Below are 53,342 nucleotides of genomic sequence, written 5' to 3' on the forward strand. Positions count from 1 at the left end.
CCCGCCCCCGACCGAACGAGAACAAGGAAGCCCGCGCCACGAAGAACCACAAAGAGAAAGCGGCAAACCAGGACACGCCCACATCCGGGCGAAGATCTCGCAGGACATGGGACGATCGACCGGTGAGGATGCCGCAGACGAGACGACGTCAGGAGCCCGGCGCGGGCCCAGGCGTCGTCGGCATCGCCCGGGTCGACACACGGACCAAGAACCTGACGAAGCGGCTCAAGCCCGGGGACGTCGCGGTCATCGACCACAGGGACATCGACCGGGTCTCCGCCGAGGCGCTCAAGGCCTGCCGGCCGGCGGCGGTCGTCAACGCGGCGGCGAGCATCAGCGGCCGCTACCCGAACCTGGGCCCGGAGATCCTCATCGAGGCCGGGATCCCGCTCGTCGACGAGGTCGGCCCGGACGTCATGACGGCGCTCCACGAGGGCGAGGTCGTGCGGCTGCACGAGGGCTGCGTCTACGTCGGCGAGGACCTCGTGTCGAAGGGCGTCGAGCAGACCCCGCAGACCGTGACGGCGGCGATGGACGAGGCCCGCGCGGGGCTCGCCGTCCAGCTCGAGGCGTTCGCGACGAACACGATGGAGTACCTGCGCAAGGAGCGCGACCTGCTGCTCGACGGGGTCGGCGTCCCGGACATCACGACGCAGATCGACGGCCGCCAGGTGCTCATCGTCGTCCGCGGGTACCACTACAAGGAGGACCTCGCGACGCTGCGGCCGTACATCCGCGAGTACCGGCCGATCCTCATCGGGGTCGACGGGGGAGCGGACGCGATCATCGACGCCGGGTACACCCCGGACATGGTCGTCGGCGACATGGACTCGGTGAGCGACCGGTCGCTGACGTGCGGCGCCGAGATCGTCGTCCACGCCTACCGGGACGGCCGCGCACCCGGGCTGGAGCGGGTGCAGGCGCTCGGGGTGGATCCGGTGGTGTTCCCCGCGACGGGCACGAGCGAGGACGTCGCGATGCTGCTCGCCGACGACAAGGGCGCCTCGCTCATCGTCGCGGTCGGGACCCATGCGACGCTCGTGGAGTTCCTCGACAAGGGGCGCTCCGGGATGGCCAGCACGTTCCTCACGCGGCTGCGGGTCGGCAGCAAGCTCGTGGACGCCAAGGGCGTCTCGCGCCTGTACCGGCAGCGGATCAGCAACCTCCAGCTCGGCGTCCTCGTCGTCGCCGGGCTGCTCGCCGTGACCGTGGCGCTCTACGCCACCGGTACCCTTCCGGCGGTCGTCTCGGTCGTGGCCGCCCGGCTCGACGACGTCATGTCGTGGATGCGGGGCTGGTTCGTCGACGCCAAGCCCGAGGCGTTCGCGCCGTGGTCCGGCACCGCCGGCCCCCACCTGACGGGCATCTGATCGAGCTGATGGGCACATGATCGACTTCAGGTACCACCTCGTCTCTCTCGTGTCGGTCTTCATCGCCCTGGCCGTGGGGATCCTGCTCGGCGCGGGCCCGCTGCAGCAGCCGCTGGAGCAGGGGGTCTCGCTGACCCTGCAGCAGCAGGTCGAGGCGCTGCGGGCCGACCGGCAGCAGCTGCGCGACCAGCTCGACTCGTCGCAGGCCGGCGTCTCGCACCGCGACGAGGTCATCACCGAGCTCGGCCCCCAGGTCGTCGCCGGCCGGCTGCCGGGACGCAGCGTCGTCCTCGTCGTGCTCCCGGACGCCGCGACCGACCGGGTCGGTGCCCTCACCCGCACGGTCGAGGCAGCGGGCGGCACGGTCATCGGTCGGCTGGAGATCGAGGACGGCTGGACCGACCCGGCACAGGCCGCCGACCGCGAGCAGCTCGCGACGAAGCTCGTCGCGGGGCTGCCGGCGGGGTCCCCGGTCATCGCGGGTGCGGAGGGCGACCCGGACGCCGTCCTCGCCGGGCTGCTCGCGCGGGCGCTCGTGGCAGCGACGGCCGCCGCGGCCGGGACGCCGGACCCGGCGGCGGTGGCGATCCTCGACGGGATGCGGGAGGCCGGGCTCGTCCGGGTCGCCGGGTCCCTGGACAGCAGGGCCGAGCTCGCCGTCGTCCTCGCCCCGGGCGTCGAGTCCGCGACGGTCACCGCGACCACCTCGCCGTCGGCCACGGCGTCCGGGTCCGCCGGCGCCTCGGCCTCCCCGAGCCAGGCCCCCGAGGACCTGTCGGGCGCCTGGAACGCCCTCGCGCTCGCCCTCGACCGCGCGTCGTCCGGCACCGTCGTCGTCGGTCCCGGCTCGTCGGCGACCTCCGGCGGCGTGGTGGCGGCCGTCCGCGGGGATGCCGACCTCGAGGGCAAGGTGACCACGGTCGACACCGGCGGGACGGCGATGGGGGACGTCACGACGGTCGTCGGCCTCGCCGAGCAGGTGTCGGGCCGCGCCGGCCGGTACGGCTTCGGCGCCGGCGCGACGGCCCCCCTGCCGGAGCTCGCCGCGGTCGCCGCCGCGGGCACGCCGTCGGCGACGGCGACGCCGTGAGCCGCCGGGCCTTCGTCGCGGGTGCCGTCGGCGCCGGGCTCGCCCGGGCCGCCTGGACGGCGCTGCGGACGGCGCCGCCCGGCGGCGCCGCGCGCTGGACCCGTACGAACCACGCGGGGGAACCGATCACCCTGCTGGAGGGCCCGGCGTACGCGGCCGCCGCCGCGGGCGCTGTGGCGCTCGCCCCCGGCCTGCCGCCGCGGGTCCGCGCGGGCGCCGTCCTCGCCACGGCCGGAGCGGCCGCCTTCGGGATGCTCGACGACCTCGGCGAGACCGGTACGAGCAAGGGCCTCAAGGGGCACCTCGGCGAGCTCGCCCGTGGCCGGCTGACGACCGGCGGGGCGAAGGTGCTGGGGATCGGGGTCACCGGGCTCGCCGCTGCGGCCCTCGCGCTGCCGCCGGACGACGGCACGGACGACGGTACGAGCGCTTCCGGCCGGCTGGCCCGGCTCGTTGACGTCGCAACGTGCGGCGCGCTCGTCGCCGGCAGCGCCAACCTGCTCAACCTCCTCGACCTGCGCCCCGGCCGGGCGCTCAAGGCGACGCTGCTGTGGGCGGCCCCGCTCGCGGCGACCTCCGGCCCGGGCGGCGCCCTCGCCGCGGCGGCGGCCGGGCCCGCGGTCGTGCTGCTCCCGGAGGACCTGGGAGAGCGCGCGATGCTCGGCGACACCGGCGCGAACGCCGCGGGCGCCCTGCTCGGCACCGCGCTCGTCGCCGGCGCCGGCCGCCGGACCCGGCTCGCCGTCCTCGCCGGCGTCGTCGCGCTGACCCTCGCGAGCGAGCGCTGGAGCTTCACGAAGGTGATCGCCTCGACGCCGGGCCTGCGCGAGCTCGACGCCCTCGGCCGCCGGCCCCGGTGACCCGCGGGCGCGGCGCGCGGGCCGGGACGCTCCTCGGCTCCGCGGCGCTCATCGCGGGGGTCACGCTGCTGGCCCGGGCGACCGGGTTCGGCCGATGGCTCGTGTTCTCCCACGAGGTCTCCGCGCAGTGCGTCGGCAACGCGTACTCGACGGCGAACCAGGTGCCGAACGTGCTCTTCGAGGTCGCGGCGGGCGGCGCCCTCGCCGGGGCGGTCGTCCCGCTCCTCGCGGCGCCGCTGACCCGCGGCCGCGAGGGCCGCGCGGAGGTCGACGCCACGGCGTCCGCCCTGCTCACGTGGGCCGTCGCCGTGCTGCTGCCGGTGTCGCTGCTCGTCGCGGCCCTGGCCGGCCCGCTCACCGATGCCCTGCTCGGCAGCCCCGAGTGCCCCGGCCAGCGTGACCTCGCCGTCCGGATGCTCCTCGTCTTCGCCCCCCAGGTCGTGCTCTACGGCATCGGGACGGTCCTCGTCGGGGTGCTCCAGGCGCACCGCCGGTTCTTCTGGCCGGCGCTGGCACCGCTGCTGTCGAGCGTCGTCGTCATCGGCGCCTACGCGGCGTTCGGGGCGACGGCGGCGGGCCGGCAGGACGACGCGGCGGGGCTGCCCGGCGGCGCGGAGGCCTGGTTGGCCTGGGGGACGACCGCCGGGGTCGCGGCGATGACGCTCCCGCTGCTCGTCCCCGTGCTCGCGACCGGCACCCGGCTCCGGCCGTCGTTCGCCTTCCCGCCGGGGGTCGCCGCCCGGGCCCGGGCCCTGGCGTTCGCCGGCGTCTCGGCGCTGCTCGCCCAGCAGGCGAGCGTCGTGGCCGTCGTCTGGCTCGCCAACCACGGCGGCGTCGAGTCGACGCTCAACGTCTACCAGTACACCCAGGCCGTCTACGTGCTGCCGTACGCCGTCCTCGCGGTGCCGCTCGCCACGAGTGCCTTCCCGCGCCTCGCAGAACGCGCGGCGACCGGCGACCGCACCGGCTTCGCGGCGGCCGCCGCCGGCACGACCCGCGCGGTCGTCCTCGTGGCCGCGCTCGGCGCCGCGGTCGTCGCCGCGACCGCCCCCGGGGTGGGCGCGTTCTTCGCCGCCCTCGACCGCGGGGACGTCGGCCGGCTGCCGGACGCCCTCACCGCCACGGCCCCCGGGCTCGTCGGCTTCGCGCTCGTCGCGCACCTCGGGCGGGCGCTCTACGCCCTCGAACGCGGCCGCGCCGCGGCGGTCGCGACCGCCGCGGGCTGGCTCGTCGTCACCGTCGGGTCGGTCCTCGCGGTCGTCGTCGGCAGCGGTGAGGACGCCGTCGTCGCCCTCGGCGTCGGGTCGAGCGTCGGCATGACCGTCGGCGGAGCGCTGCTGCTCGTCTCACTCGCCCGGGCGGCCGGGCGGGAGGCGCTCACAGGGCTGCGCCGGACCGCGCTCGTCGCCCTGGCCGGCGGCCTCGCCGGGGCCGTCGCCGGCCGGTCCGCCGCGGACGCAGTCCTTGGTGCACTCGGCGCGAACGGTTCCGCCGCAACAGGTTCCGGCGGGTCGGCCGCCCCGGGTCTGGCGGCCTCGGTGGCGGCTGGCATCGTGACCCTCATGGTGCTCGCGGCGGTCACGGCAGCCTTCGACCGGGACGTCCTGCGCCGGCTGCGGGGTGCCGCATGAGGGTGCTCCTCACCCTGGGGACGAGCGGCGGCGGGGTCGGCCGGCACGTCCGCGCGCTCGAGCAGGGTCTCGCCGCTGCCGGCGACGACGTCCGGGTCGCCGGGCCGCCCGCGACGGCGCGGGCGTTCGGCTTCGAGCGCTTCGACCCCGTCGAGGTGAGCGACCGGCCGCGGCCCGGCGACGTCGCCGCCGTCCGCCGGTTGCGCCGCCTCGGCCGAGACGCCGACGTCGTCCACGCGCACGGCCTACGGGCCGGGGCGCTCGCCGTCCTCGCCCGGGCCGGGGCGCGCCGCGGTCGCCGCCCGGCGCTCGTCGTCACGCTCCACAACGCCCTCGTCTCCGGCGGCCGGGTCGCCGCCGTCCACACCGTCCTCGAGCGTCTCGTCGCCCGCGGTGCGGACGCCGTGCTCGTCGTGAGCGGCGACCTGGGGACCCGGATGCGCACCCTCGGCGCCGCGAGGGTCGACCTCGCCGTCGTCCCCGCGCCGGTCCGCGAGCCCACCCCCGGCGTCGCACCGGCCGCCGTCCGGGCCGCGCTCGGGGTGCCGGACGGCGCCGCCCTGCTCGTCACGGTCGCCCGCCTGGCGCCGCAGAAGGGCCTCGACCTGCTCCTGGACGCCGTGGCCCGCCTCGTCGCGGACGGCGTGCCCGTGCTCGCCGTCGTCGCGGGCGGCGGTCCGCTGGGTGCGCCGCTGCAGGCGCGGATCGACGCCGAGCGACTGCCGGTCCGCCTCCTCGGCCATCGGGACGACGTCCCCGACCTGCTCGCCGCCGCGGACGTCGTCGTGTCGCCGAGCGTCTGGGAGGGCCAGCCGCTCAACCTCCGGGAGTCCCTGCGGGCCGGGGCAGCCGTCGTCGCGACAGACGTCGGCGGGGTCGCCGCGGTCGTCGGGGACGCCGCCGTGCTCGTCCCGTACGGCGAGCCCGCGGTGCTCGCGGACGCCGTCGCGAAGGTCGTCACCGACGCCGACCTGGCCGCTGACCTGCGACGACGCGCGGTCGTGCGGGCGCAGACGCTGCCGACCGACGCGGACGCCGTGGCGCAGGTCCGCGCGGTCTACGCGGCCGTCGTCCGGCCGGCCTGAGCGCCGCGGGCGCGTCGTCGCGGCGCCCGTCACCGTCCGCGTACGGGGCGTCACCGACTCGCCCGGACGCGGGCAAACGGGGGAGGGGCACCGAACCCCGCCCGACGACTGTTAGGCTCGAAGCCCGTGGCGCAGCGGACTGAGCGGGCAGCGGGAAAGTCGTCGACGAGGCACATCTTCGTCACCGGGGGCGTGGCCTCCTCACTGGGCAAAGGCCTCACGGCCTCGAGCCTGGGTCATCTTCTTCGAGGGCGCGGCCTACGGGTCGCCATGCAGAAGCTCGACCCCTACATCAACGTCGACCCGGGAACGATGAACCCGTTCCAGCACGGGGAAGTCTTCGTGACGGACGACGGGGCCGAGACCGACCTCGACATCGGGCACTACGAGCGGTTCCTCGACGTCGACTTCGAGAAGTCGGCGAACGTGACGACCGGCCAGGTGTACTCGGCGGTCATCGCCAAGGAGCGGCGCGGTGAGTACCTGGGCGACACCGTCCAGGTCATCCCGCACATCACCAACGAGATCAAGGCCCGGATGCGCGCCCAGGCGGCGCACGACCCGGGCCTCGACGTCATCATCACCGAGATCGGCGGCACGGTCGGCGACATCGAGTCGCTGCCGTTCCTCGAGGCCGCCCGGCAGATCCGCCAGGACGTCGGCCGCGACAACGTGTTCTTCGTCCACGTCTCGCTCGTGCCGTACCTCGCGCCGAGCGGCGAGCTGAAGACGAAGCCGACCCAGCACTCCGTCGCCGCGCTGCGCAGCATCGGCATCCAGCCGGACGCCATCGTCTGCCGCGCCGACCGGGACATCCCCGAGGGCGTCAAGCGCAAGATCGCCTCGATGTGCGACGTCGACGAGGAGGCCGTCGTCACCGCGGTCGACGCGCCGTCGATCTACGACATCCCCAAGGTGCTCTTCGACGAGGGCCTCGACGCGTACGTCGTCCGCCGACTCGGCCTGTCGTTCCGGGACGTCGACTGGACGAAGTGGAACGAGCTGCTGCGCCGCGTGCACCGGCCCGCGCACCGGGTCGAGGTCGCGCTCGTCGGCAAGTACGTCGACCTGCCCGACGCCTACCTCTCGGTCACCGAGGCGCTGCGCGCCGGCGGTTTCGACCGTGACGCCAAGGTCGACATCCGCTGGGTCGCGTCCGACACGTGCGAGACGCCCGAGGGGGCGCGCCGGATGCTCCACGGCGTGGACGCCGTGTGCGTGCCCGGCGGCTTCGGCGTCCGGGGCATCGAGGGCAAGCTCGGTGCGCTGCGCTGGGCGCGCGAGAACCTCGTCCCGACGCTGGGCCTGTGCCTCGGCCTGCAGTGCATGGTCATCGAGTTCGCCCGGGACGTCGCGGGTCTCGAGGGGGCGAGCAGCACCGAGTTCGACCACGACAGCGTGCACCCCGTCATCGCGACGATGGAGGAGCAGAAGCAGATCGTCGCGGGGACCGGGGACATGGGCGGCACGATGCGCCTGGGCTCCTACCCGGCGCTGCTCGCCGAGGGCTCCGTCGTCCGCGAGGCCTACGGCGCCGAGCGGATCACCGAACGGCACCGGCACCGCTACGAGGTGAACAACGCCTACCGGGAGCGCCTCGAGCAGGCCGGGCTCGTCTTCTCCGGCGTCTCGCCCGACCGCTCGCTCGTCGAGTTCGTCGAGCTGCCGCGCGACGTCCACCCGTACTACGTCTCCACGCAGGCCCACCCGGAGTTCAAGTCCCGCCCGGACCGCGCGCACCCGCTCTTCGCGGGGCTCGTCGGAGCGGCACTGGAGCGGCAGTCGTCCGAGCGGCTCCTCGAGGTCGAGGCCGCCGGCGCCGCGTCGGTCACCGCGTGACCGCGGACGACGGCCGGGCCGACGTCGAGGGGCCGTTCGCGGACGTCCCCGGTGGGCGGCCCGTGCTCGGCACATCGGTCGTGCACCACGGGATGATCTGGGACGTCGTCCGCGACCGGGTCGACCTCGGCGAGGCCGGTGTCGTCGAGCGCGAGTACGTGCGGCACACCGGTGCCGTCGGCGCGCTCGCGATCGACGACGAGGACCGGATCCTCCTGCTGCGCCAGTACCGGCACCCGGTGCGGCACGAGCTGTGGGAGCCACCGGCCGGGCTGCTCGACGTCGCGGGGGAGCCGCCCCACCTCACCGTGCAGCGCGAGCTCGCCGAGGAGGCCGACCTCGTCGCGAGCGACTGGTCGGTGCTCATCGACTGGTTCAGCTCGCCGGGCGGCATGGACGAGGCGATCCGGGTCTACCTCGCGCGCGGCCTGTCGCCGGTCCCCGAGGCCGACCGGCACACCCGCACCGGCGAGGAGCACGGGATGCCGCTGCGCTGGGTGCCGCTCGACGAGGCGAAGGACGCCGTCCTCGGCGGCCGGATCCACAACCCGGCCGCCGTCGTGTCGATCCTCGCCGCCTGGGCCGCCCGGGCCGAGGGCTGGACGACGCTGCGCCCGGCCGACGCACCGTGGCCGCAGCACCCCGGGAGCCGCTGAGTCGAACGGGTCCGCGCCGCCCGGGCCGGCCCCCCGGGCGCCGAAGATCCACTACCGTGCGGCCATGGCGCAGCCTCCCTGGGGCCCGCCGCCCGGTCCCGCGTTCGAAGGTCCGGACCTGAGGCCCGCCGGCCCGCCGCCCGCCAAGGGCACCAACGGGTTCGCCGTCGCCGGGCTCGTCCTCGGCATCTTCGGCGGCGCCCTGCTGTCCACCGTCTTCTCGCTCGTCGCGCTGAGCCAGATCAAGAAGAACGGCGGCCAGGGGCGCGGGATGGCGATCGCCGGGCTGGTGCTGTCCGGGCTGTGGGTCGTCGGCGTCGTCACCGCGATCGCGATCGGTCTCTCGTCGTCGGCGGACCGGGGCGGCTCGGGCGAGGTCGTCGGCGCCGGGTCGGTGTCCGTCAAGGACGTGCGGGTGGGCGACTGCGTCGAGAAGTGGGCCGAGGACGCATCCGTCGTCACGGTCCGGCTCACCCCGTGCGCGAAGCCGCACGACGCCGAGGTCGTGGCGAACGACGACCTCGTCGCCCGGGACGAGGCCTACCCCGGGGACGACGAGGTCCGCCGGATGGCGGGCGAGCTGTGCTCGGGCAAGGTCGACGCGCTGGACGAGTCCCGGCTGCCGGAGACGGGCTCGATCGCCTACTTCCGCCCGCTCGAGGCCTCGTGGCGGGACGGCGACCGGAAGGTCTCCTGCCTCGTCGTCGCCGACACCCCGATGACGGGCTCGCTCCTCGGACCCTGACGACCCGCGCGCGCCGGCGGTCGGTCCGTTCGCAGAATTCCCGGTATCTCCGGTTCGTGCCCCTCCCTCCATCCCGTCGGACGCGTCCGCAGGCCCGCGGGCGGCCGACACGCAGGGGGAACCAGAGATGCCCAGTGAGTTCGACGCCAGGATCAAGCTCGTCTACCCCGTCGACAGCGGGACCTTCTTCACCGTCGACGACGTCGCGCGCGGCGACTCGTTCGACGTCGTCGCCAACGTGGAGATCGGCCCGCAGCTCAACGGGGTCGTCGACGCCTTCGACCTCAAGATCGGGGTCGTCAACCTCACGCAGTCCAAGAGCGTGGACGTCGTCAACGTCAACGGCCCGCTGACGCCGGCGGTGGCGCCCTTCACGTCCGAGGAGCGCGTGACGATCCCCGCCGGCTGGCAGGGCAAGGCCGACGTCGGCGACGTGCTCCAGGTGACGGCGTCCTACAAGGTCACCGCCGGGGCGAACACCGACTTCTCGACCGCGATGAGCGACACCTTCGTGGTCTCCTGAGCCGGGAGCCGTTGCAGCGCAACAGAACAGCACCGTGATGCAGCAGGGCGGGAGGGCCGACGGCCCCCCGCCCTGCCGCGTTCCTCGGAGTCTGCCGTTCCGGCGTGGAGCCGTCGGCGGACCACCGGGTCAGAGGGACTTCACCATGATCAGGCAGGGGCTGCCGGGCCACAGGTCGAGGTTCTCCTCGAGCGGCTCGAACCCGTTGCCGGCGTAGAACGTCCGCGTCCGCGCGTAGAAGGGATCCGGGTCGGTGGGGCCGAGCGTCTTGACCTGGAGAAGCCTTACGCCGTCCGCCCGCAGGTCCGCTTCTGCCGCGGCCAGCAGCGACCTTCCGACGCCGCGCCCGTGCCACGCCGGGTCGACGGCCATGAGGTGGATCTCGGCAGAGGGCGGGAAGTGTCGTGCCGTCACGAGCACACCGACGACGTCCCCGGATGCAGGGTGGGTCGCGGCACCGGACGCCGTCGGCTCTAGCGGACAGGCAAGGTACGTCGGGTGCGAGGCGGAGTGCCGGACATAGTCCAGAAGCGCATCCTCCATGCCGAACCAGTCCGGCAGCGCCCGCAGGATCCGTTCGACGGCCACGGGGTCGCGCCGTCCGCGGACGACCACCACCGGGGTGCTCATGCGCCGCCGGCCCCGCCCAGGGCGGCGGGAGAAGGGCGGACCGGGCGCGGCCGGACGCCGGCCCGGCGCTGCTCGAGCGCGGCGAGCCGGGCGACGACGTCGGCGTCGTCGCGGCGCCACGCGTCGACGGCGTCGGGGGAGATCCGTGCGATGTCGTGCACCGGGCGGGTCGCGAGTGCCCGCAGCGCGAGCAGGCTCTGGCCGCCGGGCATCGCGGCGAGCGCCGCGGTCTCGCCGGCGCGGCGGGCGAACCGGTAGCGGGCGGGCAGCCAGAGCAGGACGACGGACAGCACCGGGGCGAGCGCGACCACGAGCGCGAGCGGCAGGGCGAGCCCGGTGACCCGGTCTCCGAGGTCGCGGCCGGCGTCCGCGATCGTCTGGGCGGCGCCGCCCGCCGCGGTGAACGGCCTGCCGAAGGTGTCGCCGACGAGCGGCACCTGCCCGGCCTGGTCCGCCGCGCCGTCGAGGCCGTCCTTGATGCCCGCCGCGCCGCCCTGCACCCGGTAGCCGACGTCGCCCACGGACCGCACGGCATCGTCGACGGCCATCGCGAACTTCACCCAGAACCAGCACCAGACGACGACGGTGAGGTCGGCGCCGATCTGGAGCAGCGCGCGCAGCGGGGACGCCGAGTACGGCCGCAGCGTCACCGCTCCGCCCTCCGCGCCGCCACGGCCGTGACGCGCCGCTCGACGTCGTCGACGAGGGCAGCGACGGACACCTGCCGGGCCGCGACGTCGGCGGCGGGGTCGACCGGGTCGAGCCGGACGGCGACGTCCGCGACCTGCTCGAACAGCGGACGGCGCCGGGTGTCCATGCCGCGGAGCATCTCCAGCAGGTCGGGGCCGTACTGCGGGCGGTGGCCCCCGACGTGCTGCCGGGCGACGAGCTCCTCGGGGCGGGCGTCGAGCCAGACGACGATCGCCCGCCGCGCGAGCGCCTCGCGGCAGGCCGGGACCTCGACGACGAACGCCGCGCACGCGACGACCGCGGCCGGCTCCGCCGCGACGGCGTCGAGCACGTGCTGCGCCTCGAGCGCGTGGAGCCCGTCGGCGCCGCGCTCGGCGGCCAGCTCGGCCGCCGTCCGGCCGGTCGCGGCCTGCAGGTCGACGTCGCTGTCGCGCAGCACCCGGCCCCAGCGCCGGGCGAGGGCGCTCGCGACCGTCGTCTTGCCGGCGCCCATGAGCCCGGTGACGACGACCGGCACCCCGGGAACGGGGTCGTGGTGCTCCTGGGCGACGGGATCGCTCACGTCGTGGGTGCTCACGGTTCGGTCTCCTCCCGCGCGGGCCCCGGCGGCCGCGCGGCCAGCATAGGGACGCCGCGGCGACCCGCCCGTGAGCACGCAAAGCGGTGCACCGTCGGACCCCGGTCCTAGAGTGACGCCACCGGTGCGCCGCCCGTCCGTGGCGCTCCACGGCCGGGGGAGGTGCGCCCGCTGACGCTCACAGGTGACGACGTCGACGCCGGGCTTGCCGGCATCGCCCCGACGGTGGTCCGGTCGGCGGCCCGCTCCCCGCTGGAGCGCGCCGTCCGGGGCTACCTCGAGCACCTCGGCGTCGAGCGCGGCCTCGCGGCGAACACGCTGTCGGCCTACCGGCGCGACCTCGAGCGGTACGTGGCCTTCCTCGCCGCCCGCGGCGTCCGCAGTCCCGGGGAGATCACCGAAGAGCACGTCAGTGGCTTCCTCACCGCGATCCGGACCGGTGAGGACGGCCGTGCGGCGCTCAAGGAGACGTCCGCAGGCCGGGCGATCGTCGCCGTCCGCAACCTGCACAAGTTCCTGCTCCTCGAGGGTGCGGTCACCGGGGACGCCGCGGTCGACGTCCGGCCGCCGACGACCGCCAAGCTGCTGCCCAAGCCGATCACGGTCGCTGAGGTGACCAGGCTGCTCGACGCCGTCGCGCTGCCGGGCACGCCGTCCGCCGTCCGCGACCGGGCCCTGCTCGAGCTGCTCTACGGCTGCGGTGCCCGGATCAGCGAGGCCGTCGGGCTGGACGTCGACGACCTCGACCTCGACGAGGGGCTGGCCCGGTTCCGCGGCAAGGGCGACAAGGAGCGGATCGTCCCCGTCGGCAGCTTCGCCGTCGCCGCGCTCGAGGCCTACCGGGTGCGGGTCCGGCCGGCGCTCGCCGCCCACGGCCGTGGCACGCCCGCGCTCTTCCTCAACACCCGCGGCGGGCGGCTGTCCCGGCAGAGCGCCTGGTCGGTGCTCCAGGTGGGCGCGGAGCGGGCGGGCCTCGCGGGCCGGGTCTCGCCGCACACCCTGCGGCACTCGTTCGCGACGCACCTGCTCGAGGGCGGGGCCGACGTCCGCGTCGTCCAGGAGCTCCTCGGGCATGCGTCGGTCGCGACGACGCAGATCTACACGAAGGTCGCGCCGGAGACGCTCCGCGAGGTCTACGCGGCCGCGCACCCCCGTGCACTCGGCTGAGAGAGCGACTTGATACGGTCTGCGTGACCATTCGACCACCATCTGTCGATCTTTCGGCCCGGATTGCCGTGATAGCGGCCTCCCGCCTTGAGTGCCTCGCGACGCGCCGACTAGGTTCACAGCGCCGAGGGCACCCACGGGGGACGATCGTCGTGGCACGTCCTGGCCGTCGCCTGCGGTACCTCCCCCGGGATGTGCGTGCCGAGCGAAGGACTGCGGAGATGGGACCGGTCGTGACGAACCAGACGCAGGAGAGTGCCACCTTGGCCCTCGACGTCGGTGACGGGCTCGACAGCCTGCGCGCCGGGGCAATCGGCCCGACCGGTCGCCCCATGCCGAACTTCCCCGTGCCCCAGCCCCTGGCGGCGCACGGGCCCGCGCGCATCATCGCGATGTGCAACCAGAAGGGCGGGGTCGGCAAGACGACGAGCACGATCAACCTCGGTGCCGCCCTCGCGGAGTACGGCCGCCGGGTGCTGCTCGTCGACTTCGACCCGCAGGGCGCCCTCTCGGTCGGCCTGGGGATCAACCCCCACGACCTCGAGAAGACGGTCTACAACCTCCTCCTCGACCGCACGGTCGACGTCCGCGAGGTGCTGCGGCGCACGCCGATGGCGGGCTGCGACCTGCTGCCGGCGAACATCGACCTGTCGGCCGCCGAGGTCCAGCTCGTCAGCGAGGTCGCCCGCGAGCAGATCCTCGGCCGCACCCTGCGCCCGCTCATGGACGAGTACGACGTCGTCCTCATCGACTGCCAGCCGTCGCTCGGCCTGCTCACGGTCAACGCGCTGACGGCCGCGCACGGGGTCGTCATCCCGCTGGAGTGCGAGTTCTTCGCGCTGCGCGGGGTGGCCCTGCTCGTCGAGACGATCGAGAAGGTCAAGGACCGGCTCAACCCCGGGCTGGAGATCGACGGCATCCTCGCGACGATGTACGACCCGCGCACGCTGCACAGCCGCGAGGTCGTCGCCCGGGTCGTCGAGGCGTTCGGTGACCAGGTCTTCCACACGGTCATCGGCCGCACGGTGAAGTTCCCGGACGCGTCCGTGGCCGCCGAGCCGATCACGAGCTACGCGAGCAGCCACTCGGGTGCCTACGCCTACCGGCTGCTCGCCCGCGAGCTCATCGCACGGGGCGACGCAGCCTGACCGGCGGGCTCCCCGGACGGACGGCGACCGCCGGGCCAGGCCGTAGGCTTACCCCTCGTGTCTCCTGCCCCGTCCGCACCTTCGCAGACCCCCGGTCCCGGTGGTCTCGAGGTCGTGCCCGACGGTGCGCACGCGGGGATGGGGCTCGTCCCCGGGGGTCCGCTGCCGGGCCGCTCACCGGGGTTCGAGGTCCACCTCGACAACTTCGACGGCCCGTTCGACCTGCTCCTGGGCCTGATCTCCAAGCACAAGCTCGACGTCACCGAGATCGCCCTCGCCAAGGTCACCGACGACTTCGTCGCGTGGATCAAGGCGAAGGGCAAGGAGTGGGACCTCGACGAGGCGAGCGAGTTCCTCGTCGTCGCGGCCACCCTGCTCGACCTCAAGGCCGCCCGGCTGCTCCCGCAGGCCGAGGTCGAGGACGACGAGGACCTCGCGCTGCTCGAGGCCCGCGACCTGCTCTTCGCGCGGCTCCTGCAGTACCGGGCGTTCAAGGACGTCGCCGCGACGTTCGCGCAGCGGATCGCCGAGGAGAACCGCCGGCAGCCGCGCGCGGTCGCCGTCGAGCCCCGGTTCGCCCAGCTCCTGCCCGAGCTCGTCCTGGGGATCACCCCCGAGCAGCTCGCGATGATCGCTGCCAAGGCGATGACGCCCAAGGTGGCCCCGCAGGTGGGCCTGGCCCACCTGCACGCCCCGCCGGTGAGCGTCCGCGAGCAGGCGGCGCTCATCATCGACCGACTCCGCCGGACCCGGTCGGCGAGCTTCCGGGTGCTCATCGCGGACGCCGGGGAGACGATCGTCGTCGTCGCCCGCTTCCTCGCGCTGCTCGAGCTGTTCCGCGAGGGCGCGCTCGCGTTCGACCAGGTCACGCCGCTCGGCGAGCTGACCATCCGGTGGACCGGCTCGGACGACGAGGACGTCGTCGTCGAGGTCGACGAGTTCGAGGGGGCGCCCCCGCCGCCCGAGGACGACGTCGCCGAGTCCGTCACCGACGAGGACATCGCGGCGCTCGGCGCCCCGGTCACCCCGACCGACGAACCACAGGAAGGCCAGGACCAGTGAGCCAGTCCACCGACGCCGCACCCGCCACCGCGGACGACGTCGCCCCCGAGGTCGCCGACGCGGCGGAGCCCGTCGTGGCCGAGCCCGTCGTGGCCGAGCCCGAGCCGGTCCCGGCACCGGAACCGGTGTCCGCGACGACCGAGGAGCAGCAGTCCCTCGATCTCGACGCCCTGCCGTCCGGCGCCCGCGGCGCCGTCGAGGCGGTCCTCATGGTCGTCGAGGAGCCCATCGACGAGGTGTCCCTGGCGTCCGCGCTGGGCCTGACGACCGACCGGGTCGGCTTCGTCCTCGCCGAGCTCGCCCAGGAGTACGACGAGCAGGGCCGCGGCTTCGAGCTGCGGCACGTCGCGGGCGGCTGGCGGATCTACAGCCGCACCGACTACGCGCCCGTCGTCGAGCGCTTCATGCTCGACGGCCAGACCGCCAAGCTCACCCAGGCCGCGCTCGAGACCCTCGCGATCGTCGCGTACCGCCAGCCCGTGAGCCGGGCCCGGGTCGGCGCCGTCCGCGGGGTCAACGTGGACGCCGTCATGCGCACCCTCGTCACCCGCGGCCTCGTCGAGGAGGCCGGCACGGACCCCGAGTCGGGCGCCGTGCTCTACCGCACCACCACCCAGTTCCTCCAGCGGCTCGGGCTTTCCTCGCTCGACGAGCTGCCGGCTCTCGCGCCCTTCCTGCCCGAGGTCGACGCCCTTGACGAGCTGGGTCTCGGAGGCACGGCATGAGCGGCGACAGCGGACGGTCCGGCAGCGGCGGCGGCAGGTCGGGAGGGTCCGGCGGCGGACGCTCCGGCGGGNCCCGGTGGCGGGCGTGGCGGTGCGGCCGGCCGGTCCGGCGGCAGCAAGGGGCACCGCAAGGGCCCCAGCGCGACCCCGAGCGCGTCCCCGAGCCGCGGCACGACCCCCAAGGTCCCCGGCGAGCGCGGCCGCGGCCGGCCGACGACCCGCACGGGCGCCGTCCAGGGCCGCCCGGTCGGGCAGCCGCCGCGGCGCGGCCCGGTCCCGCCGAAGGAGACCGTCGACGTCCACGTCGAGGGCGGCATCCGCCTGCAGAAGGTGCTGGCGCAGGCCGGCGTCGGCTCCCGCCGCCGCTGCGAGGAGCTCATCGAGGCGGGTCGGGTCCAGGTCGACGGTCACGTCGTCACCGAGCTCGGCGTCCGGATCGACCCGAAGAGCCAGTCCGTGCACGTCGACGGCCTGCGGATCCAGCTCGACGAGACCCTCATCTACGTGGCCTTCAACAAGCCGGTCGGGGTGCTGTCGTCGATGACGCTCGGCCAGGGCGACGACCGGCTCACGCTGGGCGACTTCATGGTCGACCGCGAGGAGCGGCTCTTCCACGTCGGCCGGCTCGACGTCGACACCGAGGGCCTCATCCTCCTGACGAACGACGGCGAGCTCGCGAACCGGCTCACGCACCCGAGCTACGAGGTGCCGAAGACGTACCTCGTCGAGGTCGCCGGCAAGGTCGAGCGGGACGTCGGCAAGCAGCTCATGACCGGCGTCGAGCTCGACGACGGCATCGCGACGGTCGACTCCTTCAAGGTCGTCGACGCCCGCCCGGGCAAGGCGCTCCTCGAGGTCACCCTGCACGACGGCCGCAACCGGATCGTCCGCCGGCTCATGGCCGCCGTCGGGCACCCGGTCGAGCAGCTCGTCCGGGTCAAGGTCGGCCCGATCCGCCTCGGCGACCTGCGCACCGGCCGCAGCCGGGTCCTCAACAAGGGCGAGATCGCGTCGCTCATGGAGGCAGTGGGGCTCTAGGCGGCGGTTCCGCCATCCGGACCTGCTGTCCGGGTGGTGGACCGTCCGGCTAGCGTGGATCCGGCAGCAGGCGCGTGACCTGCGGTTTTCCGGACGAAGGAGGACACGGTGGCACTGCGGGCCGTGCGCGGAGCGACGCAGGTGTCGGCGGACGACCGTGAGGTCGTGCTCGCCGCCAGCCGTGAGCTCGTCGAGAAGGTCATGGCGGAGAACGGCCTGGCCCAGGACGACGTCGTGAGCATCGTCTTCACCGCGACCCGGGACATCGTCAGCGTCGCGCCAGCCCTCGCCGCCCGCCAGCTCGGCTTCCACGAGGTCGCGCTCATCTGCGCGCAGGAGATGTACGTCGAGGGCGGCATGCCGCTCGTCGTCCGGCTCCTCGCGCATGTGGAGACCGACCGTCCGCGTGCCGACATCGTCAACGTGTACCTCCACGGCACCCAGGTGCTCCGCGCCGACGTCCCGCCCGTGATCGACGTCGAGCGGGCCGGCGACCCGGCGTGAGCCTCGACGCCGCCGTCGCTGCCGGCCTGCCGACCGTCAAGGTCGTCGGGACCGGTCTGCTCGGCACGAGCGTCGGCCTCGGCCTGGCGTCCGGCGGCGCGCGCGTCCTGCTGTCCGACCCCTCGCCGACGGCGCTCGCGCTCGCCCGTGACCTCGGGGCCGGCGCGGCCGCCGCCGGTGGCGACGGTGCGGACGTCGGCCTCGTCGTCGTCGCGGCACCGCCGGACGTCACCGCGGACGTCGTCCTCGCCGAGCTCGCCGCGCACCCGACGGCGACCGTCACGGACGTCGCGAGCGTGAAGTCCGGGATCCTCGCCGAGGTCGCGGCCCGCGGCGGGGACCTGTCGCGCTACGTCGGCGGCCACCCGATGGCCGGCCGCGAGCGCTCCGGTCCGGTCGCCGCCCGCGGGGACCTGTTCATCGGCCGGCCGTGGGTCGTCTGCGCGGGGGAGAAGGCGGACGGCGACCGCGTCGACCTCGTGCGCCGGCTCGCCCTCGCGCTCGGGGCGACCCCGGTCGTCATGGGCGCCGAGGAGCACGACGCCTCGGTCGCCGTCGTCTCGCACGTGCCGCAGGTCGCCGCGAGCCTCGTCGCGGCCCGCCTGCGCACCGCCCCCGAGGGCGCCGTCGGCCTCGCCGGGCAGGGCCTGCGCGACGTGACCCGGATCGCGAGCAGCGACCCGCTGCTCTGGGCGCAGATCCTCTCCGCGAACGCCGCGCCCGTCCTCGACGTGCTCACCGCGCTGCGCGCGGACCTCGACGGCGTCATCGCCGGGCTGGCGTCGATCGCCGCCGAGGGCGAGCCGGGGGCCGGTGCGCCGCCGGCGCTCGGGGCCCGGGCCGCGGTCGCGAAGGTCGTCGCCGACGGCAACGTCGGCCGCGAGCGGATCCCCGGCAAGCACGGCGGCCAGGCGACCCGCTACGCGGTCGTGACGGTCGTCGTGCCGGACGCCCCGGGCTCGCTCGCCCGGCTGTTCGCCGACATCGGCGACGCCGGCGTCAACGTCGAGGAGCTCGCCCTCGAGCATGCCCCGGGCCGGGCCGTCGGCCTCGTCGAGGTGTCGGTGCTGCCCGCCGTCCGGGAGCGGCTGGAGGCGGGGCTCGACGCCGCGGGGTGGAAGGTCGTCGCCTGACATCGGGCACGCCTGCGCCGTCCGGGCGTCGGGCGGCAGGGGCGGGGCCGCGCAGCGACTACCCTTGGACGGGGCCGTCATCGGCCTCCACCACGTGTACGACACCCGATCGCCTCCCGGAAGGGTTCCTCGACGTGCCCGCACCTGACGCCGCCGCGTCGCGCCGTCCGTTCGTCGTCGCCGTCGACGGGCCCTCCGGGTCCGGCAAGTCGAGCGTCTCGCGGGAGGTGGCCCGCCGGCTCGGCGTCGGTTACCTCGACACCGGCGCCATGTACCGCGCGGTCTGCTGGTCGATCCTCGACGCCGGCATCGAGCTCACGGACGCCGCGGCGGTCGCCGACCGCGCCCGCACCGTCGACCTCGTCGTCGGCACCGACCCGGACACCCCCACCGTGACCGTCGCGGGCACCGACGTCACCGCCGCGATCCGGGAGACCCGGATCTCCGCGGCCGTGAGCGCCGTGGCGACGAACCTCGACGTCCGCGCCGAGCTGCGCCGCCGCCAGCGCGAGATCATCGAGGCCGAGCGGGACGGCCGCGGCGGTGTCGTCGCCGAGGGCCGCGACATCACGACGGTCGTCGCACCGGACGCCGACGTCCGCATCCTGCTCACCGCCGACGAGCGCGCCCGGCTCGCCCGCCGTGCCCGCGAGGTGCACGGCTCGGACGACGAGACCGCGCTCGCCGCGACCCGCGACCAGGTGCTCCGCCGGGACGCCGACGACTCGACCGTGTCGAGCTTCCACGAGGCCGCCGACGGTGTCCTGCACCTCGACTCCTCCGACCTGACCTTCGAGGAGACCGTCGGGGCCGTCCTCGACGTCGTCCTCGAGACCGTGGAGGGGACGCCGGGAAAAGCCGCGTCGTCCGGCTCGGTGGTCGCTGACCTCGTCGCCGCGGCGCGGGTCGACGGCGAGCCGGACACCCTGACCGTCGACCTCGAGGGCACGCTCACGGGCGCAGGCGGTCGGAGCGGGACCGCGTCGTGAACCCGCCGTGGTGGGCCCGTCCCATCGCGGCTCTGCTGTTCGGGGCCGTCTGGCCCGTCCGGGTCCACGGGGCCGAGAACGTCCCGCCGCAGGGCCCGGTGATCCTCGCGAGCAACCACAGCGCGCTGCTCGACGGGCCGCTGCTCATCGCGGCGAGCCCGCGCTGGACGGTCTGCCTCGTCAAGGCCGAGGCGTTCCGCGGCGTCCTCGGCGCGGTCATGCGCCGCGCGGGGATGATCCCCGTCGAGCGGCACACCGGGGACAGGGCCGCGCTGACCGCCGCACTGGGCGTCCTGGAATCGTCCGGGGTACTCGGGATGTTCCCCGAGGGGACCCGTGGGCGCGGCGACGTCGCTGCCGTCCAGCAGGGGGTGGCCTGGCTCGCGCTGCGCTCCGGTGCACCCGTCGTCCCGGCCGCCTGCCTCGGGGTGCGGCGGACCGGTGAGGGCACGAACCACCTGCCGCGGCCCCGCCGCCGGCTCGACGTCGTCTTCGGCCCGCCGCTCGCGGTGGCGGTGCCGGACGGCGTCCCCGGCCGCACCGCACTCGTACACGCCACCGCATCGGTGCGGGACGCGCTCGCCGAGCACGTCACCCGCGCCGTCGAACTGACCGGACAGAGCCTGCCGGAGGACCTCGGATGGTCCCCCGAGCAGGTCGCCCGAGGGGAGCACCTGTGACCGACCACGACCCGACCACGCAGACCGACGGCAGCGCCGCCGTCGGTGTCGCGGCCGCCGAGACCGCTCCTGCCGAGACCGCTCCTGCCGAGACCGCTCCTGCTGCGCCGACCGAGGACGGCGGGCCGGACGTCGCCCGCGCCCTGCGGGTGGGCCTGTCGGAGTACGCGCTCTCCGACGAGGACCTCGCCCTGCTCGAGGGCCGGGCGGACGACGACGCGGACGGCGACGGCGCCGCGCCGCTGCCCGTGCTCGCCGTCGTCGGCCGGCCGAACGTCGGCAAGTCGACGCTCGTCAACCGGATCATCGGCCGCCGCGAGGCCGTCGTCGAGGACGTCCCCGGGGTGACCCGGGACCGCGTGACCTACGAGGCCGAGTGGGCCGGGCGCCGGTTCGTCGTCGTCGACACCGGCGGCTGGGAGCGCCAGGTCAACGGCATCGACGCCCGGGTCGCCGAGCAGGCCGAGATCGCCATCGGCCTCGCCGACGCCGTGATGTTCGTCGTCGACGCCACCGTCGGCGCGACCGCGACCGACGAGGCCGTCGTCAAGCTGCTGCGGCGCGCGGGCAAGCCCGTCGTCCTCGCCGCGAACAAGGTCGACGACCAGCGTGGCGAGGCGGACGCCTCGGTGCTGTGGAACCTCGGGCTGGGGGAGCCGTACCCGGTGTCGGCCGTCCACGGCCGGGGGAGCGGCGACCTGCTCGACGCGTGCATGGCGGTGCTGCCGCCGGTGTCCGCCGTCGGCGGCCCGAACACCCCGGGGCAGCGCCGGGTGGCCCTCGTCGGCCGCCCGAACGTCGGCAAGTCGAGCCTGCTCAACGCGCTCGCCGGGTCGCAGCGGGTCGTCGTCGACTCGGTCGCCGGCACGACCCGCGACCCGGTCGACGAGATCATCGAGCTGTCCGGGCGGGCGTGGAAGTTCGTCGACACCGCGGGCATCCGGCGCAAGGTGCGGCAGTCGGAGGGCGCGGACTTCTACGCCTCGCTGCGCACCCAGGGTGCGCTGGAGAAGGCGGAGGTGGCCGTCGTCCTCCTCGACGCGTCCGAGCCGCTCACCGAGCAGGACACCCGGGTCATCCAGATGGTCGTCGACGCCGGCCGGGCCGTCGTCCTCGCCTACAACAAGTGGGACCTCGTCGACGAGGAGCGCCGCCGCTACCTCGAGCGCGAGCACGAGGTCGACCTCGTGCAGGTGCAGTGGGCGCCGCGGATCAACTTCTCGGCGCTGACGAAGTGGCACACCAACCGGCTCGTACCGGCGATCGACACCGCCCTCGCGTCGTGGGAGCTGCGCGTGCCGACGAGCCGGCTCAACTCGGTGCTCGCCGAGATCGTGTCGGCGCACCCGCACCCGGTCCGCGGCGGCAAGCAGCCGCGGATCCTCTTCGGCACCCAGGCCTCGACGAAGCCGCCGCGCTTCGTGCTCTTCACGACGGGCTTCCTCGAGGCGGGTTACCGACGGTTCGTCGAGCGCCGCCTGCGCGAGGAGTTCGGCTTCGTCGGGACCCCGATCGAGGTCTCGGTGCGTCCGCGCGAGAAGCGCAAGAAGTAGGCACCTGCCTGTGTCCGGTCAGGCACCCGATGTGTACCCGATCCGGCCCCGATCCGGCCTCGAAAGGGTGCACGCCGGGTGCCTGAGTGCTCGCTGGCCGGTACGGGCGGCGCTGCCGTGGGTCAGGTGGTGAGCGCGGTGGCAACGCGGGCGTACTCGGCGGTGAGGTCGGGCTGCTGGTAGTGCGCGTTGAGCCCGGACGGGTTGGGCAGCACCCAGAGCCGCGCCCCGCCGAGCGTCTCCTCCTGCGGCCCAACCCGTGCCTTGGGCCGCCCGAACGCGACCCGGTACGCGGTGACCCCGAGCACCGCGACGTGCGGCGGCCGCCACCGCTCGACGAGCGCCTCCAGCCGCGGCACCCCGGCCCGGATCTCGTCGTCGTTCAACTCGTCGGCCCGTGCCGTCGCCCGGTTGACGAAGTTCGTGATGCCGATCCCCGAGGAAAGCAGCTCGTCGGCGTCCTCGGGCTGCAGCCTGCGCGACGTGAGACCGGCCTCGAAGAGCGTCTGCCACAACCGGTTCGACGGCCGTCCGAAGTGCAACCCCGACCAGCCGGCCCACAGCGACGGGTTGATCCCGACGAGCAGCACCCTCAGTGCGGGACCCACGAGGTCGTCCACGGACCGGTCGTACGCCGCATCGAGCTCGGCCTTCGTCGGTCGCGTCCCCGGCACGCCGTCGACGATAGCCGCGCTGTGGTGTCGGGACGGTCGTACCCCCGTCGGACCTACGCGGCGGACGACGTCCGAGGCCGCCGGGGGCGGTTACCGGTGTGAGTCCGGCCCCGTCGATGGGGTAGCATCCTGAAGCCGGATCGCCCCGCGAGGGCGGCCCGACAGGTGACCGGGATGTGGCGCAGCTTGGTAGCGCACTTGACTGGGGGTCAAGGGGTCGCAGGTTCAAATCCTGTCATCCCGACGGTGAAAGTGCAGGTCAGAGGCCTGTTCGGACCTCGTCACACTTCGCGTGTGGCGGGGTCCGTCTCACTTTGTCTCACATCGCTATTCAGTTGTGGTCGTGCGCACGCCCTGTCAGGCGTGGGTCAGTAGGTGATTCAGGGCGACCGCAGCCGGCGCCAGGTGAGTCTCGTCCGGGTGGACGTACACACGCTTCGTGAACGACAGGTCGGCGTGCCCGGCCCAAGCCGACACGACGACGTCAGGGACGCCGTTCGCTGCCAGGTAGGTCAGGCAGGCGTGCCGGGCGTCGTACGGCCGGACCTTCCGGACGCCGGCGGTCTCCATGAGCCGGTACAGCCGGCGGCGCAGCTGATCGGTCTTGAAGGGCTGGCCGAGCTCGTCCACCAGGACGAAGCCGCTGGCGTCATAGGCCGGCCCGGCAGCCAGTCGCTCGGCCGCCTGCGTCTGACGGAATCTCCGCAGGGCAGCGGTGGCGACGTCCGGCAGCGGCAGAGTGCGGCGGCCGGCTGCTGACTTGGGGTCCTTCGTGACCACACGCCCCTCGACGATCGTGCGCGTCGTCGTGACGCGCAGCGTCGCCGGGTCCGCCTCGAGCGCGACGTCGGCCCAGGGCAAGCCGCAGACTTCGGCCGGGCGCAGGCCCATGCAGAGCATCAGGACCGGCGCGTGCAGTCGGTCCTGCGCGATGCTCGCGAGGAACTTGCGCGTCTCGGCGTCCTGCCACGGCGTCCGGGCGGCCCGTCGCTCCGCGTCAGCCTTCCGGGCCGCCCGCGGGATCCGTGTATCCATCGCAACGTTGCGGACGACCAGCTGCCGCCGGACGGCGAGGTTGAGCGCAGCGCGCAGCTGGCCCAGGGTGAGCGCCACGGAGCGAGCAGACAGGCCCGTGCCGGGCTTGCCGCCGCGCCGGCGTCCACTGGTCAGCATCCACTCGACCAGAGCATCGATGTCCTGCTCGACGACGGTCTGCGCGCGGCGCTCCCCGAGCCGGGCGCGCACCGGCAGCAGCGCGGCGCGGTAGTTCGCGGCAGTGCCCTCTTCGACGTCGAGGGAGGCGTGCACGAGGTAGGCGTCGAGCACCTCGGCAATCGTCGCGTCGCTCGGCGTGACGTAGACACCGCGGCCGACCTCGTGCCGGATCCGGGCGTACTCGGCCTGAGCGTCACGCTTGCGATCGAACGTGTGCGTCTTCTGCCGGCGCTTGCCGGACGACGGGTCAGCGCCGATGTCGATGACGAACCGGTAGCGCACCGAACCGTCCGCCAGCTGCACGCGCTTGATCGGGTCAGCCATCGCTGTCCTCCGGATCCGCCCACGCGAGGCCCTGGGGCAGTTCCGGCGTGGGAATGCCCATCGCCCGGAGACGAGCGCGAGAAGCGCGCAGCTCGTCGAGCTGCGCTTGGTAGCGAGCGGCCCAGCCCGGGGGGCGGGTGTCTGCGGTGGAGCGGTCGTCCCACTCGCCGGGGCGGGTGTTCGTGGGACCGTCCGAGGGTGGCGTGGACGCCTCTTCGGTGTCGCCGTCACCGACCTGCTCGACCGTCTCGAGCTGCCTGCGGCCTACGCCGAGCCACTCGCCGAGAGTGCGCTCGAGCGCCCGCGCGGCGTCGTCCGCCTGGACGTAGAGCCTCACCTTCGCGTAGGCCGCGGGCGGCGTTCCGCGGCCGATCAGCCGGCGGTCGCCGCGGAACCATGCAACAGCGGTCGCGGTCGAGACGCCCAGCGCACTGCTCGCCATCCCTTCCCAGGGCTCGCGGTCGAGCGGGGCCAGCAGCGCTAGCGGCGGAACGTCCAGGGCGACGGCCAGGGCAGCAAGTTCGTCCACGGTCACCTCGCGCCGGCGGCGGCCCTGAGCGTCCGGGCGTCCGGTCTCGATGTAGTTCAGGACGGCCGCCGTGACGCCCTCCCACCCGAAGGCGGCGCAGCGCTCCGCAACCTGCTCGCGGGTCATTCTCGCGGCGTCCCGATGGGCGCGCACCTGGCGGCCCACGACGTCACTAAGCACGGCGCCTCGATCTCGATTCATCACGGTGAACAATTTCGGCTCACCGTAGCGCCGCCTTGACCAGCGGGTCAAGGATCTCCTACCTTGCAGAGCGTTCCGATCAGTCTGGCTGCCCGCAGAGTGCGGGGTGAACAGTCGAGGGAACTCAGGAGGTCACGATGGGCATTGACGATGTGGTGCGGGGGCTGCGCGACGCGGGCCCGACGATGGACGTGCGGGAGACGGCTCGGCTGCTCGGCGTGTCCCACGCGACGATGTACGAGGCGATCAAGACCGGCCGCGCGCCGGTGCGCACGATCCGCGTCTTGGGGCGGATCCGGGTGCTCACCGAGAGCGTGGTCTCGCTGCTCGAAGGCGGCGAGGGCGTGAGATCCGGTGAGACGGGTTCGGATCAGCCCAGGTCAGAGGCCGGTTCGGTGGTCCTCACTGGATCGGTTGTCAAGCGGGAGGCGTCTGCCAGTTCCGGCGGTCGCGCGCAGGACCGGGCATGAGCCGCCAGGCCGAGGTCGTCGCGTTCACGCCGGCGCAGCTGCGCCTCGTGGCCCAAGCCGGGATCCGGGCGCGGAGGGAGGTCCGCGCCGCCTTCCGGTCGGGCGGCTACGGGCTGGCCCGCGAGGCCGCGTGCGGGTGGGGCGTCAGCATGGGGCCCGCGCTGCGGGCGCATGGCGGCTGGTCGCGCCTGTACGCCGCGGCGACGGTCCACGCGGCGACGGACGAACTTGCCCGCATCGCTGCCGCGTTGAAGCGGCCGGCGGCGACGACGTGAGCGCAAACGCCCGCGGCGCCGGACGGGGGGCCGGCGCCGCGGTTGTCGAGAAGTCGCCTGCTGGACGCACTCTCGCTGGTCATCGTCGCACGTCCGGCGGGGCTATGCCGCTGCTCGTGATCCTGCTCGGTGCCGTCGTGTTGGGAGCCCTCGTGGACGCTGCCGAGCCTTCCGACGAGCCGGCCGGGACCGACGGCGCGACCGGGCGCCCTGTGCTGCGAGTCGTCCGGGCGGCCACCTTCCGGCGGGCGCCGAGAGGACTCCGCGAGGCGGTCGCCCTGTACCGCCGTGCGGCCGCCTCCGACGACGAGGACGAGCGCCGACGCCTGGCCGTCGAGGCCGAGCGGTTGTTGTCCTGGGACACGCAGTGAGCGCCCCGGCGGTGGCGCTCGACGCGCTCGAGGCCGCCTTGCGGATGGCTGGTCGCGGGTGGCACGTCTTCCCTGTCGAGCGTGGCGGGAAGCGGCCGGCCATCCGGGCGGCGCACTCGGGTCAGGGCGTGAGGTGCACTGGTGCCTGCGGGGGAGACGGGCACGGGCTGCACGACGCGACGACCGACGAGCGGCGCATCCGGGCCTGGTGGCAGGCGTACCCGGGCGCGAATGTCGGCGTCAGCTGCGGCCCGAGCGGGCTCGTCGTGGTCGACGTCGACACCGGCAAGGGCCGGCGGCCGGAGCGCGTCCTCGTCGACCAGGGCGACGACGCCACCCCGGGCGACGTGACCGACGGCGCAGGCGTGCTCGCCTGGCTTGCGCGCCGACACGGGACGGCGGCCGACCTGGAGACCTTCGCCGTGACCACCCCGACAGGCGGTCGGCATCTCTACTACGCCGCCCCGGCAGGTGAGGGCATCACCTCGGGGGCCGGGGTCGCCGGCGGCCTTGGCTGGCAGGTCGACGTCCGTGCAGGCGGCGGTTATGTCGTCGGGCCGTGGTCGACCCGGCCGGAAGGCCTGTACGTCCCGACGGCCGGCGTTCCGGTCCGCCCGCTTCCGGGCTGGCTGCTCGAGCGGCTGAGCATCGCCGGGCGGGTCCCGTCACGCACGCCGCCGGCGGACGTCACGCGGGCGCCTGCGCCCGTCGACCTCGGCGCGCGCGCCACGGCGTACCTGCGGGCCGCGGTCGCCGGTGAGATCCAGCGGGTGCTCGACGTCGGGGAGGGCGGCCGAAACGTCGCACTCAACCGGGCGGCGTTCGCGCTCGGGCAGCTCGTCGCCGGCCACGGGCTCGACGAGGCCGCCGCCGCCGAAGCACTCACCGATGCCGCGCAGATCGTGGGGCTGCCCGCGGCAGAGGCCAAGACCACCATCCGCTCCGGCCTGAGCGCCGGACGTCGCAGCCCGAGAGGCATCACACCGTGACCAGCACCGCCAACGAGGCCCACAGGCTCGCGGCGCGCGCCGTTCCTGACCGGGAATCGGACGAGCCCTCGCGAGACCACGTCGGAGGCTCGCGCCCCACCCTGCGCGTGCGCAGCGACCCCGAAAGCATCACCGAGCTGCGCGCGCTCATCGAGGACGGCCACCTGCCCGAGGTCTACCTCATGGGGACCGAGCTCGTGCGCGTCGAGAAGTCCCCATCACCGATCCGGCAGGGCGACCTTGCGCTGCCCAAGCGCGCCGCGCCGCTGACGCCGGCGCTCGTCCAGCGGCTGATCGCCGAGAACGTGGACGCCTGCCGCGAAGTCCGGGGCGCGTGGGTGCCCTACGTGCCGAAGGTCGACCAGATCAAGGCCGCGACCGCCGGCGGCGACTGGGAGTTCGTCCCGTCCCTGGCCAGCATCATCGGCACCCCGGTCCTGCGTGAGGACTGGACCCTGCTGCAGACCCCCGGCTACGACCGGGCGACCGGCCTGTACCTGTCACCGACGCTGGACATGCGGCCCATCCCGGAGCGGCCCAGCCCTGGCGAGGTTGAGCAGGCCCGCACGTTCCTGCTCGACACCCTGCTCGGTGACTTCCCGTGGGCCAGCGACGCGGACAAGGCCAACATGCTCGGCGCGCTGCTCACCCCGTACGTCCGGGTCGCGCTGCGGGCACCGTCCACGCCGCTGACGCTCATCACCGCGTCCATGCCGTCGTCGGGCAAGACCAACCTCGCCAGCATGATCGGGATGCTCGTCGGGCAGCAGACGGTGTCCTGGCCGAGCGGCGCCGGGCTGGAGACCGAACTGGAGAAACTCATCTCGTCGACGCTCAGCCGCTCCGGTGGCGCGGTCGTGTTCGACAACCTCGAGAACGGCGAGACCGTGTCCTCGACGACGCTCGCGCGGCTGCTCACCGCGCCCGTCTGGTCCGGGCGCATCCTCGGCAGCACGGCGATGGGGTCCTGGCCGAACGACCGCGAATGGATCATCACCGGCAACAACCTGTCCGTCGGCGGGGACATCCCGAGCCGGACGATCGTGTCCCGCCTCGAGCCGCTCGACGAGCACCCCGAGGAGCGCACCGGATTCAAGATCCCCGACCTGGAGTCCTGGCTGACCGCGCCGGCCAACCGGGCGAAGGTGCTCCGGGCCCTGCTCGTCCTGATCCTGGACTGGTCCGCGGCCGGCGGCCGGCCCGACCGCGACGTCGTGCCGATGCGGTCCTTCACCAGCCTCGTCCAGGGCATCGGCGGGATCCTGCGGCACCACGGGGTCAAGGGCTACCTGTCGAACGTCGCCCTGGTCCGCGACGCCGACGAGGACACCACGCGGTGGGGGATCTTCTACGACAAGTGGTTCGAGAAGTACGGCACCGGGCCGGTGCGCGCCGTCGACCTCTACAAGAGCGCGCAGCACAACGCGCGCTGGGACGAGGCCGACCCCTGGGAGGACGCGTTCATCACCGGCCCGAACGGCCGTCCGCCGAACAACGCCAAGCAGCTGGGGACGTGGCTGCGCGCCGAGCGCCGGCGCCCCCGCAACGGCTGGCGGATCGACTCCGAGAAGGACCGCACCGGCGTCAGTTGGTGGCGGCTGGAGCGGCTCGACAGTCGACCCAGCGTCACCGTCGCCGAGCCGGGCGCAGAGCACGAGCAGACCGCGCTTTCTCACACGGGGGCGTAGCGGTACCTGCAACTACCAGCACACCCAGCAAAGGGCGGCTGACCAGCAGGAACGGGTGCAGGGTTTGTCGATTCGGCGGCGGACCCGATCCCTGCAACTACCAGCAGAACGGCGGGAGGTGCTGGTAGTTGCTGGTAGTCCCAAGATCCACACTCAGCAACTACCAGCACCCATAGCGGCAGGTCAGAGGCCGAATGCAGGTAGTTGCTGGTAGTCGCAGAGTCTCTAGAGCCAACCGCGATGAGAAATCGCGTTTCGGCCCGATCCGAGCCGGGGCACCCGCCGCGGTCTCGGCCACCCAGAGTGACAACAGACGAGAACTGGAGGCCCTCCCGATGAGGATCTACGGCAATGCTGGGAACGTCATCACGGCGACCCGCAGCGTCGACCTGCCGACGGTCGCCCGACCCCGGCCGGCGTCCTGGCCGGCCGTCGTCCGGCAGCGCGCGACCGTGTCGCCGATCGCACCGTCTGCCGACGAGGCCTCGACCCGCGAGGCCGAGCGCACCGCCGGGCGCGCAGCTGCGGAGGACGCCCGGGCGCGGCAGCAGCGACTGCGCGGGAAACGCACCCGCGCGACGCCTCCTCCGCAGCGCACCCCCCGGACACCGCCGGCGCCCCGTCCGGAGCGTGTGGCGCTCGTCGACGAGCTGCGCCGCCGCTGGATGGCCGGCGAGTCCCAGGAAGCCATCGCCCGCGCGCTCGGCGTCTCGACGTCGACCGTGCAGCGACTGCGCCGCACCGAAGGAGTCCAGGCCCGGCGGCCCGCGGTCGACTCCGCCGAGGTCGTGCGGCTCTACGTCGACGAGCACCTGGCGCTCGAGGACGTCGCGGCCCGCCTGACCTGCTCGACGTCCTCGGTCCGGTACCGGCTGCGCGCGGCCGGCGTCCCCACACGCGCCCCGGGACACAACACGCGAGAGACGACGCCCGACGTCCGTGCCGCTGCGCTGGCCCGGTACGCCGCCGGCGAGCCGCTGTCCCGCATCTGCACCGACCTCGACGTCGGCGAGTCCAGCCTGGCCCGCTGGCGCCGCGAGGCAGGGCTACCCGCCCGACCCCGGGGCCGGCCTGCCGCCGGCGCATAGCCGCCGACGATCAGCCGCGCCGGACGTCCTCAGCACGCCACCACGCGAGGTGGTGCACGTTCCCGACGTCCGTCATCACCAGCACGTGCTCGCTCGTCCAGCCGTGCGCCACGCCGGTCAGGTCGTCCTCGCGGCCGTCAGCATCCCGCCGACGCACGACCACCGACGGGCGGTCCGCCGGTGCCGGCGTCGTGATGGCCCCGCTGACCTGGCCCGCGCGCACGAGATTCGCGGCCGAGAGGTCAGCCACGAGCTCGCCCCGACCCGCTGCCCTTCCCCATGCCCAGAGAGTACGGAATCGCGGCCCGCTCCCCGACCCCCTGTGTGTCGCGCGCCGCGCGCTGGTGGTCTCCGGACATGTCTGGTGTTCCGCCGCGGGACATGTCTGGTGTACCTACCCGGGAAATCTGCGCCTGCCTGCCCTGACCTGCGACGATTCGAAGCGGGGGCCGCTGATTCGCCTGCACGAGATGACAGGTGTTCCCCCTCGGGGGATGGCGGGTCAAGCACCCGGAACAGGCACCCATTGCCGCGGAGGAACACGCGGCGAGAGGACGAAACCATGGCACTCGACCTGGCCCCAGCAGAGATCCACTGCCCCGACGGGCACCCGATCCGCACCACCGTCCGGGCGCGGTCGATCCGTTGCCGCTGCGGGACCAACGTCTACGTCCGTGCGGACGGGACCGTCCGAACGGCCGCCGAGCGGACCGCGGACCGGCCCCAGCGGACCGAGGACCGGACCGAGGACCGGCCCCAGCGGACCGCGGCCCCGGCCGCCGAGCGGACCGAGGACCGGACCGAGGACCGGCCCCAGCGGACCGCGGACCGGCCCGAGGATCGGCACGAGGACGAGGACCAGGACGAGGACCAGGACGAGGACCAGGACCAGGNNNNGACCAGGACGACGACCAGGACGACAACCAGGACGACAATCAGGCCGAGGACCAGGACGAGCGGACGGCCCATCCGACCGCCGAGCGGGGTCAGAATGGGCCGCTGGACGGTGGCGAAGGGTCCGAGGACCAGGGAGCCACGTGGGGCGACCTCTGGCAGGCGGCGCGCCGTCGGCGCGCGCAGGCCCGGTCCGCCCGGGCTGCGCGTGCCGCAGACCGGCCCGCACAGACGCACCCGTACGCCGACGTCCTCGGCTGGTAGGCGGGTCCTCGGGTCAGCGGTTCCGGGACCCGCCTGTCACTCGTTGAAGTAGCAGGTGTCGAACCGGATGCCGTCGCCCGGGTTGAGCGCCGTCGTCAGGTACCGGATGACCACTGAGCCCGCGGAGTCGACCGAGACGGCGGCGGTGCCGGCGAACCACTGCGCGGCCATGCTGGTCTGAGACTTCGGCAGGTTGCCCGCGCTGACGATCGTGCCCACCGTCTGGTCGGTGATGTTGCCCGGCCCGAGGGCAGCGGCGCCGGAGTACGTCACGAAGATGTGCAGCGCGACGAACGGCCCCCACCGGTCCATCCGGAACTCGGAGGTCGTCCAGTCCGTGGTCGGGGTGAAGGTCCACCCGATCGTCGAGGGAAACGTGCCGTAGGAGGTGACCCCGGACGATGACGCCTGGATGCCGTGCTGCCCGGTGCCGGCCGAGGCGTACTCCACCACGCCGTCGGTCGTGGTCGCCTTGAGCCGCCCACCGGTCGCCGAGCCGGCGTTGTTCCGGGCGACCTGGACGCCCGTCGAGTCGACGAAGACCTCTCCGCCGGTGTGCGCGCCGCCGAGCGGGGCGTGCCGCACGGAGGCGAACGAGTTGCTGGCGAAGAACTCACCGCCGAATGCGCTCTGGTCCGAGCCGCGGACCGTCGCCAGCTGCACGAAGTTGCCGCCGGTCATGTAGAGCCGGGAGAAACCCGGGGTGGCGCCGGAGATGTTGTAGACGCCGGTGTTGGCGCCCAGGCCAGGGGTGTTCCCGTCGGCGTTGAGCGGGGAGTTGATGTAGGCCTTGTCGGTGCCTTCCTTGTTCCAGAAGGCGACCGTGGTGCGGTCGGTGTCGTCGTCGATCGTGAGGTACTGCTCCGGGCCGCCGGCCACGCCGGTGGCGAAGTCACCGCGGATCGAGACGTTGTTCAACTCGGCGGACCCGTCGCGGTTGATGGTCCAGCCGGCCGAGCCCGGGGCGTAGTCGGGCGAGCGGATCGCCTCGCGGATCAGTGCGCCGCCGCCGCCGATGATCGGGTTTGAGAAGCCCATCTCAGGCCACCTCTCCGGAGCAGTGCAGGGATGCCGTGGCGCCCGGGTCGCCGCCCTCCCAGACGCCGACGAGAGCCTCACCCGGGGCCACGCGAAGGACGCTGTTGCTGGAGTCCTGCGACCCGCTGTAGGAGCCCTCGAGGAAGTTCAGCGGCATGACGTTGCCGCGGTAGAGCTTGAACGTCGGCTCGGCGTTCCGCGTGGTCACGTTGATGCTGGTCAGGTTGACGATCCAGCCGGGGATCGTGCCCGGTGGGGACAGCGTCACCTGCCCGCCGCCGGCCGCGTCGAGCTTGACCTGGCCGGCCAGGTTGAAACGGTCTCCGGTTGCCATGTGCCACCTACCTCGGATCGACGCGCGGACGGACGGTGCTACTTGATCGGCGGGACCATGAAGGGGTGCGCCGGCTGGGTCGGCGTGGTCTTCCCGCCGTCCGCCGGCGGGCTGTCCTCGGCCTGGCTGTCCGCGGCCTTCGACGAGGCGACGCCGGTGATGCCGAGCCGGGTCAGGGCGTCGCCGCCGAGGACCTGGCAGGCGACCCAGACGCCGGCGATGATGATGACGAGCCCGGAAGGGTTCATGTCGTGGGGCCTGCTCTCTCGGCGTTCCGTCTAGTGCCCCAGAGTCTCCCACGATTCATGGGATGACCCAACGACTCAGGCTCAGAGCGAGAACGAGTCTTCGAGCAGCTGGTCCCACTCGTCGTGCCAGGAGTCGACGACCGCCGGCGCAGTCACCTCGGCGGCGCGCGCGGCTGGGATGTGGCCGGGGTCGACGGCACGGCGCATGACGTCGTCGGGGACCTGGACGTAGCCGGCGCTGGTCTCGGGCTTGGTGTGGCCGAGCAGTTTGGACACCACGAGGACGTCGCCGGTGCGCTCGTAGAAGTGCGTCCCGGCGGCGTGCCGCAGGGTGTGCCCGGACCAGCCGTCGCCGAGCAGCGCGGAGAGGGTGTCTCCGACCCGGTAGGCGGTCACAGGGCGTCCGGTGTGGGCCGGGAAGGCGTATCCGGGCGGCAGGGCCCGCAGCCGGGCGAGCAGGGCCGCAGGGACGGGCAGCAGGCGCTCCCGGCCGCCCTTGCCGTGCACGCGCAGGTTGTCGCCCTCGACGTCGCGGGAGTGCACGCGGGCGATCTCGGCCCGGCGCAGGCCGAGCTCGAGCGCGAGGTCGACCATGAGCAGCTCGGTGGGGGTCGCCTTGGCGCGCGCGTCGGCGGCGACCGCGGCCGGGGTCGGGCGCGGGACGGCGGCCGGGACGCGGACGGCGGGCAGCACCAGGGCGGGATCGGTCGGGACGTGGCCGGCGATCGTGGCCCAGCGGTAGAAGGACCGCAGGGCGCCGCGGGCGCTCTTGCGGGTGTTCGGGGACCACTCGGGCACGGCGAGGAAGGCGAGCAGCTGCGCGGTCGTGGCGGCCCACGGGTCGGCGCAGGTGGCCGCGAAGTGTGCGAGGTAGTGCCGCCGGGTCTTGAGCGTCTCCGGGGACCGGCCGCCGGCCAGGGTGTAGTCGGACCACAGCGCCACGGCGGCAGTCCAGGCGGCGTTCAGGGCGGGTGCCTGCTCGCCGCGGCCGCGGTTGGCCCGCACGTGCGCGGCGGTGCGCTCGGGCTCGACGTAGGGCCGCGCTGGCCCGCTGGTCATCGGCCGGGCCGGGTCGTGGCCGATCCGGCCGGCCGCGCACGCCCAGCCGTAGAAGTGCCGCAGCGCGCCGCGGGCGTCCCGGGTCGACACCGGCGCGAGCCCGGCCGCGGCCAGGGCCGCCTCGAGCCCGCTGGTGGTGGCCTGCCACGGGTCGACGAGCCCGGCCGCGGCGGCGACCTGCTCGAGGTAGCGCCGCCGGCGCTTGCGGGTGGCGGCGGTGAACCCGGCGACGACGGCGTGCGCGTCCCACTCGGTCAGCGCCGCTGCCCAGCGCGGCGGCAGCGCGTCCTCGAGCGCGGCGGTGCGGCCGGTCACCGGGTCGCCTCGGGGGTGACGAGCGCGAGCAGGGCGGCGACGTCGGCGACGAGCGCGGCGGCCTGGTCCACGGTGAGGACCTGGCCGAGCAGGTGGACCTCGACGGGTCCGGGCTCGACGGTCAGGGCTGCGCTGCGCTGGTCGACGCGCAGCTGGTCGACGCGGACGAGCAGCACGGGCGTCCCGTCGCCCAGGTCGACGCGTCCGGCGCGCTCGTGCACGACCTCGCCGCGGTCCAGGTCGGTGCGCTGCGCCCAGGTGGGCCGGGCGAGGCTGCGCGGTCGTCGTCGCGTCGTCGTCGCGTCGTGGTGACCGGCGAGGCGGAGCGCTGGGGGCTGGCTGCTGGTGAGCACGAAGGGCCTTTCGTGGGTGCGGAGAGTGCTCGGCGCGCGGGGGACCCCCGTCCCCGCGCGTCGGGCGTGGTGGCGTTCTAGCGGCTGGTCAGAGCACGCGGCGGGCCTTCGCCCAGATCCGCCGGCCGAGCCGGATCCGTCGGCCGGTGCCCTTGCAGCGGCGGCAGTTGCGCCAGGCCCGCCCGCTCGGGGACCGGAACTTGCCCGATCCCTGGCAGTTGCGGCAGGCGGCGAACGGGAACAGCGTGCAGGCGATCAGGTAGCCGGCGGCCCACAGCAGCAGGGCGGTCGGCAGGGTCAGGGTGTCCATCGTGTGCTCCCCGTGGTGGTGTCGTGGTGCCCGATCGGTAGGTGTCGCCGAGAGGGGTCGATTCCCCTGGCGGTACGCCTGCGGCGCGTCGTGCGCGTCGTGGGCGGCTATCCGGTGTCTGTGCTGGTCAGGGAGGGTGCCCCCGCCGATCGGGCCGCCTATCGATCGGCGGGGGTCGTCCTATCCCTTGTGCCGCAACGGGTCTGTGTCGGCCGTCAGCGGCGGGTTGTGCGGCTACGCCGTCCGGGTGACGCGCCCGGGGCGCCGCCGGCGGTGACGGCGGCGGCGACGTCGTCCTGCTTGCACCCGGGTCGGGTGACGCCCTCGCCGTCGCGCTTGCGGTGCATGTCGACGACCGGGACGCCGCGGGTGCGCAGCTCGTCACCGAGCCGCCGGGCGTCCCACCCGGTGTAGCCGTCCGGGTCGTGGTCGGCCAGGGCCTCGGCCAGCGGGCCGGTCCAGGCGGCGCCGCGGCCGATGTCGCCGGCCGACCAGACCGTCAGGACGTCGGAGAGCAGCCGCACCGGGTCCTCGGCGACCGGGGCGGCCTCGCCGGCTGCGTGGCCGGTGATGGTGCCTGCGGCGGTGCGCAGCGCGCGGGCGCGGACGATGACCCGCTCGGCGGCCGGGCCGTCGAGGTAGGCCGAGCGGACCACGGTCGGCTCGTCGAAGACGCCGCCCAGGTAGCCGATGCCCTTGTCGCGGGCCGTGAACGTGGTGGAGCGGAACCCGTTCTTGTAGGCCGAGGTCCCGAGCACCATGTCGTTCTCGACCTGGCCCATGACCCGCAGGCAGAACCGGGTCCCGACGTTCGCTGAGACGCCGGTCGGCAGGCTGTCCCGGTCGGGGCGCTGGGTGGCGAGCAGCAGGACGACGCCCAGGGCACGGCCGCGCTTGATGATGGCCGTTGCCAGGTCGCCGGACTCGGCGCCGAACGTCGGGTGGCTGAACAGTTCCTGGCACTCGTCGATCGCGAAGACGAGCGGGAACAGGCCCAGGTCCCGGCGGCGGGCCAGGTCGGGGGTGACCTTGTTCTCCGGGGCGTCGTGCCGGGGCAGGGCGGCGATGACGCCGGCGCGGCGCTCGAGGTCCTTGTGCACCTCGCGCAGCGCGAGCAGGCAGGCCTCCGCTGTGGCGTCGTCGACCCCGGAGCCGTACCGGTGGGCGACCGGCTCGAGGGCGGACAGGTCACCGGAGCCCTTGAGTTCGTAGAGCCACAGCTGCGCGGTCGGGTCGAGCGCGGCGCCGAGCAGCAGGGCCCGCAGGGCGAACGTCTTGCCGGCGCCCGGCATGGACCCGATCAGCACGTTGGACTCGACGAGCCGGACGTACACAGGCCGCATCCGGGCGTCGTGGCCGAACGGGATCGGCCGGAACAGGTCGGCCTGCCCGGCCTTGGCGAGCGGCCAGGCGGGCGCCTTGGCCTCGCTCATCGGCTGGTCGCCGACCCACAGGACCAGGCGGCCGGCGTGCGCGGTCGGGTCGCCCTCGGGCCAGACGCAGCCGAGCGGGCGGCGCAGCCCGGACGCGAGGCGGTCGCGGCGCTCGGCGACGTCGGTCCAGGTGACGCCGTGCGGCAGGTCGACGTCCGAGCGCCACCCGGGGCCGTCGCGGGTGATCGGGGCAGGGAACCCGATCGGTGACCCGCCCTTGGCCTGGCCCTGCGTGATGCCGGCGACGCCCAGGGACAGCAGGGCCCGGACGATCGTGTCCGAGGACAGCCGGGCGACCTCGGGGGCGACCACGGCCCGGTCGAGCAGCGGCGCGTCCGGGCTGGACCCGAGCCGCGCCAGCAGCAGCAGGGCGACCACGGCGGCGGCGGCCTGCCAGGTGCCCGGCAGTAGCAAGGCGGCGAGCACGAGCAGGACCAGGGCGACGACGACGAGGCCGCCCAGCAGCCACGAGCGCTGGTTGACCCGCGCCGCCCGTTCCCGCGAGAGCGTCATGTAGCCCTTGGCGTCGTTGCGGGCCACGGCCTCAGAGCGCAGCGGCCGGCTCTCCGCGTCGGTGACCCATCGGGCGGTCGCGGCGACGGCGCGGCCGACGCCACGGGGCGCCCGGGCGACGGCGCGGGCGCTGTAGAGCGGTGTCCGAGCCCCGTGGTAGGCGGTGGCGTGCTTCACGTACCGCGCGGCCCACACCGCGGTGGAGCGGCGCTCGTCGCGGTTGCGCAGCCACGCCGGGACGACCGGGCGGGCCTCCCAGGTCCGGGACGTGACGACGGTCCCGAACACGGTCTTGGGGCGGCCGTGCGGGTGCTCGTCGAGCGGGTCGGGGTCGACGTATGCGGGGCCGGATCCGAGCGCGCGCCGCGGCCGGGCGGCGGTGAGGCCGCTGTCGTCGCCCCAGGCCGGTAGGTCGAAGTCGCTCGGGTCGGCGGCCGAGTTCTGTGCTGCCGGCCACAGGTCGGGGTCGAAGTCGTCCAGGTCGCCGCCGTGGCGGCTGGTGCTGTCGGTGGTGGTCATGGCGAATGCCTCCCAGCGTCGTCCGGCACAGGGCCAGGCGACGGTCGCGGGTGATGTTCAGCGGAGAGCACAGGGGCACGCCCGGGCGCCGGGGCGGTGGCGCCCGGGCGTGCTGTGCGGTGGCGGCACAGGGCCGCGGACGGTGCTCGGCTCAGGCGGCCGAGCGGAGCGCTTCGAGCAGGGCGCCGGCGCGCGCGGTCGAGCAGCTGTGCCCGCGGGCGCGCAGCTCGTCGACGAGCCGAGCACGGGTCAGCCGCTCCCCGGTGCGGGCAAGGTCTGCCGCGATGGCCTGCCCGGGCAGCAGCAGGTCGCCGACGTCCGGCCGCGGCCGTTCCCCTGTGGGAACACCAGTCGGGCCGGTCGGCACGGGCTGCGGCACGGGCGAGGCCGCCGGCGCGGTCGGCGCGGGGGGTCGGACGGCGCGCGCCGGTGACCTCTCGGCCGCCGGCGACACGGCCGCCGACACGGCCGGCGCGGCGACGTCGCCGCCCCGGCTCATCGCGAGCTTGACCAGGACCAGGAACGTGACCGCGGGGACCGCGGCCAGGACGACGCCCCAGACCGAGCGCTCAGCCTCGGCGACCTGCGCGGCCAGCTGCAGCACGGTCGCCAGGACCAGGACGACGACCGGCAGCGCCGATGCCTGCCCGGTGCGGTGCCGGCGGCGGACCTCGAGCCCGGCAGCCACGGCGGCTGTCTCGGTGCAGGCGGCCACGGCCCAGGCGAGCCACCCGTGCTGGCCGTGGCGCTCGGCCAGGCTCAGCACGTGCGACCACGACGCGCACGCTGCGGTCGCGCCGACGGCGAGCATGAGCGCCAGCTGCACCCACGCCTCGACCCGGGTCGCCCGGGCGACGGCGGCGCTGCGCCGAGCGGCGCTCACGGCGTCACCGTCCACGCGCGACGAGCCGCGCGCAGGAGAGCGCGACGGGATCGACGGGACAACCGCGGGCTGTCGTCGAAGCGAGAGAACGCCATCACCAGCACCGGCTCGTCGTACTCCGCGACGAGCGCGACCTGGAGCGCGTCCAGGTCACCAGCGGTGCGCAGCGGGGCGACCTCGACGAGGCGCTGCGCGTCCAGGCCGCTCTCCCGCAGGGACAGGTGCAGCAGGTACGGCACCTTCTCGTTCCCGGCGATCAGGTCGGCCGCGCTCATGCCGTCCACCCTGCCGCGCCGAGGGCCACAGAGGCGCTCGACCGGACGGCGCGGCGCCGGTTCCGCCCTCCGGAGTCCGCGAGAGACCTCCGGAGTTCTGTGAGAGCCATCCTGACGCGCATCGCGACGACCAGGGCGACCGCGGCGACGACCCCGGACGCCACGAAGGCCTCCTGAGAACCGAACACAAGGCCGCCGAGCAGTGCCACCGACACCAGGCCCGCGCAGGTCAGCGCCCAGGCCACGACCGCCGGCCAGTCCGGCTCGAGAACGACGGTCCCCGACCAGTCCCACGGCAGAGCGTCGCCCGACTCGGCGAAGGTCACGGGCGCGGTGGGCGGCGCGCAGTCGGTGCACACCGCGAAGGGCTCGGCGTCGGGCTCCGCAACGCTCACCGATGCCGGACGCTGGCCGCAGGACTCGCAGGCCCGCGCGGGCAGGTGCAGCACGGTCGCGGTCATCGCAGGCCCCAGGTCACGCCAAGGGCAGAACCGATGCTGGACGCGAAGGCCAAGACGAACGGCGCGAGCAGGTAGCCGGCGCGCCGACGCAGGTCTGTGGCTGAGGACCAGGCGCGGGAGCGCCACAGCAGGGTTGCGCGGCGACGCACCGCGCCGTCGTTGGAGTGGGTAACTTCGGTCATGGCTGGGACCTCCGTGGGTCTCGGTCATGGCCCCGGCCGGTGTTCGCTCACCGCGCCCGGGGCCGCCTCATGTCACGGCCGTCTCACAGAGCCCCCGGAAGGGGCGGACTCAGGAGACGGCGTGACGTATGGAATGCGGCGTATGACCCGATCTCACGGCCGGAATCCGCGGACCCGCTGTCACGGGCGGTCGCGGCGGAACCCCCGTATCCCTCTGGGGGTCAAGGGGTCGCAGGTTCAAATCCTGTCATCCCGACGGTCGAAACAGCAGGTCAGAGGCGGGTTCCCCGATGGGGCACCCGCCTCTCCTCGTTCTTGGGACCGCCGCCCGCGGGACTGTCCGATCTTCGGTGTAACTGACTCTCGCTCGGTCAGTTGGTGGTGCTCGGTTCGAGGCGGCCGGCGTAGGTGATGGCGAAGGCGTTCAATGCCGGCTTCCAGCGGATGGCCCAGCGTGCCCTGCCACGGCCGGTGGGGTCCAGAGAACGGGTCACGAGGTACAGACATTTCAGGGCTGCCTGCTCGGTGGGGAAGTGCCCTCGGGCCCGGACCGCTCGCCGGTAGCGGGCGTTCAGGGACTCGATCGCGTTCGTCGTGCAGATGATCTTTCGGATCTCGACGTCGTAGTCCAGGAACGGGACGAACTCGGTCCAGGCGTTCTCCCACAACGCCACGATCGCTCGGTACTTGCCGCCCCACGCCTGCGTGAACTCGGTGAAGCGTTCCTTCGCGGCGGCCTCGGTGGGGGCGGTGTAGACCGGCCGCAAGTCGCGGGCGATCTTCTCCCAGTCCTGCCGGCCGGCGTACCGGAAGCTGTTGCGCAGCAGGTGGATGATGCATGTCTGGACCGTGGTCAGTGGCCATACGGTCCCGACCGCGTCGGGTAGTCCTTTGAGTCCGTCGCAGACCAGGATGCACACGTCGGCGATGCCACGGTTTTTCATCTCGGTCAGGACCGACAGCCAGAACTTGGCGCCTTCGCCGCCGTCGCCGGCCCACAGGCCGAGGATGTCGCGTTCGCCGTTCACGGTGACGCCGATGGCAGCGTAGACGGGCCGGTTGGTGACCTGTCCGTCGCGGATCTTCACCACGATCGCGTCCAGGAACACGACCGGATAGACGCGGTCCAGTGGCCGTGAGGACCACTCGGCCATCTCCTCCAGGACCTTGTCGGTGATCCGCGAGACGGTGTCCTTGCCGACCGAGGCGCCGTAGACCTCGTCGAAGTGGGCGCTGACCTCCCCGGTCGTCAGGCCTCTGGCGGTCAGTGACAGGACGATCTGGTCGATCGAGTCCAGCCGCCGCTGCCGCTTCTTCACGATGACCGGCTCGAAGGTGCCGTCCCGGTCTCGCGGGACGTCAATGTCGACCGGGCCCAACTCGGTCAGGATGGTCTTGGGGCGGGTGCCGTTGCGGGAGTTCTCCCCGTTCCGCCCGGCGGGGTCGTGCTTGTCGTAGCCGAGGTGGTCGCTCAGCTCGGCCTCAAGCGCTGTCTCCAACACCGTCTTCGTCAACCCGGTCAACAGACCGCCCGGGCCGAGCAGCTCCACCCCCTCGGCCCGGGCACGCTCGACCAGCTCGGCCGCCAAGGCTTGGTCCTGCTCACGTTGATGCTTGCTCTGCTTGTTCGATCCCCGGGTCGTCGCCACGGGCTCGATGGTGTCGCTCATGATCCTTACCTCCCCGCCAAGCCCGCAGGCTCGGCGTGTCAGGCAAGATCAGTTACACCCTTGATCGGACAGTCCCAGTGCCTGGATAGCTTCCTGTGCGGACAGCCCGGTCATGACCAGGACCGCTGCGGCCAGAGCGGGGGAGCGGCCGTGGCCGGCGTGGCAATGTGCCGCGACATGAGCGCCGGACAGGACGTGTCCTGCGAGCTCTGAGATCAGGGCCAGCGTGGGCTCGGAGCGGTCCGGAGGAGTCTGGTCAGCAGTGGGGAGGTGGTGGAACGCGAGTCCGACGAAGGGCGCCGCCAGCTCCTCGTCCACCAGACCGGCCAGGGGTAGCTCCGCGCGGTCGAGCAGCGAGACCAGCACGTCCACACCGGCCTCGCGGACCTCCGTGAGCTCACCGACGAGGAACTCGTCGCCCAGTGGCCGGGAGACCACGCTGACCGCGCCCAGACCGGCACAGACCGTCCACAGCCGCATACCGGCCCCTCCCTGTTGCCGCCGAGATCAACAACCGATCACGGATCAAGGAAGTTCCCCGGCTACCTTCGGGCGCGACCCGTTGCCGCCGTCCGTGCCGAACAGGGTGTGCACTGCTACTCCCGCGGCCAGGTGACCGACGGCACCCGCACGCCCGTCCCAGGGTCCCGTGGCGCGACAGGCGCAGCCATCCCGATCGCGGTGATCGTGGTGATCTGCCAGTGCGGCGGCACGTCGAGGAGCCGGGTGAGCGCTTCCAGGTCGAAGGCGCGGAACTGCCGGCACGCGAGGCCCATGCTGTGGGCCTGGATCGTCATGTGGGCGACGGCCTGCCCGAGGTCGTAGACGGAGAACTCGCTGAACTGCCAGTCGGTGCCCTCGACGTAGACGTGGGAGAGGTTCACCATGAGCAGGCTCGCCTGCCGGGCCCAGGGCCGGGAGCTGCCGGCCAGGCAGTCGACGATGCCGCGCCAGCCAGGTGCGTCACGCAGCGCGGGGCGGAAGGCCCAGGGCTGCGAGTTGCCGGCCGACGGGGCCCAGCGGGCGGCCTCCAGCAGCAGCTCGACCTGTCCCGGGTCCAGCACGTGCTGGTCGTCGAACTCTCGCGGACTCCAGCGGCGGCGCAGGACCGGAAGCAACGCGTCGCGCACCTCGTCCTGCGGCGATCGGGCGGTTCTCGGCCCGCCGGTGGCGTCGTCCATCCGGCCAGTATCGCGAGGGTCCGCGGTCAGCTCTTCGTCAGCTCCTGGGCGAGCATGACGATGATGCCGCTGGGGCCGCGGACGTACGTCAGCCTGTAGATGTCCTCGTAGGTCGCCACCCCGCGGAGCGGGTGGCAGCCGTGCCTCGCGGCGATCGCGAGAGCCTCGTCGATGTCGTCGACCGAGAAGGCGATGCGGTGCATGCCGATCTCGTTGGGGCGGGTGGGTTCCGTCTCGATCGCGTCGGGGTGGATGTACTCGAAGAGCTCGAGCCGCCCGTTGCCGTCCGGCGTCTGGAGCATCGCGATCTTGGCGTGGTTGCCGTCGAGACCCACAGCCGTGTCGGTCCAGTCTCCGCTGACCGTGTCCCGGCCGAGGACGGTGAGACCGAGGTCGGTGAAGAAGGCGACGGTCGCTTCGAGGTCGCGGACGGCGATGCCGACGTTCTCGAGTCTGATGGGCATGCGCCGCAAGCTACAGCCGTCAGGCGGTTCCGGCCGTCACGGGGCGATGACGAGCTCTGCGACGAGGTCGTCGTCCAGCGCGAACCGGTAGCGGAGCAGGACGACACCGCCGGGGAAGTCGCCCTCCAGCCGGTGGGCGGCCACCCAGTGCGCGTCGTCGATGCGTTCCGCCGCGACCAGCGTGGTCGTGTAGGTGAACCCAGCTCCGGCCTTCGACAGGAACCCGCGGATCTCGTCGGTCCCCCGGTAGGACGTGCCGTCGTCGACGACCACGGCGGTCGGGGCGAAGGCGCCGAGCGCGCCCTCGGTGTCACGCGCCTGGTGCGCGGCGAGGTACTCCCGGATCGTGGCGGGCAGCTGGTCGGGCCGGATGCTGGTCGGTTCGGTCATGACCTGAGGGTGCGGCTTCCCGGTGGGGGACGGTCAAGTCCTGAGTCTCCCCCGGGGAGAGGGTGCATCCTGGGCGGGTGCTGGCGATCGGCGAGTTCTCACGGCTGACCCACCTCAGCGTCCGCACCCTCCGCCGCTACCACGAGGCGGGCCTGCTCGAGCCTGCGAGCGTGGACGACGCGACGGGCTACCGCTCCTACGGCGCGGACCAGATCCCGATCGCCCAGGTCATCCACCGCCTGCGGGAGCTCGACGTCCCGCTGCCCGACGTCCAGCGCATCCTGCGGTCCCCGGACCCGCGGACCCGGGCCGCGCTCGTCGCCGACCACCTGCAGCGGCTCGAGGCGCAGCTCGACCGCACCCGCGCCGCGGTCGCGTCGCTGCAGCGGTTGTTGCGCCCGGACCCGGCTCCGGCCGACGTGGAGCTGCGCGCGGTCCCGGCGGTGACGGTGGCGGCGGTCGAGGACGACGTGGCGCACGACGAGGTCATCGCCTGGTACGCCGGGGCGATGGCAGAGCTGGACGTCGCGGTGAAGGAGCCGACCGGCGTCCCTGGCGGCCTCTACGACAACGCGCTGTTCGAGGACGGCCGCGGTCACGTGCTCGTCTACCGCCCGACCGCCGACCCGCCGCGCAGCGGGCGTGTCCGGCCGGTGACCCTGCCGGCCGTCGAGCTCGCGGTCACGACCCACCACGGCGAGCACGACGACATCGACGTCACCTACGGCCTGCTGGGTGCATGGGTGGTCGCCAACGCGCTCGCGGTGGCGGGCCCGGTGCGGGAGACCTACCTCGTGGGGCCGCGGGACACGGCGGACCCGTCCGCCTGGCGGACCGAGATCGGTTGGCCTGTGTTCCGGGTCGCCCCGCGCTGAGGCAGATGCCCCACGGCGCACGGACCGGACCGAGGCGTGGCGCCGGACCGGTCCGGTCGTGGAGGCACGGCTCTGCGCTTACGGTGGCCGGATGACCACCAAGATCACCTCGCGAAGCCGTGTCCGCGCCGTCGGGCAGGTCGTCCTCGGTGCGGCGATGCTGGCCGCCGGGACGGGGCATCTGACGTACCAGCGCGAGGAGTTCCGGGCCCAGGTGCCGTCGTGGTTCCCTGCGGACCCCGACCTCGTCGTCCTGCTCTCGGGCGTCGTCGAGATCGGGTTCGGCGCCGCGATGCTCACCGTCTGGAAGCAGCCGTGGCGCGCCCGCGTCGGCCTGCTGCTCGCGCTCTTCTTCGTCGCGGTCTTCCCCGGGAACATCGCCCAGCTCACCGAGCACCGCGACGCGTTCGGGCTCGACACGGACACCAAGCGCGCCGTCCGGCTGCTCTTCCAGCCGCTGCTCGTGCTGTGGGCCTGGCTCTCCACCCGGCCGCGCGCGGACGTCGCGGGGGAGTGACCACGACTCTCGGCCGGGCGACGCAGGGGCCTCGCCCCTGGCCCCGAGCCGATGTCCGGCATGCTGGACGGATGTCCGCGCACCGGCCTGTCACCCGACTGCTGCCGACTGTCGCGGCCCTCGTCGCCCTGCTGCTCGCCGCCGCGTGCAGCGGGGGAGGGCAGGAGCCGCCCGCGGCGCGGCCGACGACCGCGTCGTCGACGGTTCCGGCGGCCGGGAGCACGTCGTCCGCGCCCTCGTCCGCGCCGCCGTCCGCATCACCGTCGGCCGCCGCGTCGGCGACGCCGTCCGCCGTGAACCGCAGGCCACCCGACATCTCGGTCCCCTCGGGCGGCAACGGTCGCGGGCCGATGCCGCTGCTGCTCCTCCTGCACGGCTACACGTCGAACAGCGCCGAGGTCGACCTGTACTTCGGACTCCGGGAACGGGCTGCGGCGGCAGGGTTCCTCTACGTCCGGCCGAACGGCACCGTCGACCAGCGCGGCGCCCAGTTCTGGAACGCGACCGATGCCTGCTGCGACCTGTTCGACACCGGCGTGGACGACTCCGGCTACCTGCTCGGCCTGATCGACACGCTGGCCCGGGAGTACCCGGTCGACCCGCGGCAGATCTACGTCATGGGTCACTCCAACGGCGGGTTCATGGCGTACCGGATGGCCTGCGACCACGCCGACCGGGTGGCCGCCGTCGTGTCGGTCGCCGGCGCGATGCACGCCGCCCGGGCCGACTGCACACCGGCCGCCCCTGTGAGCGTGCTCCAGGTGCACGGCACCGACGACGAACTCGTACCGTACGAGGGCGGGCAGATCCAGGGCGACGAGGTGCCCCCGGCGGCGCGGACCGTCAAGGACTGGGCCACCCTCGACGCCTGCGACCCGGCCCCGTTGCGCAGGTCCGACGTCGACGTCGTCGACCGTGCCGACCTGCGCGGCACCACCCGGCTGGCCGGGGCCGAGACCGGGGTGCAGGTGTACCGGGGCTGCGCACGCGGGACGTCGGTGCAGCTGTGGACCATCCGCGACGGCCGCCACGTGCCCACGTTCCTCCCCGCGTTCGGCGAGGACGTCCTCGACTTCCTGCTCGCGCACCCGAAGCCGGGCGCCTGACACCTGCTCGGGCGGCTGCGTCATGATGGCGTGATGTCCACCATCGTCTTCGTCCACGCCCACCCCGACGACGAGGCCAGCGGCACCGCCGGGTCCATGGCCCGCGCGGCGGACGAGGGCCACCGCGTCGTCCTCGTCGTCGCGACCGACGGCGACCACGGCTCTGCGCCGGAGGACCTCGCCGACGGCAGGACCGTCGCCGACCACCGTCGCGAGGAGGTCGCCGCCTCGGCCAAGGTGCTCGGGGTCGCCCGGATCGGCTGGCTCGGCTACGCCGACTCGGGGATGTCCGGCTGGCCGCAGAACTCCGCCCCCAGGGCGTTCATGAACGCGGACGTCGACGAGGCCGCGCGCACGCTGGCCGACGTTCTCGACGACGAGGACGCCGACATCGTCACCGGCTACGACTGGCACGGCGGGTACGGCCACCCCGACCACGTCATGGTGCACCGGGTGGTGCGCCGGGCTGTCGAGCTCGCCGCCCGCCGTCCGCGGCTGCTCGAGGTGACGATGAACCGGGACGCCATGCGCGCGATGTTCCGGATGGCGCAGGCGGCCGGGATGGAGACCGCGGACTGGGACCCGGACGGCCCGGGCGACGACGGCAACCCGATCGGCACCCCGGAGGCCGAGATCCACCTGCGGGTCGACGTCCTTCCGCAGCTCGAGCGCAAGCGGGCCGCCCTGCAGGCGCACGCCAGCCAGACCACCGACGTCGGCATGATGCTGTCGCTGCCGCAGGAGGCGTTCACCGCGATGTTCGCCGACGAGTACTACATCGAGCCGGGCCGCGCAGCGGGCATGCGGTCGGGCTGGATCTTCGACGACGAGTCCTGATCGGGCCTGCCCCGGGTTCGGCGGCCGGCGCGCTAGCGTCGGGCGATGGACTACACGACCAAGCCCCTCACGTCGCAGACGTGGGAGGACTTCGCCGCCCTCGTCGAGGCGCACAACGGGGTGTGGGGCGGGTGCTGGTGCATGGGGTTCCACCCCGAGGGCTTCTCGGCGGACGGCGCCGCCGGCAACCGTGAGGCCAAGCGGGCCCATGTGATGGCCGGCACCGTGCGCCAGGTGCTCGTGTACGCGGACGACGAGTGCGTCGGCTGGTGCCAGTACGGCACCCCGGCCGAGCTGCCGAACATCAAGAACCGCAAGGCGTACGACGGCGCGGACGCCGACCTGCCGACCTGGCGGATCGGCTGCATCTTCACGGCCGGCAAGCACCGGGGCCAGGGTGTCGCCCGGGCCGCCGTGACGGCCGCGCTCGACGCCATCCGGCTCGCGGGCGGCGGCGTCGTCGAGGCCTACCCGGAGCAGACGGAGGAGCGGCCGCCGCAGCGGGGCGCCTACCTCCACACCGGCCCGGAGGCGCTGTACGAGCAGTTCGGCTTCGTCCGCGACCGCAGGATCGCCAAGTGGCGCTGGGTCATGCGCGCCGTGGTCCCGGCCGCGTGAGCCTCAACGAGGTCGCCCAGGCCATCGGCTGGGTCGGCGCGGTCCTGCTGACGCTCGGCTACTGGCTCGTGTCGACCGGGCGCGTCGATGGTGAGGGGCCGGCGTTCCAGTGGGTCAACGTGCTCGGCTCGCTGTTCCTCGGCATCGCCGCGGCCGGCGGCCGGGTCTGGGCGTCGGTCGCGCTGAACTCGCTGTGGGTGGGCATCGGACTCGTCGTCCTCGGCCGGCTCTTCGCACGGCGGCACCGGCGGGCAGGGGTGCAGCCGCCCGGGGACGGCGCGTCCCGCGGGTAGCCCGCTCCGCAGCCGCGAACCGGTCAGGATCGAAGAAGCGCCCGCCAGGGCGCCGCTCCTACGGTTGACGTGGCAGCGACCGGCTGCCGCCCCGCATCCCGGCGCGCCTGCCGGACAGCACGAGGAGACGACCATGAAGACCATGACCTGCCGGCAGCTCGGCGGACCGTGCGACCACGAGCACCGCACGAGCACCGCCGACGAGGCGATCAAGGCGCAGGACCGGCACCTGAAGGAGGTCGTCGCCGCCGGCGACGGCGGCCACGCCCAGGCGCTCACAGCCATGAAGGACCGGTGGAAGCGGCCGATCGCGGGCATGGGCTGGTACCGGCAGGCCAAGCGGGACTTCGCCGCCCTGGCCGACGACTGACGCGTCGATCCCTGCCGTCTGGGGCCGGTGATGGCACGATCCGCACGTGACCCCGACGCTTCTCAGCGCCCTGCTCGGCGTCTGCGGCATGTTCGGCTGGGGCCTGTACGACTTCCTGGGCGGGGTCCTCTCGAAGCGGATGGGCTCGTTCGTGCCGCTGTTCTGGTCCCAGGCGGTCGGCGCGGTCTCGATCGGCGTCGTCGCGTGGGCTGCCGGGGCGATGGCGGGCGTGCCGACGCGGTCGCTGCTGCTCGTTCCCCTGGCCGCGGGTCTCTACTGCGGCGGCTATCTCTTCTTCTTCGCGGGGTTTCAGAAGGGCGACGTCTCGGTCGTCGCGGCGGCCATGAACCTCTGGGCCGTCGTGACGATGGTCGTCGCCTTCCTCTTCATGGGGCAGCGACTGAGCACGAGCCAGACGGCCGGCGCGTTCACGATCATCGTGGGAGCGATGCTCGCGTCCGTCGACTGGGGACGGCTGCGGCGGCAGGGGTTCCACGTGTCGCTCGGTGTCCGGGAGACGCTCCTGGGTGCCTGCTTCTTCGGCCTCTACTGGAACGTCAGCGAGGTCATCTCCGAGGACGTCGGCTGGCTGCGGACGACGCTCCTCGTCAAGGTCGGCGTCGTCCTCGTCCTGCTGGCGCTGTCGGTACTCATGCGCCGCAGGCTCCGGCCGGACGGCGTGCAGGCCCGGACGGCGCTGACCCTGGTGGCCATGGGCGGCGTCGAGGTCTGCGCCGTCGCCGCCGTGAACTACGGGATCGCCATCGGCGACGCGATCCTCGTGACCCCGATCGCCTCGGCGCTGTCGGTCGTCACCATCGCGCTGGCTGTCGTCGTCCTGCGGGACCGGGTCTCGGCGCCCCAGGCCGTCGGGATGGCGATGGCCGTCGGCGGGATCGTCGCCACGGCGTTGTGAGCGAGCAGCTCGACCGACGGCCGGACGGCGCGGCGGCGGCGGGCCGCTCAGGGCTCGAGAAGCGTTGCCACGTCGAGGAACTGCGAGGCCTGCGCGGTGTACCCGTGCCAGCGCAGGTACAGCCCCGACGTGACGCGCTCGACGTACGCCCAGGCCCACACCCGCTCCGGGTCGGCGCCCGCTGACCCGGCGAGCCGCCGGCACTCGCTGCGCAGCAACGTCGTCGCCGACCCGGGGGCGGCCGCCTCGGCGGCCGCCAGCTCGGCGCAGGCGTCCCGGACGACGACCGCGACGTCGTAGCTGCGCTCGCCGACGAACCCGTCCGGGTCGATGAGGGCCCAGTCCTCGCCGCGCCGGAGCACGTTGTTCGCGTGCGGGTCGCCGTGGCAGACGACCTCGGGCCGCTCCGTCGCGGCGAGCCGTTCCGCGTGCAGCGTCGCCTGCCGGAGCACGTCGCCGTGCGCGGCGCCGTAGCGGGGCCCGAGGTCGGCGAGGATCGACAGCAGCCCCGAGGCCTTGCCCTCGAAGGGGCGTCCGCTGTCCAGCGGGACCTGCCAGGCCTGCTGGAGGAGCGCCACGACGACCGGCCCCTGCTCGTGCAGCGTGCGGGTCCGCGCCGACAGCATGGGCCCCAGGCGTTCGAGGAGAAGGGCTCCGCGGCCGGCGTCCCAGTCGAGGACGCGCGCGTACCCGCGGCCGTGGGCCGCCGTCATGATCCGCGCAGCGACGTCCTGGTCGCCGGGTTCGGCGATCTTCAGGACCGCGCGCTGCCCGCCCTCGCCGACGACAGCGAGCGTCGGCATCCCGGCGCCGCCGTCCAGCCAGCGCTCGGCGGTCAGCCCCCAGCGGGTGCACGTCTCCCGGACCGTCCCGGCGAAGTGCTCGACCGCGGCCGAGACGTCCCGGTCGGAGGCGGCCCCCCGGCGCCTTGCCTCCGCGACGGCCGCCTCGACGACGTCGGTGGTCGTCGTGCCGGCCACCCAGTAGGTCTGCTTGTGCCCGCGGGCCTCGAGCCCGGCGGCCTGGGCCTCGGCATCGGCACGCAGGACGTGACGAGCGACCTCCGCGCGGTTCCCGTGCTCGTCCTGCCGCCAGACCACCCAGGTCCGCGCCCCGGCGTCGGACCCGTCGACGTCCGTCATGCGCGCTCCGCCCGGCGGGCGACGTGCACGGTGACGTCGGCCGAGACCTCGACCTGCTCCGGCACCACCCGCCGGATCGCGTCCAGCGCCTGCTCCCGCTGCTCCACCGGGAGCTGGAGGTACGCCGACACCGTCGAGAGCAGCCCGACGTAGCCGGCGGCGGTCAGCGTCAGGCGCCGTTCGACGACCTCCTGCCGGACGTCGGTGAACCACGGCGAACGCTCGAGCTCGGTCCCCGGCCACTGCATCGCGTGGTCCGGGGGAGTCCCGTCGGGGGAGGGGAGGTCGTCCTCGGCGAGGAACGGCGCGCGGGCGGCGTGGACGGCGGCCGCGAGCGCCGGGTCCACGAGGTGGCTCTGGCCGCCGAACGAGGCGAAGACGCCGTCCGGCTCCAGCAGCGCGGCGACGCGGGCCCAGCGGTCGACCGGGTCCGTCCAGTGCAGGGACGCCGCCGCGAACACGAGGTCGTAGGTGCGACTCCGGGGCAGGTCCTCGAACGCGGACCGGACGGAGACGACGTCCGCCGGCACGTGCGCCCGGAGCACCCGCAGCATCGACGCGTCGGGGTCGGTCGCCGTGACGGCGACGCCTCGCGCAGCGAACGCCCGGGTCGCCTTGCCCGTGCCGGCGCCGATCTCGAGCGCCGTCCGGACCGGCCGGCGCGCGTGGCCGAGGACGACGTCCACGACCCGGGCGGGGTAGCCGGGCCGGAAGCGTTCGTACCGGGCCGCCACCGCCCCGAAGCTCAGCGCGCGCGTCACCCCTCGATCGTGGCACGGCGGTGCCCCGCCGCGCCCCGTCGGAGGTTCAGCCCGGAGGTTCAGACCGAGAGCCCCACGGGCCAGGTGTCGGTGAGCCGGTAGCCCTCCTGGTACGGGTCGGTGGGGTCGAGGACGAGCGTGGTCAGGTCGGTGATCCAGGCCTGACCGGCGATCGACGGTACGACGGCCGGGACACCGCCGACGGTGGTCGTCGACTCGATCCGGCACTCGAACCGGGAGTCGATGATCGAGGTGTGCACGAAGGGCTCGCCGACGGTGAGCTCGCCGCGGGCGTGCATGACCGCCATCCGGGCCGACGTCCCGGTGCCGCAGGGGGACCGGTCGCACCGGCCGGGGGAGACGACGACGGCGTTCTTCGCCGTGAGGACGCCGTCCACCCGCTCGGGCGGCAGGGTGAGCTCGCAGATCGTGATCCCGGGGAAGTCCGGGTTCTCCGGGTGCACCGCGGCGAGCTGCTCCGCGGCGGCGATCTTGATCCGCTCGCCGAGAGCGCAGATGTCGCGGGCCTCGTCCGGGGTGACCGCGAACCCGAAGGTGCGCGCGTCGACGATGACGTAGGCCATCCCGCCCCACGCGACGTCGACCGTCACGGTGCCGACGCCCTCGACCTCGACCGGGGCGTCGAGGTGGTAGACGAACGCCGGCTGGTTGGTGAACCGCACGCTCGTCACCTTGCCGTCGCGCACCTGGCACTCGACCGGGATGAGGCCGGCCGGGGACTCCAGCACGAGGTTCGTCACGGGCTCGACGGCGTCGAGCATGCCGGTCTCGAGGAGCACGGTGGCGACGCAGATGGTGTTGCTGCCCGACATGACGGGGTACTCGATCGACTCCATGATCACGTACCCGGCATCGGCCTGCGGATGGTTGCTCGGCAGCACGATGTTCGCGTTGCGCGCGACCTGCCCGCGCGGCTCGCTGAGGATCATCCGCCGCAGCCAGTCCCGGTGCTCGGCCAGGTGGTTGCGCTTGTCGAGCATCGTCTCGCCGGGCACCTGGCCGAAGCCGCCGACGATGACGTTGCCGACCTCGCCCTCCGCGTGGGCACCGACGACCTTGAGCGACCGGCTGAAGCGCATGGGCTCCTCCTCATGTCTCGTCGAGGAGCAGGAACTCCTCGGCGCTGTCGATGATGTGGTGGCGCAGGACGGCCTCGATGGCGGCCGCATCGCCGGCAGTGACGGCCTCGACGATCTGTGCGTGCATGGCGTGGGCACGGTGCGGGTCGGCGCGGGCCGCCTGCTCCTGCGCGAGGGCGATGGTGCTCAGCGCCTCGGTGACGGGCCACAGGCGCAGGAGCGCCGTGTTCTCGGACGCGGCCCAGAGCCCGCGGTGGAACGCGACGTGGGCCTCGTGCTGGACGAGCGGGTCCGGGTCGAAGGCGAGGCGGTCGAACGCGCGCCAGGCGTCCCGGACGAGCTGCAGCCGCCGCCCGGTCGGGTCCTCGAGGATCGCGCCGACCGCGATGAGGTCGAGCGGGACGCGGGTGCGGGCCAGGTCCCGGACAGCGCCCGCGTCGAGCCGGGTCACGCTGAAGCCGCGGTAGGGCTCCTGCACGAGCAGCCCGTCCTGCACCACGAGGTTGAGCGCCTCGCGCAGCGTCGGGCGGCTGACCCCGAACCGGGCCGCGAGGTGCACCTCGCGGAGCTTGTCGCCGGGGCGGAGCTCACCGAGGACGATCGCCCGCCGGATGCGGGTCACGACGGCGTCGCGCTGCGGGGTCCCGGCAGGGGAGCGTGCCGCAGCAGGCGTGGCGGGCTCGGCCATCCCTTGACCCTAGCCAGGGGCCGCCCTACTGTCACTGGCATTGTCAGACAATCTGATCGGGAGTGCTGAGCGGAGGCACGAGCCATGCACGTCGTGGTCGTCGGTGGTGGCGTGATCGGCCTGACGAGCGCCTACCACCTCGCCCGGGAGGGCGCCGAGGTCACCGTCCTCGACGCCCGCGGGACCGGCCTCGGGGCGTCGGCGGTGAACGCCGGCTGGTTCGTGCCCGCCGAGTCGATGCCGGTGCCCGGCCCGAAGGTCGTCGTCCAGACGCTGAAGTGGATGCTCCGCCCGGACAGCCCGGTGTACATCCGGCCCTCCCTCGACCCGCGCTTCGTCGGCTTCATGCTCCGGATGTGGCGCCGCTGCAACGACCGCGACCAGCGCGCGGGGTTCGCGGCGCACCTGCGGCTCGCGCGGAGCACGGCACAGGTGCTCGACGAGTACCGGGCCGACGGCATGGACTTCGAGCTGCGCTCCGCGGGCCTGCTCATGGCCTTCACGCAGAAGGCGAACCTCGACCACCACGTCCACAACCTCGACCTCGTGCGGGAGAACGACCTCGACCCGCAGCTCCTCGTCGGGGACGCCGTCCGCGCGCACGAGCCGCTGCTCACCGACGCCGTGCACGGCGGCATCTTCTTCCCGCAGGAACGGCACCTCGACCCGCGCGCGTTCGTCGAGGCGCTGCACAAGCGCCTCGTCGACATGGGCGTCCGGATCGTGGAGAACGCACCGGTCGGGTCGGTCGAGGTCCGCCAGAGCGGCGGACGCCGTACCGTCGCGGCGGTGCGGACGCCGTCCGGCCGGCACGAGGGGGACCGGTTCGTCCTCGCCGCCGGTGCCTGGACCGGTGAGCTGGCAGGCCTTTTCGGCCGCCGGCTGCCCGTGCGCCCCGGCAAGGGCTACAGCGTGGACGTCGAGCCGCTGCCCCTGCGCAGCGCGACGAACCTGTCCGACGTCAAGGTCGCGATCACCCCCTTCTCGGACCGGCTGCGGCTCGCCGGGACGATGGAGTTCGCAGGCCTCGACGAGAAGGTCAACGACGTCCGGGTCGCGGCGATCCTGCGCGGCCCGCAGGCGTACCTGCGCGGCTGGAAGGTCCCGACCGGACCCCTGCGGCCGCAGGCCGGCATGCGCCCGATGACGCCGGACGGCCTGCCCGCCATCGGCGCGCTCCCCGGCACCGACAACACGTTCGTCACCACGGGCCACGGCATGCTCGGCGTCACGCTCGCCGCGGGCAGCGCCCTCGCGCTGTCCGACCTCGTGCTGCACGGCACCCGCCGCCCCGAGCTCGAGCCGTTCGACCCCGCCCGGTTCTGAGCCGCCAGCCCTGAGCGTCGCCAGCCCTGACCGTCGCCAGCCCCGCCGTCGTCCCGGAAGGACCGCCATGACCCGCCGCACCGCCGCCCTGCACGGCATCATCGCCGCCGTCCCCACCCCGTTCACCGCCGACGGCAGCGCCATCGACGAGGAGAACCTCCGGGCGCAGGCCGACCGGCTCGTCGCCGCGGGGCTGCACGGTGTCGTCGCGACCGGGTCGACGGGTGAGTTCGCGACCCTCGCCCCGGCCGAGTACCGGCGTGCCATCACGGCGTGGGTCGAAGCGGTCGACCACCGGATCCCGGTCGTCGCCGGCGTCGGGGCGCTCGCCACCGCCGAGGCCGTCTCCCTGGCGCAGCACGCCGAGGCCGTCGGTGCCGACGCGATCATGCTGCTGCCGCCGTTCTACGGTGCGCCGGCGTGGGACGCCCTCGTCACGTTCCTCTCCACCGTCGCCGGGTCGATCACGATCCCGGTCGTCTACTACA

Annotated in this window: 61 protein-coding genes, 1 tRNA gene and 2 pseudogenes (1 of these 64 running past the window's edge); 37 read left to right on the plus strand and 27 right to left on the minus strand. The window is 73.9% G+C overall.

Features of this window, described 5'->3' with window-relative positions:
• The first annotated feature begins 128 nt into the window (after positions 1 to 128).
• The 9 genes from steA (at position 129) to EDJALFJO_RS29020 (ending at position 9,799) form a co-directional block, all read left to right on the plus strand.
• Complete coding sequence (steA, locus tag EDJALFJO_RS28980) at positions 129 to 1,370, plus strand: putative cytokinetic ring protein SteA (protein ID WP_088289803.1); 1,242 nt, start codon at positions 129 to 131, stop codon at positions 1,368 to 1,370.
• A gap of 16 nt (positions 1,371 to 1,386) precedes the next feature.
• Complete coding sequence (locus EDJALFJO_RS28985; protein ID WP_088289804.1) at positions 1,387 to 2,460, plus strand: copper transporter; 1,074 nt, start codon at positions 1,387 to 1,389, stop codon at positions 2,458 to 2,460.
• Entirely contained in the window at positions 2,457 to 3,320 is an 864-nt protein-coding gene (locus EDJALFJO_RS34615) for a hypothetical protein (RefSeq protein ID WP_088289873.1), read from the plus strand. Before EDJALFJO_RS28985 ends, EDJALFJO_RS34615 begins: the two co-directional genes overlap by 4 nt.
• Positions 3,317 to 4,951, plus strand: coding sequence for a murein biosynthesis integral membrane protein MurJ (gene murJ / locus EDJALFJO_RS28995; RefSeq protein WP_158220606.1), 1,635 nt, complete (start codon positions 3,317 to 3,319; stop codon positions 4,949 to 4,951). The genes EDJALFJO_RS34615 and murJ overlap by 4 nt, the downstream gene beginning before the upstream one ends.
• Positions 4,948 to 6,036 (plus strand): glycosyltransferase family 4 protein, encoded by a 1,089-nt coding sequence (locus EDJALFJO_RS29000; RefSeq protein ID WP_088289806.1) that lies wholly within the window; start codon positions 4,948 to 4,950, stop codon positions 6,034 to 6,036. The genes murJ and EDJALFJO_RS29000 overlap by 4 nt, the downstream gene beginning before the upstream one ends.
• 126 nt (positions 6,037 to 6,162) lie before the next feature.
• Positions 6,163 to 7,875 (plus strand): CTP synthase, encoded by a 1,713-nt coding sequence (locus tag EDJALFJO_RS29005; protein WP_088289807.1) that lies wholly within the window; start codon positions 6,163 to 6,165, stop codon positions 7,873 to 7,875.
• Positions 7,876 to 7,967: 92 nt separating this feature from the next.
• A complete protein-coding gene (locus tag EDJALFJO_RS29010; protein WP_088289874.1) occupies positions 7,968 to 8,531 on the plus strand; it encodes an NUDIX hydrolase in 564 nt (187 codons plus the stop codon).
• Positions 8,532 to 8,595: 64 nt separating this feature from the next.
• A complete protein-coding gene (locus tag EDJALFJO_RS29015; RefSeq protein WP_088289808.1) occupies positions 8,596 to 9,276 on the plus strand; it encodes a DUF4190 domain-containing protein in 681 nt (226 codons plus the stop codon).
• Between the two features lie 127 nt (positions 9,277 to 9,403).
• On the plus strand, positions 9,404 to 9,799 hold the full coding sequence (locus tag EDJALFJO_RS29020) for a hypothetical protein (RefSeq protein ID WP_088289809.1): 396 nt from the start codon (positions 9,404 to 9,406) through the stop codon (positions 9,797 to 9,799).
• 129 nt (positions 9,800 to 9,928) lie between these two features.
• Here EDJALFJO_RS29020 and EDJALFJO_RS29025 read toward each other — a convergent pair whose 3' ends face one another.
• From EDJALFJO_RS29025 to EDJALFJO_RS29035, 3 genes are read right to left on the minus strand one after another with little or no spacing between them, the layout of a single operon-like run.
• Positions 9,929 to 10,429, minus strand: coding sequence for an N-acetyltransferase (locus EDJALFJO_RS29025; RefSeq protein ID WP_088289810.1), 501 nt, complete (start codon positions 10,427 to 10,429; stop codon positions 9,929 to 9,931).
• Entirely contained in the window at positions 10,426 to 11,079 is a 654-nt protein-coding gene (locus tag EDJALFJO_RS29030; protein WP_088289811.1) for a hypothetical protein, read from the minus strand. The genes EDJALFJO_RS29025 and EDJALFJO_RS29030 overlap by 4 nt, the downstream gene beginning before the upstream one ends.
• Positions 11,076 to 11,696: a shikimate kinase gene (locus EDJALFJO_RS29035; protein ID WP_088289812.1), complete on the minus strand. Its 621-nt coding sequence runs from the start codon at positions 11,694 to 11,696 to the stop codon at positions 11,076 to 11,078. Before EDJALFJO_RS29035 ends, EDJALFJO_RS29030 begins: the two co-directional genes overlap by 4 nt.
• A gap of 213 nt (positions 11,697 to 11,909) precedes the next feature.
• On the opposite strand from EDJALFJO_RS29035, the gene xerD reads away from it, so the two are divergent.
• The 10 genes and pseudogenes from xerD to der all read left to right on the plus strand — a co-directional run bounded on the left by xerD (position 11,910) and on the right by der (position 21,695).
• A complete protein-coding gene (gene xerD / locus EDJALFJO_RS29040) occupies positions 11,910 to 12,863 on the plus strand; it encodes a site-specific tyrosine recombinase XerD (RefSeq protein WP_088289875.1) in 954 nt (317 codons plus the stop codon).
• 221 nt (positions 12,864 to 13,084) lie between these two features.
• Positions 13,085 to 14,011 (plus strand): ParA family protein, encoded by a 927-nt coding sequence (locus EDJALFJO_RS29045; RefSeq protein WP_088289813.1) that lies wholly within the window; start codon positions 13,085 to 13,087, stop codon positions 14,009 to 14,011.
• A 138-nt stretch (positions 14,012 to 14,149) separates the two neighbouring features.
• Positions 14,150 to 15,073, plus strand: a complete 924-nt coding sequence (locus tag EDJALFJO_RS29050) for a segregation/condensation protein A (protein WP_088289814.1) — start codon at positions 14,150 to 14,152, stop codon at positions 15,071 to 15,073.
• Positions 15,070 to 15,798 (plus strand): SMC-Scp complex subunit ScpB, encoded by a 729-nt coding sequence (scpB, locus tag EDJALFJO_RS29055; RefSeq protein WP_088289815.1) that lies wholly within the window; start codon positions 15,070 to 15,072, stop codon positions 15,796 to 15,798. Before EDJALFJO_RS29050 ends, scpB begins: the two co-directional genes overlap by 4 nt.
• A 330-nt stretch (positions 15,799 to 16,128) precedes the next feature.
• Positions 16,129 to 16,836: a pseudouridine synthase gene (locus EDJALFJO_RS29060; protein WP_198950747.1), complete on the plus strand. Its 708-nt coding sequence runs from the start codon at positions 16,129 to 16,131 to the stop codon at positions 16,834 to 16,836.
• 108 nt (positions 16,837 to 16,944) lie between these two features.
• Complete coding sequence (gene aroH, locus EDJALFJO_RS29065) at positions 16,945 to 17,340, plus strand: chorismate mutase (protein ID WP_088289817.1); 396 nt, start codon at positions 16,945 to 16,947, stop codon at positions 17,338 to 17,340.
• Positions 17,337 to 18,473, plus strand: coding sequence for a prephenate dehydrogenase (locus tag EDJALFJO_RS29070; protein ID WP_088289818.1), 1,137 nt, complete (start codon positions 17,337 to 17,339; stop codon positions 18,471 to 18,473). The genes aroH and EDJALFJO_RS29070 overlap by 4 nt, the downstream gene beginning before the upstream one ends.
• 134 nt (positions 18,474 to 18,607) lie before the next feature.
• Positions 18,608 to 19,300: pseudogene (gene cmk / locus EDJALFJO_RS29075) on the plus strand ((d)CMP kinase); the annotation flags it as partial.
• A 158-nt stretch (positions 19,301 to 19,458) separates the two neighbouring features.
• Complete coding sequence (locus tag EDJALFJO_RS29080) at positions 19,459 to 20,142, plus strand: 1-acyl-sn-glycerol-3-phosphate acyltransferase (protein ID WP_088289820.1); 684 nt, start codon at positions 19,459 to 19,461, stop codon at positions 20,140 to 20,142.
• A complete protein-coding gene (gene der / locus EDJALFJO_RS29085) occupies positions 20,103 to 21,695 on the plus strand; it encodes a ribosome biogenesis GTPase Der (protein ID WP_088289821.1) in 1,593 nt (530 codons plus the stop codon). The genes EDJALFJO_RS29080 and der overlap by 40 nt, the downstream gene beginning before the upstream one ends.
• A 122-nt stretch (positions 21,696 to 21,817) precedes the next feature.
• On the opposite strand, the gene mug is transcribed toward der, so the two are convergent.
• Positions 21,818 to 22,369 carry a G/U mismatch-specific DNA glycosylase gene (mug, locus tag EDJALFJO_RS29090; protein ID WP_088289822.1) on the minus strand — a complete coding sequence of 184 codons (552 nt, stop codon included), beginning with the start codon at positions 22,367 to 22,369 and terminating at the stop codon, positions 21,818 to 21,820.
• Between the two features lie 170 nt (positions 22,370 to 22,539).
• On the opposite strand from mug, the gene EDJALFJO_RS29095 reads away from it, so the two are divergent.
• A tRNA-Pro gene (locus EDJALFJO_RS29095) sits at positions 22,540 to 22,613 on the plus strand.
• A gap of 113 nt (positions 22,614 to 22,726) precedes the next feature.
• Here EDJALFJO_RS29095 and xerC read toward each other — a convergent pair.
• Positions 22,727 to 23,908, minus strand: a complete 1,182-nt coding sequence (gene xerC / locus EDJALFJO_RS29100) for a tyrosine recombinase XerC (protein ID WP_088289823.1) — start codon at positions 23,906 to 23,908, stop codon at positions 22,727 to 22,729.
• A complete protein-coding gene (locus tag EDJALFJO_RS29105) occupies positions 23,901 to 24,563 on the minus strand; it encodes a helix-turn-helix transcriptional regulator (RefSeq protein ID WP_198950748.1) in 663 nt (220 codons plus the stop codon). Before EDJALFJO_RS29105 ends, xerC begins: the two co-directional genes overlap by 8 nt.
• Before the next feature lie 212 nt (positions 24,564 to 24,775).
• Between EDJALFJO_RS29105 and EDJALFJO_RS29110 the strand changes: the two genes are divergently transcribed.
• The 6 genes from EDJALFJO_RS29110 (at position 24,776) to EDJALFJO_RS29135 (ending at position 29,519) form a co-directional block, all read left to right on the plus strand.
• Positions 24,776 to 25,108 (plus strand): helix-turn-helix domain-containing protein, encoded by a 333-nt coding sequence (locus EDJALFJO_RS29110; RefSeq protein WP_088289825.1) that lies wholly within the window; start codon positions 24,776 to 24,778, stop codon positions 25,106 to 25,108.
• Positions 25,105 to 25,383 (plus strand): hypothetical protein, encoded by a 279-nt coding sequence (locus EDJALFJO_RS29115; protein WP_088289826.1) that lies wholly within the window; start codon positions 25,105 to 25,107, stop codon positions 25,381 to 25,383. Before EDJALFJO_RS29110 ends, EDJALFJO_RS29115 begins: the two co-directional genes overlap by 4 nt.
• 104 nt (positions 25,384 to 25,487) lie before the next feature.
• Entirely contained in the window at positions 25,488 to 25,754 is a 267-nt protein-coding gene (locus tag EDJALFJO_RS29120) for a hypothetical protein (RefSeq protein WP_088289827.1), read from the plus strand.
• Positions 25,755 to 25,798: 44 nt separating this feature from the next.
• Entirely contained in the window at positions 25,799 to 26,743 is a 945-nt protein-coding gene (locus tag EDJALFJO_RS29125) for a bifunctional DNA primase/polymerase (protein ID WP_088289876.1), read from the plus strand.
• A gap of 107 nt (positions 26,744 to 26,850) precedes the next feature.
• Positions 26,851 to 28,431, plus strand: coding sequence for a hypothetical protein (locus tag EDJALFJO_RS29130; RefSeq protein ID WP_088289828.1), 1,581 nt, complete (start codon positions 26,851 to 26,853; stop codon positions 28,429 to 28,431).
• A gap of 335 nt (positions 28,432 to 28,766) precedes the next feature.
• Positions 28,767 to 29,519, plus strand: coding sequence for a helix-turn-helix domain-containing protein (locus EDJALFJO_RS29135; RefSeq protein WP_088289829.1), 753 nt, complete (start codon positions 28,767 to 28,769; stop codon positions 29,517 to 29,519).
• A 10-nt stretch (positions 29,520 to 29,529) separates the two neighbouring features.
• Here EDJALFJO_RS29135 and EDJALFJO_RS29140 read toward each other — a convergent pair whose 3' ends face one another.
• Positions 29,530 to 29,769, minus strand: coding sequence for a hypothetical protein (locus tag EDJALFJO_RS29140; protein WP_143448854.1), 240 nt, complete (start codon positions 29,767 to 29,769; stop codon positions 29,530 to 29,532).
• Positions 29,770 to 30,081: 312 nt separating this feature from the next.
• Between EDJALFJO_RS29140 and EDJALFJO_RS35875 the strand changes: the two are divergent.
• Positions 30,082 to 30,412 (plus strand): annotated as a pseudogene (locus tag EDJALFJO_RS35875) (hypothetical protein); the annotation flags it as partial.
• Between the two features lie 301 nt (positions 30,413 to 30,713).
• On the opposite strand, the gene EDJALFJO_RS29145 reads toward EDJALFJO_RS35875, so the two are convergent.
• From EDJALFJO_RS29145 to EDJALFJO_RS29220, 16 genes are all read right to left on the minus strand, one after another.
• Entirely contained in the window at positions 30,714 to 31,715 is a 1,002-nt protein-coding gene (locus tag EDJALFJO_RS29145; RefSeq protein WP_088289831.1) for a hypothetical protein, read from the minus strand.
• A gap of 1 nt (position 31,716) precedes the next feature.
• Positions 31,717 to 32,049: a hypothetical protein gene (locus tag EDJALFJO_RS29150; RefSeq protein ID WP_088289832.1), complete on the minus strand. Its 333-nt coding sequence runs from the start codon at positions 32,047 to 32,049 to the stop codon at positions 31,717 to 31,719.
• A 38-nt stretch (positions 32,050 to 32,087) separates the two neighbouring features.
• The gene (locus EDJALFJO_RS29155; RefSeq protein ID WP_088289833.1) at positions 32,088 to 32,297 is read right to left on the minus strand and encodes a hypothetical protein; all 210 of its coding nucleotides are present in this window, start codon (positions 32,295 to 32,297) and stop codon (positions 32,088 to 32,090) included.
• Between the two features lie 81 nt (positions 32,298 to 32,378).
• The gene (locus tag EDJALFJO_RS29160; protein ID WP_198950750.1) at positions 32,379 to 33,671 is read right to left on the minus strand and encodes a tyrosine-type recombinase/integrase; all 1,293 of its coding nucleotides are present in this window, start codon (positions 33,669 to 33,671) and stop codon (positions 32,379 to 32,381) included.
• Positions 33,668 to 34,024, minus strand: coding sequence for a hypothetical protein (locus EDJALFJO_RS29165; RefSeq protein ID WP_088289834.1), 357 nt, complete (start codon positions 34,022 to 34,024; stop codon positions 33,668 to 33,670). Before EDJALFJO_RS29165 ends, EDJALFJO_RS29160 begins: the two co-directional genes overlap by 4 nt.
• A gap of 88 nt (positions 34,025 to 34,112) precedes the next feature.
• Positions 34,113 to 34,334 carry a hypothetical protein gene (locus tag EDJALFJO_RS29170; RefSeq protein ID WP_088289835.1) on the minus strand — a complete coding sequence of 74 codons (222 nt, stop codon included), beginning with the start codon at positions 34,332 to 34,334 and terminating at the stop codon, positions 34,113 to 34,115.
• A gap of 215 nt (positions 34,335 to 34,549) precedes the next feature.
• Positions 34,550 to 36,799 (minus strand): FtsK/SpoIIIE domain-containing protein, encoded by a 2,250-nt coding sequence (locus EDJALFJO_RS29175; RefSeq protein ID WP_088289836.1) that lies wholly within the window; start codon positions 36,797 to 36,799, stop codon positions 34,550 to 34,552.
• Between the two features lie 151 nt (positions 36,800 to 36,950).
• Positions 36,951 to 37,682, minus strand: coding sequence for a DUF2637 domain-containing protein (locus EDJALFJO_RS29180; protein WP_143448855.1), 732 nt, complete (start codon positions 37,680 to 37,682; stop codon positions 36,951 to 36,953).
• Positions 37,679 to 37,957: a hypothetical protein gene (locus tag EDJALFJO_RS29185; protein WP_143448856.1), complete on the minus strand. Its 279-nt coding sequence runs from the start codon at positions 37,955 to 37,957 to the stop codon at positions 37,679 to 37,681. Before EDJALFJO_RS29185 ends, EDJALFJO_RS29180 begins: the two co-directional genes overlap by 4 nt.
• Complete coding sequence (locus tag EDJALFJO_RS29190) at positions 37,954 to 38,418, minus strand: hypothetical protein (protein ID WP_143448857.1); 465 nt, start codon at positions 38,416 to 38,418, stop codon at positions 37,954 to 37,956. Before EDJALFJO_RS29190 ends, EDJALFJO_RS29185 begins: the two co-directional genes overlap by 4 nt.
• A complete protein-coding gene (locus EDJALFJO_RS29195) occupies positions 38,415 to 38,600 on the minus strand; it encodes a hypothetical protein (RefSeq protein WP_088289840.1) in 186 nt (61 codons plus the stop codon). Before EDJALFJO_RS29195 ends, EDJALFJO_RS29190 begins: the two co-directional genes overlap by 4 nt.
• Positions 38,601 to 38,971: 371 nt before the next feature.
• Positions 38,972 to 40,270, minus strand: a complete 1,299-nt coding sequence (locus EDJALFJO_RS29200; protein ID WP_088289841.1) for an IS256 family transposase — start codon at positions 40,268 to 40,270, stop codon at positions 38,972 to 38,974.
• A 48-nt stretch (positions 40,271 to 40,318) separates the two neighbouring features.
• Positions 40,319 to 40,750 carry a tyrosine protein phosphatase gene (locus tag EDJALFJO_RS29205; RefSeq protein ID WP_088289842.1) on the minus strand — a complete coding sequence of 144 codons (432 nt, stop codon included), beginning with the start codon at positions 40,748 to 40,750 and terminating at the stop codon, positions 40,319 to 40,321.
• 116 nt (positions 40,751 to 40,866) lie between these two features.
• Positions 40,867 to 41,451, minus strand: a complete 585-nt coding sequence (locus tag EDJALFJO_RS29210; RefSeq protein ID WP_088289843.1) for a nitroreductase family protein — start codon at positions 41,449 to 41,451, stop codon at positions 40,867 to 40,869.
• 26 nt (positions 41,452 to 41,477) lie between these two features.
• Complete coding sequence (locus EDJALFJO_RS29215; RefSeq protein ID WP_088289844.1) at positions 41,478 to 41,915, minus strand: VOC family protein; 438 nt, start codon at positions 41,913 to 41,915, stop codon at positions 41,478 to 41,480.
• A gap of 36 nt (positions 41,916 to 41,951) precedes the next feature.
• The gene (locus EDJALFJO_RS29220; protein WP_088289845.1) at positions 41,952 to 42,305 is read right to left on the minus strand and encodes a nuclear transport factor 2 family protein; all 354 of its coding nucleotides are present in this window, start codon (positions 42,303 to 42,305) and stop codon (positions 41,952 to 41,954) included.
• 77 nt (positions 42,306 to 42,382) lie between these two features.
• On the opposite strand from EDJALFJO_RS29220, the gene EDJALFJO_RS29225 reads away from it, so the two are divergent.
• The 8 genes from EDJALFJO_RS29225 (at position 42,383) to EDJALFJO_RS29260 (ending at position 47,837) form a co-directional block, all read left to right on the plus strand.
• Entirely contained in the window at positions 42,383 to 43,180 is a 798-nt protein-coding gene (locus EDJALFJO_RS29225) for a MerR family transcriptional regulator (protein WP_088289846.1), read from the plus strand.
• 91 nt (positions 43,181 to 43,271) lie between these two features.
• On the plus strand, positions 43,272 to 43,697 hold the full coding sequence (locus EDJALFJO_RS29230; protein ID WP_088289847.1) for a hypothetical protein: 426 nt from the start codon (positions 43,272 to 43,274) through the stop codon (positions 43,695 to 43,697).
• A gap of 71 nt (positions 43,698 to 43,768) precedes the next feature.
• On the plus strand, positions 43,769 to 44,803 hold the full coding sequence (locus EDJALFJO_RS29235; RefSeq protein ID WP_088289848.1) for a PHB depolymerase family esterase: 1,035 nt from the start codon (positions 43,769 to 43,771) through the stop codon (positions 44,801 to 44,803).
• A 33-nt stretch (positions 44,804 to 44,836) separates the two neighbouring features.
• A complete protein-coding gene (locus tag EDJALFJO_RS29240; RefSeq protein WP_088289849.1) occupies positions 44,837 to 45,640 on the plus strand; it encodes a PIG-L deacetylase family protein in 804 nt (267 codons plus the stop codon).
• A gap of 45 nt (positions 45,641 to 45,685) precedes the next feature.
• Complete coding sequence (locus EDJALFJO_RS29245) at positions 45,686 to 46,258, plus strand: GNAT family N-acetyltransferase (RefSeq protein WP_088289850.1); 573 nt, start codon at positions 45,686 to 45,688, stop codon at positions 46,256 to 46,258.
• Positions 46,255 to 46,551 (plus strand): hypothetical protein, encoded by a 297-nt coding sequence (locus tag EDJALFJO_RS29250; RefSeq protein ID WP_088289851.1) that lies wholly within the window; start codon positions 46,255 to 46,257, stop codon positions 46,549 to 46,551. Before EDJALFJO_RS29245 ends, EDJALFJO_RS29250 begins: the two co-directional genes overlap by 4 nt.
• A 133-nt stretch (positions 46,552 to 46,684) precedes the next feature.
• A complete protein-coding gene (locus tag EDJALFJO_RS29255; protein ID WP_088289852.1) occupies positions 46,685 to 46,921 on the plus strand; it encodes a hypothetical protein in 237 nt (78 codons plus the stop codon).
• A 46-nt stretch (positions 46,922 to 46,967) separates the two neighbouring features.
• Positions 46,968 to 47,837 carry a DMT family transporter gene (locus EDJALFJO_RS29260; protein ID WP_088289853.1) on the plus strand — a complete coding sequence of 290 codons (870 nt, stop codon included), beginning with the start codon at positions 46,968 to 46,970 and terminating at the stop codon, positions 47,835 to 47,837.
• A 47-nt stretch (positions 47,838 to 47,884) separates the two neighbouring features.
• Here EDJALFJO_RS29260 and EDJALFJO_RS29265 read toward each other — a convergent pair whose 3' ends face one another.
• The 4 genes from EDJALFJO_RS29265 to EDJALFJO_RS29280 are packed head-to-tail and all read right to left on the minus strand — an operon-like array spanning position 47,885 to position 51,528.
• On the minus strand, positions 47,885 to 48,979 hold the full coding sequence (locus EDJALFJO_RS29265) for an aminoglycoside phosphotransferase family protein (protein ID WP_088289854.1): 1,095 nt from the start codon (positions 48,977 to 48,979) through the stop codon (positions 47,885 to 47,887).
• Positions 48,976 to 49,740, minus strand: coding sequence for a trans-aconitate 2-methyltransferase (locus EDJALFJO_RS29270; RefSeq protein WP_088289855.1), 765 nt, complete (start codon positions 49,738 to 49,740; stop codon positions 48,976 to 48,978). Before EDJALFJO_RS29270 ends, EDJALFJO_RS29265 begins: the two co-directional genes overlap by 4 nt.
• A 59-nt stretch (positions 49,741 to 49,799) precedes the next feature.
• Entirely contained in the window at positions 49,800 to 50,840 is a 1,041-nt protein-coding gene (locus tag EDJALFJO_RS29275) for a proline racemase family protein (protein ID WP_088289856.1), read from the minus strand.
• Between the two features lie 10 nt (positions 50,841 to 50,850).
• Complete coding sequence (locus tag EDJALFJO_RS29280; RefSeq protein ID WP_088289857.1) at positions 50,851 to 51,528, minus strand: GntR family transcriptional regulator; 678 nt, start codon at positions 51,526 to 51,528, stop codon at positions 50,851 to 50,853.
• An 84-nt stretch (positions 51,529 to 51,612) separates the two neighbouring features.
• Between EDJALFJO_RS29280 and EDJALFJO_RS29285 the strand changes: the two genes are divergently transcribed.
• The gene (locus EDJALFJO_RS29285; RefSeq protein WP_088289858.1) at positions 51,613 to 52,854 is read left to right on the plus strand and encodes an FAD-binding oxidoreductase; all 1,242 of its coding nucleotides are present in this window, start codon (positions 51,613 to 51,615) and stop codon (positions 52,852 to 52,854) included.
• Positions 52,855 to 52,921: 67 nt separating this feature from the next.
• Positions 52,922 to 53,342, plus strand: the start of a protein-coding gene (locus tag EDJALFJO_RS29290; protein ID WP_088289859.1) for a dihydrodipicolinate synthase family protein. The gene runs 491 nt beyond the window's last position; 421 of the gene's 912 nt are visible here — the first part of the coding sequence; its start codon is at positions 52,922 to 52,924; the stop codon falls past the right edge of the window.

The sequence above is a fragment of the Kineosporia sp. A_224 genome (genome assembly GCF_002198655.1).
GTDB lineage: Bacteria > Actinomycetota > Actinomycetes > Actinomycetales > Kineosporiaceae > R-H-3.

Excerpts from the sequence above, each read along its gene's own strand:
- EDJALFJO_RS29230 (WP_088289847.1), top strand. The coding sequence starts at position 43,272 with ATGACCACCAAGATCACCTCGCGAAGCCGTGTCCGCGCCGTCGGGCAG.
- EDJALFJO_RS29000 (WP_088289806.1), top strand. The coding sequence starts at position 4,948 with ATGAGGGTGCTCCTCACCCTGGGGACGAGCGGCGGCGGGGTCGGCCGG.
- EDJALFJO_RS29050 (WP_088289814.1), top strand. The coding sequence starts at position 14,150 with ATGGGGCTCGTCCCCGGGGGTCCGCTGCCGGGCCGCTCACCGGGGTTC.
- EDJALFJO_RS29205 (WP_088289842.1), bottom strand. The coding sequence starts at position 40,750 with ATGCGGCTGTGGACGGTCTGTGCCGGTCTGGGCGCGGTCAGCGTGGTC.
- EDJALFJO_RS29170 (WP_088289835.1), bottom strand. The coding sequence starts at position 34,334 with ATGGACACCCTGACCCTGCCGACCGCCCTGCTGCTGTGGGCCGCCGGC.
- EDJALFJO_RS29190 (WP_143448857.1), bottom strand. The coding sequence starts at position 38,418 with ATGACCGCGACCGTGCTGCACCTGCCCGCGCGGGCCTGCGAGTCCTGC.
- EDJALFJO_RS29175 (WP_088289836.1), bottom strand. The coding sequence starts at position 36,799 with ATGACCACCACCGACAGCACCAGCCGCCACGGCGGCGACCTGGACGAC.
- EDJALFJO_RS29285 (WP_088289858.1), top strand. The coding sequence starts at position 51,613 with ATGCACGTCGTGGTCGTCGGTGGTGGCGTGATCGGCCTGACGAGCGCC.
- EDJALFJO_RS29255 (WP_088289852.1), top strand. The coding sequence starts at position 46,685 with ATGAAGACCATGACCTGCCGGCAGCTCGGCGGACCGTGCGACCACGAG.
- EDJALFJO_RS29045 (WP_088289813.1), top strand. The coding sequence starts at position 13,085 with ATGGGACCGGTCGTGACGAACCAGACGCAGGAGAGTGCCACCTTGGCC.
- EDJALFJO_RS29215 (WP_088289844.1), bottom strand. The coding sequence starts at position 41,915 with ATGCCCATCAGACTCGAGAACGTCGGCATCGCCGTCCGCGACCTCGAA.
- EDJALFJO_RS29275 (WP_088289856.1), bottom strand. The coding sequence starts at position 50,840 with ATGCGCTTCAGCCGGTCGCTCAAGGTCGTCGGTGCCCACGCGGAGGGC.
- EDJALFJO_RS29015 (WP_088289808.1), top strand. The coding sequence starts at position 8,596 with ATGGCGCAGCCTCCCTGGGGCCCGCCGCCCGGTCCCGCGTTCGAAGGT.
- EDJALFJO_RS29110 (WP_088289825.1), top strand. The coding sequence starts at position 24,776 with ATGGGCATTGACGATGTGGTGCGGGGGCTGCGCGACGCGGGCCCGACG.
- der (WP_088289821.1), top strand. The coding sequence starts at position 20,103 with ATGGTCCCCCGAGCAGGTCGCCCGAGGGGAGCACCTGTGACCGACCAC.
- EDJALFJO_RS29020 (WP_088289809.1), top strand. The coding sequence starts at position 9,404 with ATGCCCAGTGAGTTCGACGCCAGGATCAAGCTCGTCTACCCCGTCGAC.
- EDJALFJO_RS29220 (WP_088289845.1), bottom strand. The coding sequence starts at position 42,305 with ATGACCGAACCGACCAGCATCCGGCCCGACCAGCTGCCCGCCACGATC.
- EDJALFJO_RS29105 (WP_198950748.1), bottom strand. The coding sequence starts at position 24,563 with ATGACCCGCGAGCAGGTTGCGGAGCGCTGCGCCGCCTTCGGGTGGGAG.
- EDJALFJO_RS29245 (WP_088289850.1), top strand. The coding sequence starts at position 45,686 with ATGGACTACACGACCAAGCCCCTCACGTCGCAGACGTGGGAGGACTTC.
- EDJALFJO_RS29155 (WP_088289833.1), bottom strand. The coding sequence starts at position 32,297 with ATGAACCCTTCCGGGCTCGTCATCATCATCGCCGGCGTCTGGGTCGCC.
- EDJALFJO_RS29135 (WP_088289829.1), top strand. The coding sequence starts at position 28,767 with ATGAGGATCTACGGCAATGCTGGGAACGTCATCACGGCGACCCGCAGC.
- xerC (WP_088289823.1), bottom strand. The coding sequence starts at position 23,908 with ATGGCTGACCCGATCAAGCGCGTGCAGCTGGCGGACGGTTCGGTGCGC.
- EDJALFJO_RS28985 (WP_088289804.1), top strand. The coding sequence starts at position 1,387 with ATGATCGACTTCAGGTACCACCTCGTCTCTCTCGTGTCGGTCTTCATC.
- EDJALFJO_RS29195 (WP_088289840.1), bottom strand. The coding sequence starts at position 38,600 with ATGACCGAAGTTACCCACTCCAACGACGGCGCGGTGCGTCGCCGCGCA.
- EDJALFJO_RS29235 (WP_088289848.1), top strand. The coding sequence starts at position 43,769 with ATGTCCGCGCACCGGCCTGTCACCCGACTGCTGCCGACTGTCGCGGCC.
- steA (WP_088289803.1), top strand. The coding sequence starts at position 129 with ATGCCGCAGACGAGACGACGTCAGGAGCCCGGCGCGGGCCCAGGCGTC.
- EDJALFJO_RS29240 (WP_088289849.1), top strand. The coding sequence starts at position 44,837 with ATGTCCACCATCGTCTTCGTCCACGCCCACCCCGACGACGAGGCCAGC.
- EDJALFJO_RS29010 (WP_088289874.1), top strand. The coding sequence starts at position 7,968 with ATGATCTGGGACGTCGTCCGCGACCGGGTCGACCTCGGCGAGGCCGGT.
- EDJALFJO_RS29025 (WP_088289810.1), bottom strand. The coding sequence starts at position 10,429 with ATGAGCACCCCGGTGGTGGTCGTCCGCGGACGGCGCGACCCCGTGGCC.
- EDJALFJO_RS29210 (WP_088289843.1), bottom strand. The coding sequence starts at position 41,451 with ATGGACGACGCCACCGGCGGGCCGAGAACCGCCCGATCGCCGCAGGAC.
- EDJALFJO_RS29265 (WP_088289854.1), bottom strand. The coding sequence starts at position 48,979 with ATGACGGACGTCGACGGGTCCGACGCCGGGGCGCGGACCTGGGTGGTC.
- EDJALFJO_RS29150 (WP_088289832.1), bottom strand. The coding sequence starts at position 32,049 with ATGGCAACCGGAGACCGTTTCAACCTGGCCGGCCAGGTCAAGCTCGAC.
- EDJALFJO_RS29125 (WP_088289876.1), top strand. The coding sequence starts at position 25,799 with ATGGCTGGTCGCGGGTGGCACGTCTTCCCTGTCGAGCGTGGCGGGAAG.
- EDJALFJO_RS29120 (WP_088289827.1), top strand. The coding sequence starts at position 25,488 with ATGCCGCTGCTCGTGATCCTGCTCGGTGCCGTCGTGTTGGGAGCCCTC.
- EDJALFJO_RS29200 (WP_088289841.1), bottom strand. The coding sequence starts at position 40,270 with ATGAGCGACACCATCGAGCCCGTGGCGACGACCCGGGGATCGAACAAG.
- EDJALFJO_RS29145 (WP_088289831.1), bottom strand. The coding sequence starts at position 31,715 with ATGGGCTTCTCAAACCCGATCATCGGCGGCGGCGGCGCACTGATCCGC.
- EDJALFJO_RS29280 (WP_088289857.1), bottom strand. The coding sequence starts at position 51,528 with ATGGCCGAGCCCGCCACGCCTGCTGCGGCACGCTCCCCTGCCGGGACC.
- EDJALFJO_RS29115 (WP_088289826.1), top strand. The coding sequence starts at position 25,105 with ATGAGCCGCCAGGCCGAGGTCGTCGCGTTCACGCCGGCGCAGCTGCGC.
- EDJALFJO_RS29185 (WP_143448856.1), bottom strand. The coding sequence starts at position 37,957 with ATGAGCGCGGCCGACCTGATCGCCGGGAACGAGAAGGTGCCGTACCTG.